This window comes from Caballeronia sp. LZ062, assembly GCF_031450785.1.
GTDB lineage: Bacteria > Pseudomonadota > Gammaproteobacteria > Burkholderiales > Burkholderiaceae > Caballeronia.
Window position 1 is genome coordinate 1255407 of sequence record NZ_JARTWB010000002.1, and the last position, 55332, is coordinate 1310738.

The following is a 55332-nucleotide window of genomic DNA, read 5'->3' on the forward strand; positions in this document are numbered from 1 at the left end:
GGCAACCTCGCGATGAAACTCGTCACCACGCCCGTCATGCGGCGCTTCGGCTTTCGGCCGGTGCTGGTGGTCAACGGGCTGATCGCCGCGCTCTCGCTTGCCGCGATGAGCCTGCTCGCGCCTTCGACGCCCACGCTCGTCATCGTCGCCGTGTTGTTCGTGAGCGGCCTGTCGCGCTCGCTGCAATTCACCGCGCTCAACACGCTCAGTTTCGCCGACGTGCCAAAGACGCAGATGAGCGGCGCCTCCGCGCTATCCAGCACGCTGTTTCAGATGTCGATGGGCGTGGGTGTCGCGGTGGGCGCGATTGCGCTGCGTATCGGCGAATGGCTGCATGGGCATGACGCGCATTCGATCGGACCGGAGGACTTCGGCGTGGCGTTCGTGATCGTGGCGATCGTCGGGGCGCTGGGTGTCATCGATCTGCGCCGCCTTCCGAAGGATGCGGGCGCGCTGGTTTCGGGGCATGTCAAAGGCAAGGGTACGGAGCGCTAGGCACGCGAGAGACGCGCAGGCCGACCTCGCGGGCCTGAGACGCTGACGACGCTTCGGACGGTACCACGGCTGGGAAAAGCTGCTGGTTTTCCAATGCTTCAAACGGTCGCGAGGTCCCGAAACCTTTGGACCTTTGAACCTTTAGAACCTTTGGACCTTTGAACCTTTGGACCTTTGGACCTTTGAACCTTTAGAACCTTTGGAACCTTTGAAGTCTTTGAAGTCTTTGAAGTCTTTGAAGTCTTTGAAGTCTTTGAAGTCTTTGAAGTCTTTGAAGTCTTTGAAGTCTTTGAAGTCTTTGAAGTCTTTGAAGTCTTTGAAGTCTTTGAAGTCTTTGAAGTCTTTGAAGTCTTTAGAAGTCTTGGCAGCCTAGAAAGCCTCGAATGCCTCGGAAGCCTCGAATGCCTCGGAAGACTCGGATGCCTTGATTACATTCAAAGCCTTCGAAGTCCTTGAAGCCTTGGCAGCCTTGAATGCCTTGGAACCCTTGTATGAATTCGAAGCCTTTGAAGCCAACGAATCCCTCAATGGTTCGACCCGGTTAAAGGTTTGCGCGCCCGCGCCGTAAACCCGCGTATGAACCTGCAAAGTCTCGAATCCCTCGCCGCTTTGAGCGAAGCGGTCGCCGTCATCCGCCACGCGCGCGGGCTGAAGAACCCGGACGATCTGCCGACCGGCACGCCCGAATGGCAAGCCGCCACCGACGCCTTCGCCGACGACTTCCTGCGCGCCCTCGACGGCGAACCGAGCGTGCGCGCGTGGTGGGTGCTGTAGGCGTTAAGCGATCTTAGCGTCTCATCCAGTCGAGCCAGCCGAGCGCAATCGCCATATTCACGATGACGCCGGCCGCAGCCGCCAGCGCCGCGATCATCGTCCAGAACGCAGAACGGCGCGATGCGTCGGCGGATTCCCGGGCAAGCCGCGCGGCGTCGTTGGCCGACGACACCGACGCGAACATCGCCCGAAACTGCTCGTTCTGACGAGTGACGTCTTTCGCGTGCAGCCAGGCGCGCTTCGTGGCGGCTTCGGGATCGGAGTCGGCGGCTGCGTCGAGATCGGCGCGTATCGACGCTTCCCCCGCCGCTTCATAGCTTCGAAAACGCGCTTGCCGCGCGTCGGCGGCGTCTTCTTTGCGATCCTCGGTCATACCGCCTCGTCCGTCACGGCAGAGCGCCCTATCGATCGCTCGACATCGCCTTCAGGCGATCGTTGCCGGCATCGCGCGCGGCATCGGCCGTGGCAAAGTTGTCTTCCGAGACCATCGCGCGTTTCACCTCGCCCGCCGCGAAATCGACGAGCGTGATCACCCACACGAAGCCGCCCGCCTGTTCCGCCGTCTGCACGAATGCGCGCAGTTTGCCTTCATTCGACGATGCCATCTGATCCTCCACGTTCTTCCGAGTGCTTCGGGCACGACGCGCGCGGTGACTGCGACGATCGCTGACATCACGCCTCGAAGTCGAGACCGCCGAGCAGCACCGACGGCTCCGCTTGCGAGCGCGTCGGCACGTCCACTTCGCGGGCATCCTGCCAGGCGCGCAGCTTCTCGCCGAGCACGTCGAGATAACGCTGCAGACGCGCGTCGCCGCCGGGACGCAGCAATCGCTCGATCTCTTCGTCGTCCCATGTCAGGACCACGTTCATATCGAACGGATAACGACGCGTGCGCGCGCTCTGATCCGACGGCGGCGCGCTTACGCGCAGCCGCGCCGGTTCGTGCGCATTGCTGCCGGGAATGATTTCCACGCGTAGTTTTTGATCGACCACGCGAGCCACGCCCTCGGCAATGCGCGGCATGATTTCGGTTTCGAACCTGTGCGTCTGATCGCGATTCAACGCCTTCCTCTCAAACTGACTCAGACGGACGGCAAGTCTTCGAGCGATTTCTCGATCTGCCCTTCCTGCACGCGCGCCTCGATGCCGACGTGGCCGTTCGAGTACGGCAATGCCGTGACCTTCGGTCCGAGAAACGTTCGACCGCCGAGCGTGAAGAGCGTGCGAACTTCCTTGCCGCTCTTGATGGCGTCCACGACTTGATGGACGTCCACGATGGTGGTCGGCGCCGTCCACGCGTTCGTGGCGGAATCGAAGCTGCCCCAGCGCACATTGGTCACGCGGTCGTTGACCCAACGCACGCCGTCGATCGCCAAAGTAGCCATAGGTGCCTCCATGGTCGTCGTTCGGGGTGGTGGTCTGTTGATGCTAGCACGGTGGACGCTCAGTGCGGGCGCCCGGCGGGGAGCTGAAAAGCAAAAAGCCCAGTCGCGATGACTGGGCTTTTCGTATGAATTCTTTGGGGTGGCTGATGGGACTCGAACCCACGACGACAGGAATCACAATCCTGGACTCTACCAACTGAGCTACAGCCACCGCTGACACTGACTTGCTAAGAAATCAGCTCCTCGTACCGGCAAAATTGCCTGCCAATCGAGAAGCGAGATTATACGAACAAAGTTTTCGCTTGCCTAGCCCCGACGAGCATTCTTTTTCGATGCCGCCCGCGGTTACTGCGCGACCGCTTCGGCAGCTTCTCGGAAGTGGGAGCGTGCCTCGTCGAAGATGCTCAGGTCGCCCTTCCCCAGCCGGCGACTGTCCGAGAGCGTGCGCCGCCATCCGCGCGCGCCCGCGACACCGCGATACAGCCCCAACGCGTGCCGCGTGATCGCGCCGAGATACGTGCCGCGCGAAAGTTCGGTGCGCGCGTAGTCGATCAACTGCGCCTCGATCTCTTCGCGCGTCGGCATCGGCGTCGTCGCGCCGTAGAAACGCGTATCGACGCCCGCGAGCACGTAAGGATTGTGATACGCCTCGCGCCCGAGCATCACGCCATCGACATGCTTCAGATGCTCGTCCACTTCGTCGAGCGTCGTGATACCGCCGTTGATCGAAATCTCCAGATGCGGAAAGTCGCGCTTCAATTGGTACGCGTATTCGTACTTGAGCGGCGGAATCTCGCGGTTCTCCTTCGGGCTCAGGCCTTTCAGAATCGCGTTGCGCGCATGAACGATGAATACCTCGCAGCCCGCTTGCGCCACCGTGCCGACGAAATCGCGCACGAACGCGTACTCCTCGACGGCATCGACGCCGATGCGATGCTTGACCGTCACCGGAATCGACACCGCATCGCGCATGGCCTTGACGCAGTCCGCGACGAGTTGCGGCTCCTTCATCAGGCACGCGCCGAACGCGCCGCGCTGCACGCGCTCCGACGGGCAGCCGCAGTTCAGGTTGATCTCGTCATAGCCCCACTGTTCGCCGAGCTTGGCGCTCTTCGCGAGATCGGCCGGTTCGCTGCCGCCGAGTTGCAGCGCGACGGGCGCCTCGGCCGGCGTGAAGGCGAGGTGCCGCGCGACGTCGCCGTGTAGCAGCGCGCCCGTCGTCACCATTTCGGTATAAAGCCACGCATGACGCGACACCATCCGATGCAGCGAACGGCAGTGGCGGTCGGTCCAGTCCATCATCGGTGCGACGGATACGCGGCGGGGACTGGTCTTGAAAGCGGCGGGCATAGCAGGCGTGGGTTTGAGCTAATCCGCGATTTTACCGCAGCGCGCAACGGGCGTTTCGTCACACGCCGGTTCGAATCTTTCTCTGCCCCGGCTGTCACACGACCATGCGACGCCCGCGTGCGTCGAGCCTCGCGGAGACTCACATGACGAAGCAATCGATAACAGCCGCCTTGCTGCTAAGTGCGGCGCTGGCAGCACACGCACAGACCGCGCGCCCGGACGACGGCGCATCGATGGTCAAGCCGCCGGGTGCACCGGGTGCGCCCGCAGCGAGCGCGACGCGCCCCGACAATCCCGACAACATGCCGGTCAAGCGCCCCGCCCCGCCGCCGAACAGCGACCGCATGCTGCATCACAGTCCCGCAAGCGACGCCATCGCGAAGTAAGCGTCCACTCCGGCTGGCGGGCGAGCGCCACTATAATGGCGCTCGTCCCGATCATCGCGCGAACCGCGTTCTCGTCTGCCAGCGGTCCAGCCAATGCAAAAACTTATTCTGCCGTTCGTCTCCGGTTTTCTTGCCGCACTCTTCTTTCGCGAATCGACGCTCGCGCTCCTCCACGCTGCCGGAATGATCGACTCCGCCGGCTTTTCCACCGCGCCGTTCCTGCCGCTGGGCATCCCGGAATTTATCGCGAATGCGTTATGGAGCGCCGTGTTCGGCGTCGTCATGGCGTGGCTGCTGCGCGTCGCGCCCGAACATCGCGCACCGTGGATCGGCGCGCTCGTGTTCGGCGGCATTGTGCTGACGGCGGTCAGCGTGTTCGTCATCGATCCGGCGCGCGGCATCTGGCCGAGCGGCAACATGCTGCCGCGTCTCGCGCCTAGCTTTATCGCGAATGCGATCTGGGGCTGGGGCGCCCTCGTCTTCATGCGCGCGTTCATGGCGGGCAGCGAAGCGCGCTGAATCACGGCAAGGCGGCCACTGCGGGCCGCACGCCGGTCAGTCTTTGAGCGAGCGAAGCGGATGCGTCGCCGGCGTCCACGCGCTGTCGAACATGCGCTCCACCTGTTCGGTCTGCACGTCCTCTGCGCGCGCCACTTTCCATTGCGGCTGATTGTCCTTATCGACGATGCGCGCCCGAATGCCTTCCAGCACGTCGCCCCGTTCGAAAACCGAGCGCGTGAGATCGAGATCGCGGCGCAGCGTTTCGGCCATCGTCGAGAACCGCGCGCGATCCACTTGCTGAAGCGAGACATCCACCGAAAGCGGCGAGCGCTCGCGCAGCGCGGCGGCCGTATCGCGAATCCATGCGTTGCCGGACGCATCCGCCTCCCGCTCCAGCGACGCCAGAATGGCTGCGCCGTTGCCCGCGGCGAAATGTTTGTCAATGAGCATGCGCGCCTCGGCGAGCGCGCTCGTGTCCGGGATCGGCGAAACCTTGTATTTCGTGGTCTCGTTCTCGACGAAGCGCACGATGGCGACGCCATCGAGAAAACGTTGATGCCGCAGCGATTCGATCAGGCCGGGCAGCGCGCCGTCGTCGAGGTACGCGTCGGCCATGCGCGCATAGAGCGCGTCGGCTGGGCCGATGCTCGCGCCGGTCGCGGCGAGATAGCGGCCGATCGCGCCGGGCGCGCGCGCGAGGAACCAACTCACGCCGACATCGGGAAAGAGGCCGATGCGCGTCTCGGGCATCGCCATCTTCGTGGACTGCGTGACGATGCGCAGGCCGCCCGTATGATGCGCACCCTGCGAAATGCCCATGCCGCCGCCCATCACGACGCCGTTCACGACCGCGATATACGGCTTCGGAAACGTGAAGATAGCGTGATTGAGCTTGTATTCTTCCGTGAAGAACGCGTCGATGGCGTCGCGGTCGCCGGCCTTCGCGGCTTCGTAAAGGAAACGGATGTCACCGCCTGCGCAAAACGCGCGCACGTGCGGACTGTAGACGACGACGGCGCGAATCGCCTGATCGTGGCGCCACGCTCGCAGCGCTTCGCCGATCGCGTGCAGCATCGCGGGTGTCAGCGCGTTCAGCGCCTTCGGACGATCGAGCGCAATGAAGCCGATGCCGTTGGCTGTATCAATGCGAATGTCTTCGGTGGTCATCGTGTCGTGAGGTCGAAACGGTTCGTACGGTCACTTCACTCAGCAGGCGGCGAGCCACGCGGCGAGCGACAGCTCGACAAGCTCGGCCGCCGGGACGTCGGCACACGCCGCGCCGTTCAATTGTAGCGCGGTGATGCCGTGCAGGTTCGCCCAGAAAGCCCGCGCGCACGCGGCGGGCGCGGCGCTCGCCGGCAGTGTCGCAAGCCGGTTCGCCGCGCGCAGTTCCACGAACGCGTCCGCGATCAGCGAGAGCATTGCGGCGTTGTCATCGGGCGTTTCCGTGCTGTCCATGAACATCAGGCGGTAGGTTTCCGGCTCGCTCAGCCCGAACTCCACATAGGCGCGCGCAACCGCCCTGAGGCGATCGGCGGCATCCGCGATGCGCGTGTGCGCCGCGAAGGCGATGCGCAATTGCGCGTGTCCTTCCTTGCGCAACGCCTGCGCAATCTCGCCGCGACTTCGGAAATGCAAGTACAGCGCGGCCGGCGAATAATCGATCGCCTCGGCGAGCTTGCGCATGGAAAGCGACGCAAGCCCTTCCCTTTTGACGATGCCGCGCGAGACTTTGAGTATGCGCTCACGCAGCGCGTCGCGCTGCTGCTGTTTGTGCTGTCGTGACTGGCGCGTGCGCGCGGCGTCGAGACTCGTGCGAGGCATTGTCGGCACCGCTCATGGTGAAGTCGCTATTCGATGACAGTGGCGTGACCGTGACGCGCAGGTCCGCGCAGGTCCGCCTCCGTCAGACGATCATCTGGCCGTCGCGGCTGCCGTCACCTTCGCGGCGCGATGCCGACGCCGCGCGATAAAGCGGCTCGTCAGAGTCGCCGAGCACGACCGACGCGAAGACGATGCAGAAGCCGAGAATCAGTACACCGACAGCCGCCCAGATGAGCCAAAGTGCATTGGACTCGACAAGCGAGTGGAGAAAGGATTGAAGCATGACGACCCCGCGCGATTTTTATAATGGCTGCTCGTGTGAAGCGGACGCTTACGAGCAAGTAACATGCCGTGCGAATCGCATCGCATGCGGCAAGATGACGCAATGTTACCGCGTCGGTGCGCCGTGCGAAAGCGCGTTGGCGTGCCTATTTGGCGCGGGGCATGGCGGCCGGCTCCGACGATGAAGCTCTTACACGCTCATGCGCGTAAAAGACGCAGCGCTGTCATCCGGCGATCACGCGCCCCGGCGGAAAGTGGCCGCTCTTCAGCAGCACCGGCATGCCGTTCGTGACACGCAGATGTTCGCGCGCCACCGCTTCGATGCGCGTGCGGCCGGCATCGAATGCGTCGATCCAGCCGGCGCTGTCGTAGGTTTTCGCACCGAAGTGATCTTCGAGCGCTTCCACCGAGATCGCGCATGGCACGCGCCGGCCATCGACGAGCGCGGCGAATTCGATAGTGAGATTGGAACCGCGGTAATCCGGCGCGTCGGGAAGAAAACGAATGTTCATGAGACTCTCGTGGATCGGGCGCGGCGGGCGCTGCAGGGCCCCGCTCGCGATGAGGTTCAGACACTCGCTGCGAGTCGCGAGCGCCGCTTCACTGACGTGCGCATGATTCGATTCGCGGACTATGGTACTCGCGCTCGCGCCGCGTGGTCCAGCGGCGCTCGAATGGCAAACCTCAGGCGTCGAGCACATCCCCGCTCACCTCCACCACGAGCAGCGAACTCGCGAGCGGATCTCCGTAGTTGAAGTCGAGCGATCGCGTCATGTCCCGCACACGCTCGCAGACGCGTTCGCGCGCATCGCCCGGCAAATGCGGATACTCGCGCAACACCCGCGCGTCGAAACGGTAGTGCACACCCCAGCCAATATTGCCCGCATGATTCGCCACCCCACCCGTGCGCCAGCTCACGAACAGCGCGGGCGTGGCGTCGGCTCCGATCTCGATGATGTCCGCGCCGTTCGGAAAGAGGTCGACCAGGCAGTTCGCGATATCGTAGAGCACTGCGTGCCGAAGATGGAGGGGACGCATCATGTCGGTTGCAGCAATCGGTCGATGTAGTCGCGCGCCGCTTGTTCGACGTGCGCGAGCGCCTCGTCTTCGCTGGCGAAACGCTGCTCGGGTCCGAGATCGACGAGCGCCTCGAAGTGACGCGGCTCATCCGGGCCGTTCTCGGCGAGACTGACGGAACCGACATAAATGGGCGTGCCGGCCTCGCCGTCTTTTGCGTCGTGCGTGGGAACGAGCCGCGCCGATGCGCTGATGTAATACCCCCGATACGGGCCCGTCACTCTTTCGACCATTCCTGTTGCCTCCGTATGTATTCTGGCTGGCGCCATGCGTTCGACGGCAAGTTCAACCGATGCCTCAACAGCATAAGGCGCGCAAGCCGGCAAATAGTTCACGACCGCATCGCGATCATGCGTGTCGAACTCTCATGAATTTGCATCGCAAGGGCCGCGCCCGCGCCGCTCGTTGCAATCGGGGCGCATCAGCGTGGCGCGCGCCGCGTATGGGACAATGCTCATCCCAAAATACGGCGGAAGATTGTTCGATGCTGCCGCTGTCCCGTCTCACTCAGCCCGATTGCAACGAGGGAAAGATGAATAGAAACGATCGGCCGATGCGCCGACACTCGACGCGCGCAAGCGCGATTCCGAACGCGCTGCGCGCGGCGACCATCGGCGCGGCAGTGCTCGCGATCGCGAGCCTGGGCGCTTGCGCGTCGTCGAACGAAGCGTCGCTCATTCACTTGCCGGACGGCCAGACGGGATATGCCGTGAATTGCAGCGGCGCGGATGCCGGGTCGAGCTGGGCGAGCTGCTACGTGCTCGCGGGCAAGGCGTGCGGCGCGACGGGCTATGACATCGTCTCGAAAGACAACGAGGAAGGCGGACCGACGGGCGGCGGCATCACCAACGTAATCTCGGCCAATGTAAAGAACCGGTCGATGATCGTTCGGTGCAAGTAGACGCGCTGCTATACCGGGAACGATTCACGCGGCGCACTGAGGACGGGGTCAGGCGTTGCTGCAAACCCGCAACAGAGGCGTCATTACGGCGCCGACAGAAAAGCACATCGGCTCCCGTAGCCGTCAGACGCTCGACGCCGCGGGCACTGCACGGCGCAAGCGCGGCGCCGGAACCTCAACTATGGTCCAGCGACAGTTCGGCGAAGCTCTGGCCGAGCACGGCGCAGACCGCTTCGACGACCATTTGGTGATCGCTGCGCTGGGGCAGCCCCGACACCGTCACCGACCCGATCACGCCGACATTCGCGACGCGGATCGGAAAGCCACCGCCATGCGCGGCGTACTGCGCGGGATCGAGCCCGAACTTCTCGGCGAGCGTCGCGCCCGCCTGTTGCAGCGTCAGGCCGATGGCGTACGAACTGCGGCGAAAATGCTCGACTGTCCGGGATTTGCGCTCGGCCCAGCGGGCGTTGTCGGGCGTCGCGCCATCGAGCGCGGCGAAGAAGAGCCGATGACCGAACGTGCGCACGTCGATTGCCACGGCTGCGTCGCGCGCGAGCGCCATCTCGCGCAGCTGCGTGCCGAGCTGCCACGCGTGATCGGCGTGGAACTGCGGAAAGACGAGCGTGTTTTCCTGATGCGCGATGGTTTGCAGGTCGTGCGGAATGTCCATGAGCGACGCCTCTTCGTTAGCGTTGTGTCTGATGTCGAATGCTCGATTTTGACACGGGCGTGGACAGCGCGTCGTACGCGTGGCCGCTGTTGGCGGATTGAATAGGACTGCTGACGTTGAAAGAACCGAAGCGCTCTTTATGCTGTCTTTAGTCTGCTTCGATGACGGCCGAAAAACAGAAAGGGGTTACAGGCCGAAGCACTGTAACCCCTTGAATGTGGTTGCGGGGGTAGGATTTGAACCTACGACCTTCGGGTTATGAGCCCGACGAGCTGCCAGACTGCTCCACCCCGCGTCCGTCGAAGAAAAGATTATAGGTCATCGTTTATGGAAAAGCAATCCTTCATGTCAGTCCACATAAAATAACAGCGCGTCGCACTGCGTCGATTGGACTCGTCACCGTCGCACGCATCGTCAAAGCCGCGCTTCAGCGCATGGCATAATCGTTCGCTCTGCGGGTAACGGTTATCGGCTTCGAGCACACGGCATGCACTCCTTGCGGCGCGGCATCACGGGAAGAATTAGCAGCATGGCGGCGGTATGCGCGATGCTGCTTCTCTCGCTCGCACCCGTTGCGTCGCAGATGCTCAAGGCCGAACGGTTCGAAGCCTTGCTCGCTTCCCTGTGCGCGTCGGGCACAGATGCGCCCGACAGCCAGCTTCCGCGCCATGCCGGCCATCACGCGCTCAGTCATCTCGACGCCTGCGGCTATTGCGACCTCGTCGGTCACGCGCCTGCGCCGCCAACGCTTCCTCGCGCCACGCCATCGGCGCCATTGCCGCGCGAATCGTTCACTGCGGCCAGCATCGTCCGCGCGCCCGCTCATCGGCGATTCGCGGACGCCCAGCCGCGTGCACCGCCCGCCTTCGGCTAATTCGCCCATCGCCCGTACGCTTGACACGCCGCATTGAAGGCGAGTCCTGCGTCGCGACACCATGCTTTCCACAGGACACACCATGACGTTCCAATCCGCACGGCGCGGCGCGCTCGCGCTCGCGCTGACCGCTTGCGCACCCTTCGCGCTCGCTCACGCGTTGCCGAAGCTCCAGCAGCCCGGCCCCGGCGCCACAGTCAGCACGCCGCACGAAGTCTCGATCGAGTTCGGTGAACGGCTCGAGCCGACGTTCAGTTCGATGCTCGTCACCGACGCCCACGGCACGCAGGTCAACACCGAGAAGTCGGCCGTCGATAGCAACGACAAGAAGCACATGAGCGTCGCGCTCGGCAATCTCGCGCCGGGCGTCTATACGGTGCAGTGGACCGCGGTCGCAGCCGACGGTCACCGCACGCAAGGTCACTACAACTTCACGGTCAAGTGAGGCCGCAATGAAAAAAACCGTTCTACTCTTGAGCGTGCTCGCAGGCGCTGCGTTGGGCACGTTTCTCAGCACCGCGCACGCGGCCACGCTCGAAGCGCATGACTGCTGGGTCCGTGCGATGCCGCCGAACCTGCCGTCGTCGGGCTATTTCGTCGTTTCGAACAACGGCGACGCGCCCGCGACGCTCACCGCCGCGAACAGTCCCGCGTTCGGCATGACGATGATGCACAAGTCGGAAAACAAGGGCGGCACGGCGACCATGGCGCCCGTCGATAGCGCCGACGTGCCCGCGCACGGCACGCTGCAGTTCGCGCCGAAGGGCTATCACCTGATGATGGAACAGCCGGCCAAGCCGCTCAAGATCGGCTCCACGATTCCGCTTACCCTCACCTTCGCCGACAAGACCACGCTCAACGTGGACTGCGCCGTCAAGTCGGCCGCAACGGTCGGCAAGTAAGACGCCCTTCAGCAAAAAAAAACGCGCCGGCTACGGCGCGTTTTTTTCATGAAGCAGACCTGGAACCCGAAGCTGCGATCAGGGCCGGTTGAACATGTCCATGATCTGCTTGCGTTCGTCGGTCGTGACTTGCGGCACCGGCGGCGCCTGCATGCCCGCCGGGCCGACGCCGCCCGCGGTCGTCGAATCGCCCGCCATCGGGTTCGTATTGTCGAGGCCGATGCTCGCGACGAAACCCGCGCCCGGCGTGCGGTCCGCATAGAACAGTTCGCCGTCGATCGTCGTCACGCCTTCGGGCATCGCCATCTGCTGTTGAGGGATGCCGCGCAACGCGCGCCCCATGTACTCGACCCAGATCGGCAACGCGAGTTGCGCGCCGAACTCCTTCGTGCCGAGCGACTTCGGCTGGTCGTAGCCCATCCACGCCACCGCGACGAGTTGATGCTGATAGCCCGCGAACCAGCCGTCCTTCGCCTCGTTGGTCGTGCCGGTCTTGCCCTGCAAGTCGTTGCGCTTGAGCACATTCGTGCCAGAGCCCGTGCCCGAAGTCGCGACTGTATGCAGCAGGCTGTTCATCATGTACGCGTTGCGCGGTTCGAGCGTTTGCGGCGCATTCGCGCCCGCGGTCAGCGGGTCGGCGCGCGAAATCACGCTGCCGCGCGCGTCGGCGACCTGCGCAATCAGGTACGGATTGATGCGATACCCGCCGTTCGCGAACACCGAATACGCGCCGCTCAACTGCAACGGCGTGACGAGCCCCGCGCCGAGCGCGAGCGGCAGATACGGCGGCGTCTTGTCCTTGTCGAAGCCGAACTTCTGCGTGACGAAATCCTGCGCGTAACCGGTGCCGATGTATGACAGGATGCGGATCGACACCAGGTTTTTCGACTTCTGCAGGCCGGTGCGCATGGACATGGGGCCGTCGGGCTGATCGTCGTCCTTCGGTTCCCAGGGTTCGCCGCCTGCGGGCGCCGGGAAGTACAGCGGCGCGTCGTTGATGATGGTCGCCGGCCCGAGACCCTTGTCGAGCGCCGCCGAATAGATGAACGGCTTGAAGCTCGAACCCGGCTGACGCCACGCCTGCGTCACGTGATTGAACTTGTTCTTGTTGAAGTCGAATCCGCCGATGAGCGCGCGGATCGCGCCGTCCTGCGGCACCATCGAGACGAGCGCGCCTTCGACCTGCGGCAACTGCGTGATCTGCCAGTTGTCCTTCGCGTCCTTCGTCAGGCGGATGACCGAACCCGGCTTTATCGCGAGCGCCTTCGACGCATTGCTGCGCAGCGCCGCGGCCACGAAGCGCAGGCCTTCGCCCGAGATCGTCGCCGTTTCGCCGCCGACGAACTGCGCGCTCACCTGCTTCGGGCTCGCCGCCGTGACCACCGCCGCGACGAGGTCGCCATTGTCCGGATGATCGACCAGCGCGTCTTCGATGGCTTCCGCGCGGTCATCCGCCGCCGACGGCAGCGCGATGTTGCCCTCCGGCCCGCGATACCCGTGACGCCGCTCGTAGTCCATCACGCCTTTGCGCACGGCGCGGTAAGCGGCGTCCTGATCGGCGGAATCGATGGTCGTCGTCACCGTCAGGCCGCGCGTGTAGGTTTCCTCCTTGTACTGCGCGTACATCATCTGCCGCACCATTTCCGCGACGTATTCCGCATGCGTGCCGTACTCGGTGCCCGCCGACTTCGTGTGGATTTCCTCGGCGACGGCCTGAGCGTATTGCTCGCGCGTGATGAAGTTGAGGTCCAGCATGCGCTTCAGGATGTACTGCTGGCGCACCTTCGCGCGCTTCGGGTTCACGACCGGGTTATACGCGGACGGCGCCTTGGGCAGCCCCGCGAGCATCGCGGCTTCGGCGAGTGTGATGTCCTTCAGATCCTTGCCGAAGTACACCCGCGCCGCAGCGGAAAAGCCATACGCGCGCTCGCCCAGATAGATCTGGTTCATATACAGCTCGAGGATCTGGTCCTTCGTGAGCGCGCGCTCGATCTTGTACGCGAGCAACATCTCGTAGACCTTGCGCGTGTACGTCTTCTCGCTCGAAAGAAAGAAGTTGCGCGCGACCTGCATCGTGATCGTGCTTGCGCCCTGCGAAGCGCCGCCATGCATCAGATCGGTCACGCCCGCGCGCAGAATGCCGACGAAATCGACGCCGCCGTGATCGTAGAAACGGTAGTCCTCGATCGCGAGGACCGCCTTCTTCATCTGGTCCGGAATGTCCTGAAAGCGCACCAGGCTGCGCCGCTCTTCGCCGAATTCGCCAATCAGCACGTGATCCGCCGTGTAGACCCGCAGCGGCACCTTCGGCCGGTAATCGATGAGCGCATTGAGCGAAGGCAGGTTCGGCTCCATCACCACAAGCGCGTAGCCGACGATGAGCGCGCCGACCACCGCCGCCACCGCCGCGAGCGAAGCGAGCAATGACGCGATGCGCGCGAACACCGAGCGGCCGCCGTCGCGGTCATTGCCACTGTTCCGGCCATTGCCTGCGTTGCGGCCATTGCGGCCATTGCCGCCGTCTCGCCCGTTGCCGCCGCCGTCACGGCCTGCGCCCGAGTCGTTGCGTGAGTCGTTCCAGCGCGGCTCGCGATCGTGTCGCGATGAATTCGAAGAGTCGGGACGTTTGATGATAGGCATGACTGGGATGGTTCGGCGCCGTCTCTGCGGTTACTGTGCGGCGTATCGATAGAAGCGGATCAAAGCGCGCACGGAAGGATTCAGGCGCGGCAAGAACCGGCGAGCCAATGGACGAGCCAGTTCGAGCGAAGGGCAACGGCACATTTTAAAGAATTCGGGCGGGCCGCTACAAAACACGCGGGCCTTTTTTGTAAGCAAATGCCGCCCCGCGCACGTTGCGCCCTCCCTCTACAACGTTCGCTTACCCACAGAAAGTGTTGAGAGCCTTGTGGACAACCCTATGAGAAAATAGCCAAGCCATTGAACGGACGCGGTTTTTCGTGCACGCTCATACGCTAATCGAAGAAGCGCGAGTCGTCTGCCATGCGGGACAGCGAGCACGCACAGCAGCCCCGCGAACCGATATGATGGATGCGTGCATGACCCGGCTTTTTTGCCGGCGAACGACCTGCGGTAACGAATTGACGCGGTCCCTTCACCGGGACGCGTACGCGATGTTTGCAATCGCCTTACTGTCTGCGAGCCGCTCATGACGACCAAGCCTACCGAACGCATCGTTGTTTTCGTGACCCCCGCGCAGAAGCTCGCCATCAGCAAGACGGCGGACGACCTCGGCATCAGCGTGAGCGAACTCATGCGGCGGGCGGTGCTCAACTTCAACGCGACGAGCGAGCAGATCAAAGTGGCGGGAATCGTCGACCGTCTGCGCGCGCCGAAGGCCCCCGATCCGCTCAATGTCGCGCTGCGCAGCGTCGCCGCCAAAGCAGCGGCCCGCGAAGCGCGTGAAGCCGCGGCGAGCGCGGGCAAGAGCATCGCGCGAACGCAGGCAGCGGCTGCCGCCGTAGCGGCATCGACAGCGGCAACGGCAAGCGTCCCCGTGAGCCGCGATGAAGCCGAAAGCGCCGGCGAAGATGCATCGCTCACCGGAAACGGACAGCTCGGCGGCTAGCGCTAGCCCTCCTCTCTCCCGCCACGGCGCGCGCCCGTCGCGCCGTTACATTCCTTCACGTTGATTAAGTCCAGGTTAAGTCGCGACGTGCTCTAATAAACGGGTAAACCCGCGCATGAATGCAACGTCCGCTTCGCTTGCATTCCCGACGCGGCGCCTCACATTCGATGCGCGGCGCACCCGCCGCGGTCTTCTCCAGGGAGATTCAACAATGTCGCTTTTCGATTCCATCACGCGCACCGTCAAAGGCCTTCTGAACGATGCAGCCGACACCATGCAGGACCCTTCGCGCGATTCCCGCCAGATCGTGCGCGAACTCGACGACAGCATCGCGAAGGCAGAAAACGCGCTGATCGAGATCGAGGCGCAAGTCGCGACGCAGCAGAGCAAGCGCGACGCCGCCGCCGAAAAGGCGAAGAAGTACGAAGATGGCGCGAAACGCGCGCTGCAAAGCGGCGACGAAGGTCTCGCACGCGAGGCGCTCGCGGCGCAAGCCAACGCGGAAACGGAACGCGACGCGCTCGCGGCCGAACTGCAGACGCTCGTGCCTTCGGTCGATCATCTCAAGCAGCAGATCGCCGACATGCGCCAGCGCCGCAACGACCTCAACGCGCGCTCGAACATCCTTCAGGCGAAGCAGCAGATCGCGCAGGCGAAGGACACGGCGGCAACGGCGCTCGGCGGCATCGGCGGAAAGAATCTCTCTGAAGATTTCCAGAAGCTCGAGGACAAGGTCCAGCTGTCGAACGCCCGCTCCGACGCGCGCCTCAACTCGGCTGACCAGAAGTCCGGCAAGGCGCTCGACGACAAGCTCGCGGCGCTCAATCGCGGGCCGTCGGTCGAAGACCGTCTCGAAGCCCTGAAAAAGCAGTTGAACACGCCGGCGCAGTAATCACGGTCAGTGCCGACGGCGCACGCGCATAACGTATCGGGTATCCGCCTTGCGTCGTCTCGGCAATCACCGGTCGCAGTATCGAATGGAGACGGGCGCGCAACGCTCGGCCCGCACATGAAAAAGACTTTGACGGCTCTCGCCTTATCGATCTCCCTCGCGCTGTCGGTGGCTTCGCCGCTCGCGCTGGCCGCCGTGCCGACCGCGCAGCAGGTCGAGCAATCGATGACGCAGGGCAACTGGCAGAAAGCCGACGCGCAGTTGAGCGAAGTGCTCGGCGCGCATCCCGACAACGCGCACGCGCATTATCTCTACGCGCAGGTGCTCGACCGCGAAGGCCGCTACAGCGACGCGCTCTCGCACTTGCAGCAGGCTAAGTCGCTCGATCCGTCGCTCGGCTTTACCGACGCATCGCGGTTCGCGTCCACCGAGGCGCGCATCCGCAGCGATGCGAACCGCACGAACGCGACGACCAATCGCGGTTCCAACGGCTCGGTCGCGCTGAATCCGTTCAACCAGGGGCAAGCCGCCGCGCCGCAGAAGCACGGCCCGTCCATGGGCATGTGGATCGGCCTCGCGGTGCTGATTGCGGCGATCGCGCTCGTACTGCGCTGGGGACTGCGGCGCGCCCGCGCGCGTGACGACGGGCGCAGCGAAGACGACCGCCGCGCCCAACTGAAGCGCGCGACCGAATTGCTCAACGACGTGCGCACGCTGAAGCTCGACGTGAGGCTGTCGACCGCGCCCGGTCACGAGGCGCTGCTGCGCGACGTCGAAGGCACGGAAACACAGTTGCGCGAGATGGTCGAGGCGCTCTCGAACGCGAAGAATCCCGTGCCGCCCTATGCGATCGAGGACCTCGAGAATCAGGTCGCGAGCATCAGGGCTCGCGCCGAAGGCCGTCCCGATCCTGCTGCGGCAAATGCCGGCGCGCAAGGCCAGTCGCCGTTCGCGCAGGAAGCCGAACGCTTCGGGCGCGATCAGCAGCCGCATGGTCAGCAGGCGCCGTATCCGCAGCAGGGACCGTATCCGCAGGGACCGTATCCCCAGCAAGGACAGCAGCCGCCCGTCATCATCCAGCAGGGCGGCGGCGGGTTCGGCGGCGGCATGGGCGGTCTCTTGACCGGTGTGCTGCTCGGCGAAGCGATGTCGCACGGACGCGACCGTGTGATCGAGCGCGAAGTGCCTGTGGAACGCCGCGACGCCGGCAACGACAACGGCGGGCTCGACTTCGGCAACAGCAACGGCGGCGGCCTGGACTTCGGCAACGGATCGAACGACTGGGACGACGGCAGCGGCAGCGGCGGCGGTCTCGACCTCGGGAGCAACGACGACAACTGGCGCGACACCTGAGTCGCCGCGTCGGACAACAAGCAAGGCCCCGCTCGCGGGGCCTTTTTCATGGGCGCACGCTTCAGCCGCCGCCGAGGAAACGCAGCAGCGCCCACAAGAACTTGAAGAAGCCGATGATGAATTCCCAGATGCGTTCGAGCTGATCCCACGTCGCCACGCGCAAGAACGTGTGCAGGATCATGCGGAAGAGCTTGAAAAAGGCATCGTGGAAAGAAAAAAGGCGGCTCGCGCCGCCTTTGCGATTAAGAAAAATCGCATGATAACCAATCAGCCGACGCTCCCGCGTGATCGCGGGAGCGCAGGCGTCAACCGGCGGACGGTTTCTCGCCCTGCTCCGGCGGCACGTCGTCGGTCAGCGCTTCCTCCAGCCGCTCGAAAACGCGCCGCGTCGCGCCACGCGCCTGAAGCGCGAAAAGCAGCAGCGAACGGCCCGTGACCTGATAGACATCGCCCGAATCGAACTGCGGCAGTTCCTCGCGGACCGGCGCGTTGGTATCGATCAGACAACTCCACTGATCCGGCCCGGGAATGTCCGGCAGCGTGAAGTCGACGACATCATGGTACGCGTTGACGATCAGCAGGAGTGTCGCGTCCGAAGCCGGCTTGCGAATGCCCGTGGCCTGCGCGCGGCCGTCGATCACGAGACCGAAGCAGTGCATGCCGGGATCGCTCCATTGCTCGGGCGTGAGCGCGTCGCCGCTCGGGCTGAGCCACTTCACGTCGGCCACATCCATGTCCTCGCGGACTTCACCAGTCAGGAACCGCTGGCGTCGCAGCACCGGCAGCGTGTGCCGCAGCGTCGTCAGCTTGCGCACGAACTCGGTCAGCGCGCGGCCGTCGTCGTCGATGCCTTCCCAGTCGACCCAGCTGATCTCGTTGTCCTGACAATACGCATTGTTATTGCCGTGCTGCGTGCGGCCGAACTCGTCGCCCGCAAGGACCATCGGCGTGCCTTGCGAGAACAGCAGCGTCGCGAGCAGATTGCGCTTCTGGCGCTCGCGCAGCGCGCGGATTTCGGGGTCGTCGGTCGGACCTTCGACGCCACAGTTCCACGATTTGTTGTCCGAATGACCGTCCTTGTTGTCCTCGCCGTTCGCCTCGTTGTGCTTGTCGTTGTAGGAAACGAGATCGTTCAGCGTGAAGCCGTCGTGCGCCGTGATGAAGTTCACGCTCGCCCACGGACGGCGTCCGCGCTTGTTGAACTTGTCGCCCGAAGCGGTGATGCGCGTCGCCAGTTCCGCCGATTCGCCCTCGTCGCCCTTCCAGAACGCGCGCACCGTATCGCGATAGCGGTCGTTCCATTCCGCCCAGCCCGGGGGAAAGCCGCCCACTTGATAGCCGCCGGGACCGCAATCCCACGGTTCCGCGATCAATTTCACGCTGGAGAGAATCGGGTCTTGCCGGCAGCTGTCGAGGAAGCCGCCGCCTTCGTCGAAGCCGTACGGCTCGCGGCCGAGAATCGTCGCAAGATCGAAACGGAAGCCGTCGACATTCATCTCCGTCACCCAGTAGCGCAGGCTGTCGGTGACCATTTGCAGCACGCGCGGATGCGAGAGATTGAGCGTGTTGCCGGTGCCCGTGTCGTTGATGTAGTAGCGCGTCTGATCCGGCATCAACCGGTAGTACGACGCGTTGTCGATGCCGCGGAACGACAGCGTCGGCCCGCGCTCATTGCCTTCGGCGGTGTGGTTGTAGACCACGTCGAGGATCACTTCGAGGCCCGCTTCGTGCAACCGGTCGACCATCTCCTTGAATTCGGCGACCACGCCCGCGCCGCGCGAGAAATAGCGCGGATCGGCTGCGAAAAAGCCGATGGTGTTGTAGCCCCAGTAGTTCGTCAGGCCCTTGTCGAGCAGATAGCTGTCGTTCACGAAAGCGTGGATCGGCAGCAGTTCCACGGACGTGACGCCGAGACTCTTGATGTAATCGACCACTTCCTTCTGCCCGAGCCCCTCGAAAGTGCCGCGCATGTTTTCCGGGATCGCCGGGTGCCGCTTCGTGAAGCCGCGCACGTGCGTTTCGTAGAAGATCGTGTGTTCCCACGGCACGCGCACGCGCGTCGCATGAGTCCACGTGAAGCTCTGGTCGATGACCTGGCATTTCTGCATGAACGGCGCGCTGTCGCGTTCGTCGAAGGTCAGATCGTCGCCTTCCGCGTTGAGCGTGTAGCCGAAGAGCGCCGCGTCGAACTTCATCTCGCCGACGTGCGCCTTCGCGTACGGATCGAGCAGCAGCTTGTTCGGGTTGAAGCGGTGCCCGTTTTCCGGCTCGTAAGGGCCGTGCACGCGGTAGCCGTACACGGCGCCCGGCGCGAGGCCATGCAGGTAGACGTGCCAGACTTCGTCGGTGTACTCGGGCAATTCGATGCGATGCGTTTCTTTTTCGCCTTTCTCGTCGAAGAGGCAGAGTTCGACTTTCGTCGCGTTGGCGGAAAACAGGGCGAAGTTGACGCCGTTTCCGTCCCACGTCGCGCCAAGCGGAAACGGGGACCCTTCGGCAATGCGGAATTCGTTCGGCATGAGATGATCGGCAGAGAGTGACGCGAAGTGCGTCGGGATAGGGGCGCCGCATTGCACGGCATAAGCGGATTCGGATTGAGCAAGGGCTGTGCCCGGCGCCCGCCCGCACCGCGCCCGAAACAGCGCGCGAACTGCGGTATGCTGGCCTGTCATCGCACATGCAGCAATCGCCCGCCGAAGGAGATCCGCTTGTCCACGCGCTTAAGCTCCATCCCGACGCCCTCGCAAGCAAACGGCACCGCCGACGAAAGCCGCGCCGCCGGGCGCGCACTGCGCGACGCCGTCCCGTTCGAAGCCCACGCGAACTGGCAGCCCGAGCCGGACCGCCCTGATCCCGTCGAGCGCGTGCTGGCCGTGAACGCAGGGCGGCAGGAGCGGCTCGTGCCGCTGCGCATGTCACGCATGGCCGAATCGCCGTTCGCCTTCCTGCGAGGCGCTGCGACCGTCATGGCGTGGGATCTGGCCAGATCGCCGTCGATCGGGCACAACGTGATGATCGACGGCGACGCGCACATCAACAATTTCGGCCTCTTTCGCACGCCGCGTCAGGACGTCGTGTTCGATCTGAACGATTTCGACGAGACCATCGTGGCGCCGTGGGAATGGGACCTGAAGCGCCTGACCGCGAGCATCAACGTCGCAGCGCGCGAAAACGGCGTGGACGCCGAAGGCCGTGAGCGCGCGGTGCGTTCGGCTTGCGCCGCGTATCGCACGACGATGAACGATCTGCGCCAGGTGAGCCCGTACGATTTGTGGCAGATGCGTTCCTACGCGAGCGCGCTGCACATCGACGCCCCCACGCGCCTCACCGCCGACGAAAAAGCGACCATCGAACGCACGGTCGAGCGCGCGATGAAGCGCTCGCACGCAACGATGCTCGCCAAGGTCGCGGAGCCCGCCGGCACGAGCTGGCGCTTCAAGGTCGATCCGCCGATCCTGACGGAACTCGACGCCGCCGAGAAGAATCACGTCATCGACGGCTTCCGGGCGTATTTGCAGACCATCGCGGGCGAGTGGCGCATGATGCTCGAACGCTACGATGTGGTCGATGTCGCGCATCGCGTGGTGGGCGTCGGAAGCGTCGGCACGCGTGCGTATCTTGTTCTGCTGATCGGCCGCGCGCTCGGCGATCCCATCTTCATGCAGGTGAAGGAAGGCATCGTGCCGGCCGCCGCGCCGTTCGTGCCGCCGCTCGACGAACCGTTTCGGCATCAGGGCCGGCGCGTCGTGCATGGCCAGCGGTTGTTGCAAAGCTCATCGGATGCGCTGCTCGGCTGGACCACTATCTCAGGGCGCGATTTTTACGTGCGCCAGATGAAGCAGATTCGCGGCTCTGTTCCCGTCGACTGGCTGCACGGCGCGACGTTCGACTTCTACGCGTGGTGTCTCGGACTCCTGCTCGCCCGCGCGCACGCCCGCACCGGCGACCCGGCGCTCATCGCCGGCTATTGCGGCACGTCCGACAGGCTCGACGCCGCCTACGCGACCTGGGCCGAGCGGTACGGCGCGCAGACCGTGGCGGACCACGCGGCGTTCTGCGCGGCGATCAGCGTCGGGCGCGTGAAAGCAGCCTAGCGGGGCGTGTCGTCTGAACAGTCACGCCTCGCGCGGGATTGTCTATCATGGCCAGTGCACCCTTTCATGGGCTTCTCTCGCGCGCGTCGCGGCACGCAGTGCGATGGCGTTTCGCTGCACGCTCAGAACAATCGTTTCGGACTTGAAAAGGAGGAATCCCCGCATGAGCATGATCGGAGAATTCAAGAATTTCGCCCTCAAGGGCAACGTCATGGACCTCGCGGTCGGCGTCATCATCGGTGGCGCGTTTTCGACCATCGTGAACTCCGTCGTCAAGGATTTGATCATGCCGGTCGTCGGCCTCGCGACTGGCGGGCTCGATTTCTCGAATCTCTTCATCCGGCTCGGTCACATACCGCCGACCTTCAAAGGCAATCCCGATTCGTACAAAGATCTGCAGACTGCGGGCGTGGCGGTGTTCGGCTACGGATCGTTCATCACCGTGCTGATCAACTTCATCATCCTGGCATTCATCATCTTTCTGATGGTCAAGTTCATCAACAATCTGCGCAAGCCCACGGAAGCGGCGGCGCCCGCCGCGCCGCCCGAAGACGTGCTTCTGCTGCGCGAAATCCGCGACGAACTCAAGAAGACGCCGCGCGTCTAGCGCGAACACGCGCGCAGACCGGGCGCGAGCCCCGGTTTAGGGCACGGCATCCGCCTTTCGTTAGCATCGGCGCTTTTTTTCTTCGCGAAGGCTGTTCGCGCGGCTATGAGCAGGACTATTATTGAGACAGATGTCAGATAGATACCCATAGGGAATGCCGAGGGGATGCCAGCGGGCCGCCAACGGGTCATCGGCACGATTCGTGCGCTTCTGACGCCTGTCGGCAATTCGCCGATCGCGCGTTCCGGAGGCCCGAATCACCGTGACCCGATCACATCGATGCGCTATAAAAGATCGACGTGCGGCACGCAAGACGGGAGTGGCCGCATGAGGACGCTGCGTTTCTTGCAATTCTTTTTCAGGCGAGTTTTTATGTCCTTCCCGAAAAAGCGTAGACGCGTGAAGGCTGATGGCGACGAATCGTTTCTCGCCGTGCTGCGGCATTTCAAGCCGTTCGGCCAGCTTGACACCAAGATTGCACGCGCTCGCGCGCAGGACGAACCGGTGCTGTATGCACATGCGCTGCCAGGACTCGATGTCCTGCTATGCAGCGTGCGCGGCGCCCAGCCGCCCTACCCGGCCATCGACGAGCTGCACCGGCGCTGCGTCGAGTCCATCACGAATGCGCTGGAGCAGCCGCTCGACGGGCTCGAGAACGGCGGCTATTGGTACGAGGCGAACGGCTTCGGCTTCCTTGTCTTTGCAAGCCGCGCCCGCACGCAGATTCTCAGCGAATTCGGCGCCACCGTTTCGGCGCGCCGTCGCCGCGGCACGCGCCGTCAGGATGCGGGCGACGCCGCTTCGCGCCCGCTGCGTTGAATCCCGGTTTTTTGCATTCGATGTCTCTTGCGTGACACGGCGGCCGTCCCGAAGCGCCGTGGCGCGGACTTTGCTGCATCGCAGTCCGAGCACACCACAAGGAGAACAGCATGTCGGAACACGTCTATAAGCAGATCGAACTCACCGGCTCGTCGACTCAATCGAGCGACGACGCCGTGCGCGTGGCGCTTGCCAAGGCCTCCAAGACCCTGCGCAACATGCACTGGTTCGAAGTGACGGAAACGCGCGGGCATATCGAGAACGGCGAGGTGCTGCACTGGCAGGTGACGATCAAGGTGGGACTGCGGATCGAGGATTGAGATTCGGTAGATGTGGCGTTTTGCATGCCATAAGTGAAAACCGCGCCCTCGGGCAATGCCGTTCAGTCAGGTGACTGAGCGGCATTGTCGCTTTTCAAGACCACTTTTTCTGGAAGGCAGACTGTCCGGCTTGCCGTTGACACATCATTTCGACGCATCCGGCCTCGTCGCAGACAAATGGTCGGTACCCGTTCTGTAGCCCTTCGCATGTCGCCTCCGAGCGTGCGCGTCGCTGAGGACTCGCCTCTTCGTGCGACGAACAGTCGACCGTGCATGGCCCGTCATTGTCATCACCGCGTGCATTCAAAGTTGTTCGCAGCAGAATAAGATCGGTCCGATTGCCTTCCTTCCTTGCTTAGCTAGCGTGATGCGGCGTGCTCTACGCGCAAGAAGAGTGAAGGAACTCAAATGACAAAAAGACAAGTAGCAACTAGCCGTCCTGCTATTCGCACCCGTTCGCGCATCAAGTGCGGCGAGCCAACGGCAGAGCTAAAAGCTGAACGGCGGTCTCGCGAAATTCTGTCTAGCCGACACGCCGGCGTTGTCCGGTATCACAGCGGATCGGAGACAAGCCACGGGCGGATTTGCGGCCTCCGCCAACTCGGCAACGGGCGGAGCCATGCATATGCGTAAGGCACTCGTGGTGCAAGGCAGTCCCACCACTACGGGTGGGATAGTGATCGGCGGCTCAGCGACTCATATGACCGACCACGGTAAGCCGTTTGCGCTGTACGGCGACGAAGCCACATGCGGCAAGTGCGAAGGCGCGTTCAAGATCATCGGTACGGCGACACGGCGATGCTATCGGGGACGAGCGGGCGTTCTGGAGGGCGACTTGGTCTTGTGTCCGTGCGCTCAAAACCGGGTGATGGCAAGTCCCGATCCCAGCTGTTTCTATGATGACGGCGACGACGCGTGCCTTTCCACCCAAGCCGGGAATGCGGTGACCGCATCGCCCATTACCTGCGACGAGCAATATGTCTTGCGCGATGCCGCGACGGGACAACCGCATCCAGGCGTTAGTTACAAGATTAGTTCGTCGTCGGGCCAGATTTGGCGTGGCGTTACTGACGATAAAGGACAAACTCAACGACTAAGAACCAGCGGCCCTGCAACACTCCGCCTTGCAATAACAGAGGATAAGAATGTCTGACAACGATTATGTCATCGCTCACGAATCGGCGGCGACTAACGCAGTGCCGGGGTCGCAAGTGCATATCGATCTGGATATGACTCCAATATGCTCGAACATGAGCAACAAGGAGTTCAGGGAATCGATCTTCAAATCGCGCGCCGAAGGTCTCGACCTGATTCAAACCCGCATCACGGGTGTGTCAAAGTGGGACACACGCGAGCAGGCCCGCGTGAAGAAATGGTTAGGTCGCTCTGATGACGTTACGCGCACCGTCTTACAAGCAGGACTGCCAAAGCTGCTGAGCGCCATGGCCGACCTGAAGCCGGAAAATATCATTCGCTGGGACGCACAGAAACAACGAAATATCACGTGCACCATATTTCCAGATAATGGCAGTACAGATGCGGCTGTCTGCAAACCAGATACAGCCAGGCGCATGATCGCCATATATCCGCATTTCTGCCACTCGCCAAGGTCGCAACTATGGCATGGTTGCCAGGTGCTGACGCTAATACACGAATGTACCCATTTCACAGACGTGTTTAATTCCATCGACGCAATGTATGGCGTGAGCGTCGGTTTGTCATTCTGGGCGCAAGAGAACCCGGATGAGGCAATACGAAACGCCGACAGCCTGGCGTGTTATGTTGGAATCGAGGACTAGAAGTCATGGCCGAATCAATGCTCCGTGGCGCAATTCGTACAACGATCTTTCTCTTGGTGATGTGGTCCGCAGTCAATGCGAACGCATGCACGATCTCGGAAGATATGGAAGGCAGCCTGCCACTAAACTCGGTGGAAATCCCCAATTCCGCCCGGCTTCGAATCGCCGACATGGTATTTGCCGCGCGCCAGTGGCCGGATGTCGATATCCGGGGGATCGTCTACGCGGGCGGATATGTGAAAGAGCGCAATCCAAAGGCACTAGCCGACCAAAGAGCGTCTGCGCTTGAGTCCTATCTGCTTCAGCTTGGCATCAAAAAGGGAGACATCTGGCTAAACAAGCGAATCATTAGGAAACGAGATGCGGCAGATGACGGCAGTCGGACGCTCTATCAGATCGGTGTCACGTTGGTGCCGATATGTCACGATGGATGCGATCGGCTTTGCGACGATCCGCGGGTGACGCCTATGAGCAAGGCCGTCAAGTAAGGCGGATCCATTCCATCGTCACCGTCGCGCTTCAGTCGTTATATCGCACAGCAAAGCGCGATTCGTCGTAGTCCATCCACAGAAGGAAAAAGCCGCTCCGGTAGCAATCGGAGCGGCCTCTCAAGTCCGTCTGGGCAGCCTTGAAGCCGCCTCCGCCTCACTTCGGCAGCGACCCATCCACCCCTTCCACGTACCAGTTGATGCGTTGCAGTTCCGGATCGGTCAGCGTCTTGCCTGCCGGCACCTTCTCCTCACCGGATTGACCCTTGATCGGACCGCTGAAGACATCCCACTTGCCGGAGTGCAGTTCGTCACGCTTGGCGGCAACAGCCTGGACCGCCTTCGCCGGAATCGCGCCGGTGTTCAGGTCTTCCAGGTCCACCGCCTTCTGCGGAATGCCGAGCCAGACCGGATCGTTCTTCCACTTGCCGTCGAGCACCTTCTGGATCACGTCGTTGTAGTACACGCCCCAATGCGCGACCACCGAACCCAGATGCGCATCCGGGCCGAACTTCTTCATGTTCGAATCCCAGCCGAACGCGTGCACATGCTTTTCGTTCGCGGTGTTGAGCGTCGCGTTCGAGTCCGTGTTCTGCAACAGCACATCCGCGCCCTGTCCGATCAGCGTCTCGGCCGCCTGCTTTTCCTTGCCCGGATCGAACCAGCTATTGATCCAGATGACCTTCGTATGGATCTTCGGATTCACCGAACGCGCGCCCAGCGTGTACGCGTTGATATTGCGGACCACTTCGGGAATCGGCACGGAGGCGACGAAGCCCAGCGTGTTCGTTTTCGTGACGTAAGCAGCCGCGACACCCGCCAGATACGCGCCCTGATACATGCGCACGTCGTACGTGCCGAAGTTCTTCGCCTTCTTGAAGCCCGTCGCGGTCAGGAAGATCGTGTCGGGAAAGTCCTTCGCGACCTTCAACTGGAAGTCCTGATAGCCGAAGCTCGTGCCGAAGATGACCTTGTTGCCCTTGTTCGCCAGATCGCGGAACACGCGTTCCGAGTCCGCGGATTCCGGCACGTTTTCCACGCGCGTGATCTTGATCTTGTTGCCGAACTTCGCTTCGGCTTCCTTGCTGCCGGCATCGTGCGCGAAGGTCCAGCCGGCATCGCCCGGATTGCCGAGATAGACGAAGGCCACGCCCGGTGCGTCCGCGGCCCGCGCACTCGCAGCGGCGAGCGTCGCGGACAGCGCGACAGTGGCCGTGATCGCCTTCAGCCAGGTTTTCTGCATTGTGATTCTCCTCTTTGAATGTTGTATGCAAAACGGGAAACGCTTCGCCTGAAGTGTCATCGGCCAAAAATGGCGGCGGCACATCAGACGCACGCGGTGCTGTACCGGAACAACACGCCACGACCGCAAGAATTGCATGCGGCACTTTGCATGCGGTGCGCCGAATGCAAAATGCCGCCGCGCCGCGCGACTCAACTCGCCGCAAAAAACGGCTTGCCGAGTGATGCCGGCGCGTTGAGCTTGATCGTGTTCGGGTTGCGCGAGATCAGCACGAGCACGACGATGGTCGCGATATACGGCAGCATCGCGAGGAACTGCGTCGGCACCGGCACGCCGATGGCCTGCGCGTAGAACTGCAACGCCATCACCGCGCCGAAGAGCAGCGCGCCGATCAGAAGGCGCCCCGGGCGCCACGTCGCGAACACGACGAGTGCGAGCGCGATCCAGCCGCGGCCAGACGTCAACTGCTCCTGCCAGACGTGCAGATAGACGATCGAGTAATAGCCGCCCGCGATGCCCGCCATTCCGCCGCCAAAGAGCGTCGCGCAGTAGCGCACGCCCACCACCGGAAAGCCGACCGAATGCGCGACAGCCGGCGATTCGCCGACGGAGCGCAAGACGAGCCCCGCGCGCGTCTTGTAGAGGAACCAGCCGAGCAAGGCGAACATGACGAATGCAAGATAGCCGAGCGGCGTGAGCGAAAAGATCGCGGGCCCGAGGATGGGGATCGACGAGAGACCGGGAATCGGCATGACGTCGATGGTCGCGCGCACCGCCGCCGACGTGTACGGCTTGCCGACATACGCAGAGAATCCGATGCCGAAGATGGTCAGCGACAGGCCCGTGGCAACCTGATTCGCGAGCATCGTGATAGTGAGGAAGCCGAACAGCAGCGCCATCGCCAGCCCGGCGAAAACAGAGGCCGCAATGCCGAGCCATGGGCTGCCCGTGATCGACGTGACCGCGTAGCCCGTGACCGCGCCCATCAGCATCATGCCTTCGACGCCCAGATTGAGCACGCCGGACTTCTCCGCGACGAGTTCGCCCGCGCCCGCGTACATGAGCGGAATGGCCGCGATGACCGCGCTCGAGGCAAGATTGCTGGCTTGATTGATATCCATCGTTGATTTCTCTTATGCGCGCTTAAGCAACATGGTGCGCCGGCGTCCTGCGCCTGATACGGTAATTGACAAACAGATCGCAGCCGAGGAGACAAAACAGCAGCAGCCCCTGGAACACTCCCGCGAGCGCCTGCGGCAATTGCAGCGACGTCTGCACCGCCTCACCGCCGAGATAGAGCAGCGCCATCAGCAAACTGGCGAGCACGATCCCCACCGGATGCAGCCGCCCGACGAATACGACGATGATCGCGGTGAAGCCGTAGCCCGGCGACCAGCCTGCCTGAAGCTGCCCGATCGGCCCCGCCACTTCGCCCATGCCCGCGAGCCCTGCGAGTCCGCCCGAAAGCAAGAGCGACGTCCAGATCGTCTTTTTGTCCGAGAAGCCTGCGTAGCGCGCGGCGAGCGGCGCGAGACCGCCCACGTTCATCCGGAAGCCCGCGAAACTCTTGCGCATGAAGACCCAGACGAGCGGGATCGCGATCACCGTCAGAAACACCGATGCGTTGATGCGCGTGCCCTTCAGAAAGCTCCAGTGCCAGTCGCCGTAGAGACGCGGGAACAAGGCGTCGTCGACGAACATCGCGGAGATCGGGAAGTTCATGCCTTCCGGGTCGCGCCACGGGCCGCTCACCAGATAGATCAGTAGTTGCGTCGCAACGTAGGTGAGCATCAGGCTCGTGAGAATCTCGTTGGTGTTGAAGCGGCTCTTGAGCAGCGCGGGAATGGCGGCCCACAGCATGCCGCCCGCGATGCCGCCGATCATCATCAGCGGCAGCGTCCACCAGCCGGAGGCATCGCCGACGTGGATCGCGATGCCACCCGCCACGATGCCGCCGAGCAGCATCTGCCCTTCCGCGCCGATGTTCCACACGTTCGCGCGATACCCGACCGCGAGCCCCAACCCGATCAGGCACAGCGGCGACGCCTTCAGCACAAGCTCGGACCAGCCGTTTACGGTGGAGAGGGGCTCGACGAAGAACGCGTGCATCGCGCGTAACGGGTCCTGCCCGACGACGCTGAAAATCAGGAAGCCGATGACGAGCGTCGCGACGGCGGCCACCACGGGCACCGCAAGCTGCATGGTGCGCGAGGGCGTCGGGCGCGCTTCGAGTCGATAGGGAAAGATCATGCTTATTTGCTCAGAGAATCCAGTTCGGCTGCGGCCGCGCGCTTGCCTTCGAAAAGCCCGGCCATGAAGAGACCGATTTCCTCGGCGTTCGTCTCGCCCGTGGCACGCACCGGCGAGAGCTTGCCGCGCGCGAGCACCGCGAGCCGGTCGCAAATGTCGAACAGTTCTTCGAGCTCTTCTGAAATCACGAGAATGGCCACGCCGCGCGACGCGAGATCGAGCAATTGCTGGCGGATGAAACCGGCCGCGCCGACATCGACGCCCCAGGTCGGCTGCGCAACGACGAGCACCTTCGGCGCCTGCAGAATCTCGCGTCCGACGATGAACTTCTGCAAGTTGCCGCCCGACAGGCTCTGCGCAAGCGCGCCGCTGCCACCGCAGCGCACGTCGAACGCCTGAATGCAGCGATCCGCGAAGCTGCGCACCGCGCCCGCGCGAATCCAGCCGCCGCGCACCATGTGTTGCCGATGCGCGGTCAGCAGCCCGTTGTCCGCGAGCGACATGGCCGGGACCGCGCCCCGGCCGAGCCGCTCTTCCGGCACGAACGCGAAGCCGAGCCGCCGCCGCGCGCCTGCCGTGAGCCGCGCGGCGGGCGTACCGCAAATCGACACGGCATCGGCTGCCACGTGGCGGTCGCGAATCTCGCCCGAGAGCGCCGCAAGCAGTTCCGCCTGGCCATTACCCGACACGCCCGCGATGCCGAAGATTTCGCCCGCGCGCACCTCAAACGACACGTTCTGCAGCGACGTCCCGAACGGGTCCGGACTCGCCACCGAAACATTCCTGACCGCGAGCAGCGCATCGCCCGGCGTGTGGGCGCGGCGCGTGTAGTCAGGCAGCGAATGACCGACCATCAACTGCGCAAGCGACGCATGCGTTTCCTTGCGCGGATCGACGTTGCCGGTCACGCGGCCGCCGCGCATCACCGTGGCGTTTTCGCAGAGCGCCTGGATTTCGTCGAGTTTGTGGCTGATATAGAGAATGCTGCAGCCTTCGGCCGCGAGCCGGCGCAGCACCATGAAGAGCTTTTGCACGGCCTGCGGCGTGAGCACGGAAGTCGGCTCGTCCATGATAAGCAGCCGCGGGTTCTGCAAGAGGCATCGCACGATCTCCACGCGCTGCCGCTCGCCGACCGTCAGGCTATGAACGTGCCGCTGCGGATCGACGTCGAGTCCATAGTCCTTCGACACGTCGCGAATGCGCTTCGAAAGCGGCTTCATGTCGAACTTGTCGTCGAGCGCGAGCGCGATGTTTTCGGCGACCGTCAGGGTTTCGAACAGCGAGAAGTGCTGAAACACCATGCCGATGCCGAGCTTGCGCGCCGCCGCCGGACTGCCGATCTCGACGGTCTCGCCCTGCCAGCGGATCTCGCCCTCGTCCGGGCGCACCGCTCCGTAGATGATCTTCATCAGCGTGGACTTGCCCGCGCCGTTTTCGCCGAGCACCGCGTGAATCTCGCCCGGCATGACGACGAGATTCACGCCGTCGTTCGCCTTGACGGACGGGTACTGCTTGCTGATGCCGGACAACGCCAGGCGCGGTGGCGTTGTCGACTGTTGAATGGCGTCGCCCATTGAGCTCTAGATATGCGTCCGGCCACCGAGCAGGCCGGACTGGAAAGAATTACCGCGAGAGCGAGCGTAGGACACGGGTTGTCGCACGAACTCATATCGCGGCCAGAATTTACAGAATTCGAGACACTAAGTCGATCACTCAAAATTCAGGCGCGTCACGCGCCCGCCGTGCATTTGCGGGTAAGCCACACCTTGACGCAATTCCGTCGTCATATTAAAAACGATATGTCGCACCCCTCTATCGATCAGCCAGAACATATAGTGGAGATAACATGAGTCAGCAACGCGAGGCGATCGATACGTATCTATTGCGCGTCTTGCATACCTTGCTGATGGAACGCAGCGTCACCCGCGCGGCCGTCAAGCTCAATCAGTCCCAACCCGCCATCAGTGCCGCACTGCGCCGCCTGCGCGATATCACCGGCGATCCGCTGCTCGTGCGCGGCAAATCCGGCATGGTGCCGACCGAATACGGCCTGCGCCTGCTGGAACCGACGCAGAACGCGCTGCGCGAGATCGAGCGCATCAAGGTCCAGCAGCACAACTTCGATCCTTCGACATCCGTGCGGTGCTATCGCATCGGCTGTCCCGACTATCTGAACGTGCTCTTCGTGCCGACGGTCGTCGAGCGTTTCCGGCAGGCCGCGCCGAACGCGACGCTCGAATTTCACTCGCTCGGCCCCGCGTTCGATTACGAACTGGCGCTCGAAGACGGCAAGCTCGATATCGTCGTCGGCAACTGGCCGGAACCGCCCGAGCAACTGCATCTGTCGAATCTCTTCGTCGACAAGATCGTGTGTCTCGTCAGCAACACGCACCCGTTCGCCAAGCGCGGCGGGCTCACGCTCGATCAATACCTCAACGCGCCGCATCTGGCGCCTACGCCCTATTCCGTCGGTCAGCGCGGAGCAATCGACGTGCATCTCGCGCGCGAGCGCCTGAAGCGCCATGTCGTCGTCACGCTGCCGTACTTCAATCTCGCGCCTTACGTGCTCATCAAGTCGGATCTCGTCTTTACGACCACGCGCCTTTTCGCCGCCCATTACGCGAAGTTCCTGCCGCTGGCGGTAGTGCCCGCGCCGCTCGACTTCCCGCCCATGCAGTATTACCAGCTTTGGCATGAGCGGTGTCACTACTCCGACGAAGTGCGCTGGCTGCGCGGCCTCGTCGCGGAGGCGACGCGCTCGCTGATCGATCAGCCGTGACGCTAGCGAACGCCGCGCGCCTTCAGTGCGCCGCGTTCGCCAGTTCGCGCGCCAGCGCGTTTTGCGGCTCCACGACCGCGCGCAGGTCTACAGTCGTCAGGCGGCCTTCTTTCACGACCACTTTTCCGTCGATCACACTCGTCGCGACCTGCGACGCCGCGCGCCGTCACTGCGCGGCGTTCGCCAGTTCGCCCGCCAGCGCGTTATGCCGCTCGACGACCGCGCGCAAATCCACTGTCGTCAGCCGCCCTTCTTGCACGACCACTTTTCCGTCGATCACACTCGTCGCGACCTGCGACGCCGCGCGCCGTCACTGCGCTGCGTTCGCCAGTTCGCCCGCCAGCGCGTTATGCCGCTCGACGACCGCGCGCAAATCCACTGTCGTCAGGCGCCCTTCTTTCACGACCACTTTCCCGTCGATGACGCTCGTCGCGACCTGCGACGGCGCGCAGAACACGAGCGCCGCGACCGGATCGTGCAGCGCGCCCGCGAACGCCGGCTGCGACAGATCGAACGAGACGAAATCCGCCGCCATCCCGGGCGCGAGCGCGCCGATGTCGTCTCGATTCAGCACTTTCGCTCCGCCGAGCGTCGCAATTTCGAGGGCCTCGCGCGCGGTCATCGCGTCCGGTCCGAAGCCGACGCGCTGGAGCAAAAGCGCCTGCCGCACTTCGGCGACCATCTGCGCGCCGTCGTTCGATGCCGAGCCATCCACGCCCAGCCCGACCGGCACGCCTGCGTCGCGCATCGCGCGAATGGGCGCGATGCCGGACGCGAGCCGCATGTTCGAGCACGGACAGTGCGCCACGCCCGTGCCCGTGCGCGCGAAAAGGTCGATGCCCGGTTTGTCGAGCTGGACACAGTGCGCGTGCCATACGTCGTGGCCGACCCAGCCCAGATCCTCGGCATATTCGGCGGGCGTCATACCGAACTTCTCGCGGCTGTACGCGACATCGTTCACGTTTTCCGCCAGATGCGTGTGCAGCGAGACGCCGTACCGACGCGCGAGCGCGGCCGAATCGCGCATCAACTCGCGGCTCACCGAAAACGGCGAGCACGGCGCGACGACCACGCGCAGCATCGCGTAACGGCCTTCGTCGTGATACGTCTCGATGAGGCGCTGCGAGTCCTTCAGGATCGCGTCTTCCTTCTCGACGACCGAATCCGGCGGCAGCCCGCCGTCTTTCTGGCCGACGCTCATGCTGCCGCGCGCCGCGTGAAAGCGCATGCCGATCTCGCGCGCCGCCGCGATGCTGTCGTCGAGGCGGCTGCCGTTCGGATAGATATACAAGTGATCGCTCGACGTCGTGCAGCCGGAGAGCAGCAGTTCGGCCATCGCGGTCGTCGTGGAGACGGAGATCATCTCGGGCGTCAGATGCGCCCAGATCTTGTACAGGTTCGTGAGCCAGCCGAAAAGTTCGGCGTTCTGCGCGGCGGGAACGGCGCGCGTCAGGCTCTGATACATGTGGTGATGCGTGTTGACGAGGCCGGGAACGACGAGATGCCCGCGCATGTCGAGCACGTCGTCGGCGGTCTGCGGAAGCTCGCTCGTCGGCCCGACCGCGACGATGCGGTTGCCTTCGATAAAGAGGCCGCCATCGGCGATTTCGCGGCGATCTGCGTCCATCGTGACGAGCATGTGGGCGTTTTTGACGAGCAGGCTGCGGGGTGTCGCATTCATCGAATGTTCTCCGGGAACGGGTTGCGTCAGGGTAAGCGGACCAGTGAAAGCCCCGGTTACCCAGCGTTGAACGCCGTCTTCGGGACGCGGCTCGATTGCGCGCGGTGTCACTGTCGGCAGCCAAAAAGATGGCGGCAATCACGGGGCCGTCATAGTCGTATTCAGCCCGGCAATATATTCCCGAATTTTGGCGCAGGTAGCATCGCAGCGAAAGCCGTGCGAGTGGCCCGCGCGCCGTGGCTTCTCCTGCCCGGCGGCGCTCATGCGCCCGGCATTATCTTTCCTATCGCGGACGCACACGGCGTCTCAAATTTCTACAATGCTGTACACGGCGCGCATCTGAAACGCCGACGGGTATGTAGCCACTGACGTGGAGCCTCGATCCGCCGCCGCCGCACGGTTACACAGTGCGGATTTCGGATCGATGCGCGAGCCGGACATCGCACAACACAAGGAACATGCGAATGGGCAAGCTCACCACCCACGTCCTCGACACCGCGCACGGCCGCCCCGGCGCGAACATCCAAGTCGAGCTCTTCGCGCTATCCGGCGACACCCGGCGCGCAATCAAGACCACCCGAACCAACGACGACGGCCGCTGCGACGCGCCGCTTCTCGAAGGCGCGGAACTCGAAACCGGCGAATACGAACTCGTCTTTCACGCGGGCGATTACTTCGCCGGGCTCGGCGTGAAAGTGCCGGAGCCACGCTTTGTCGATCGCGTCGTGCTGCGCTTTGGCATTGCGGACAAAGCCGCGCACTATCACGTGCCGCTCCTCGTTTCACCGTGGGCGTACAGCACGTATCGCGGCAGCTAACCCGCGCCAAGCAATCGATCAGAGCACGCCGCACATCGACGGCGTGCGCATAACGAATCGGTAGTGGAGGAGTACATGGAAGGCTTTATCACCGACTGGCTCAATCTGGCCTTGCGCTGTCTGCACGTGATCGTCGCGATTGCGTGGATCGGCGAGTCGTTCTATTTCGTCGCGCTCGACAACAGCCTGAAACCGCCGCAGGACCCGACCGCGCGCCGGCGCGGCGTGTTCGGCGACTTCTGGCACGTTCACGGCGGCGGCTTCTATCACATGCAGAAGTATTCGGTTGCGCCGCAGGATATGCCGGAAAATCTGCACTGGTCGTTCTGGCCGTCCTACACCACGTGGATGTCTGGCTTCGGCCTCTTCTTCGTGTTGTATCTGCTCTCGCCGAGCACGTATCTGATCGACAAAAATGTGGTCGACATGGGACCGGTCGTCGCGGTGTCGGCGGCGCTCGGTTTTCTGATGGCCGGCTGGATCGTCTACGACACGCTGTGCCGCCTGCTAGGTAGCAACGACAAGCTGCTCGGCATTTGCGTCGGCATCTACGTGCTGATCGCGGCGTTCGTCGCGTGTCACGTGTTCTCGGGCCGCGCGGCGTATCTCATCACCGGCGCCATGCTCGCGACGATCATGTCGGCGAACGTGTTCTTCGTCATCATTCCGGGACAGCGCAAGATGGTCGCGGCGATGCTCAAGGGCGAAACGCCGAACGCCATCTACGGCAAGCGCGGCAAGCAACGTTCCGTGCACAACACGTACTTCACGCTGCCGGTCGTCTTCGCGATGCTGTCCAACCACTACGCGATGACCTACACGCACAAGTACAACTGGGTGATCCTCGTGCTCATCATGCTGGCGGGCGCGCTGATCCGTCAGTTCTTCGTGATGCGTCACCGTGGGCAGGTGCTGTGGTACATGCCCGTCGCGGGTCTCCTGCTGGTGCTCGGTGCGTTCGCGTGGACGATGCCCGCGCCGGCGGTGCCGGCAGCGCAAGCGGCGGGCGCGCCGACGATCAAGGTCGCCGATATCCAGCCGATCATCCAGCAGCGTTGCGCGGTATGTCACTCCGCGCATCCGACGATGATGGGCAGCGCCCCGGCAGGCGTCCTGCTCGACACGCCCGCCGAGATTCGCCAGAACGCGCAGCGCGTGCATCAGCAGGCGGTGACGTTGAAAGCGATGCCCCTCGGCAACGTCACGCAAATGACGGATGCCGAGCGTCAGAAGATTGCCGCGTGGTTTGACGGAGGCGCGGTGCAGTAAGCGTCGCGCTTAACGAGAGACGGCCCGAATCGGCTTCTGCCGCTCGGGCCGTTTCTCATTGCGCGGCGAAGTAGGCTTTGACCGCTTGAATGACCGTATCGATACCCTCGCGCGACACATCGCGATGCGTCACGAAGCGCGATGCGTACAGCATCTGCGTGAGAATGCCGCGCTCTTTCAGCCACGCTTCGAGCGGCGCGCAATGCTTCTCAGGAATCTGCGCGAACACCATGTTCGTCGCCTGCGACTGGATCACGATTCCGTCGATTCCGGCAAGCCCCGCCGCGAGCCGCGCCGCGTTGTCGTGATCCTGCGCAAGCCCATCAACGTGATGATCGAGCGCATGAAGGCACGCCGCCGCGAGCACGCCCGCCTGCCGCATGCCGCCGCCGAGCACCTTGCGCCAGCGGTGCGCAATATCCACGAGCGCCTTGCTGCCGACGAGCACCGAACCGACCGGCGCGCCGAGCCCTTTGGAAAAGCAGATGGAGACGGTATCGAACGGCGCGCACAGCTCGCTCACCGGCCGCTCCGACGCCACGACCGCGTTGAAGATGCGCGCGCCGTCCAGATGCGTCGAGAGTCCGCGATCGCGGGCTAGCTTCGTCGCTTGCGCCACGTACTGCGCCGGCAGCACTTTCCCGCCGATGGTGTTCTCCAGCGCGAGCAGGCGCGAACGCGCGAAGTGATCGTCGATGGGCTTGATCGCCGCCGCGATCTTCTCCAGCGGCAGCGAGCCGTCCGGCGCGTTTTCGATAGGCTGCGGCTGAATGCTGCCGAGCACCGCCGCCCCGCCGCCCTCGTACTTGTACGTGTGCGCCGCCTGTCCGACGATGTACTCGTCGCCGCGCGCGCAGTGCGCCATGAGCGCGGCGAGGTTGCTTTGCGTGCCGCTCGGAAAGAACAGGCCCGCTTCCTTGCCGGTGCGCTCCGCGAGCCTGGCCTGAAGCTTGAGAACCGTGGGATCGTCGCCCCAGACGTCGTCGCCGACTTCGGCGGCTGACATGGCGGCGAGCATCGCTTGGCTCGGGCGGGTGACGGTATCGCTGCGTAGGTCGATCTGGCGTGCTGGCATCATGAGTCGCTTGGTCGGAGTGAGCGGGATAGTGTAGCGCGCAATAAAAAAGACCGGCCATGCTGCGCCGGTCTTTGCGTGACTGCTGCGGGCGATCCGCGCGATGTCTCAGCGCAACGCCTCTTGTGTCAGCCACAACGACTCTCTCAGGTCCTGCTCGTTCAGATTCAGTCCTTCCCCGCCGCGATCGACGACGATGAAATCGCTGACCTTATCGAGCGCAATCAGCGGATGATGCCAGACGCCTTTCGCGTAGTTCACGCCCTGCCAGCCGCGCGTGACGAACGCGCGAATCTGGGATTCGTCGAGGTCTCCCGCCGGCGCGACGACGACGAGATACGGCCGCTCGTCGAGCGGAATGAACGCCTGGGAGCCGAGCGGATGACGCTCCATCATCTTCACTTCGAACGGCAGCACGCGCGGCTGTCCGCGAAAGAGATTCACGAGCGTGCGGCCGCCCTCGTCCGTCACGTCGACGTTGCAGAGATCGTGAAAGCGGATCGTCGTGCCGAGGTTGATCGGAATCTGCTTTGCGCCGTCGAGTTCGATCACATCGCCGAAAGGCTCGAACCCCGCGCGCGTCAACGGTTCGATCGCGAGCGTCTTCATCATGCAAGCGTTCCGAAAAGACGCAGGCGCGAGACGCCGCCGTCCGGGTAGATATTGAAGCGCACGTGCGTGACGGGGCCGAGCGCCGCGAGTTCGGACTCGAAGAAGTGCTGCTTGTCCATCTGGAGCTTCTGCTCGGACAACAGCACCGGCCAGAACATGGCCTGCGTGACGAGCGAGCTGTCCGTGCCGCCCTTCACATACGCCGCCTGCAGCGAGCAGCGGTCCGGGAAATTACCCTTGAAGTGCGCGGTATCCACTTCGACCTTCTTGATGATGCCCGGCTGCGCGAGCGCGACGATACACCAGTCGTTGCCAGGCTCTCGGCGGCGGCGCGTTTCCCAGCCGTCGCCCATGTTGACGCCGCGGCCCGGCATCAAAAGCGTGGACGCGAGGCCGAAGTGCTGGTTGTTGGTGCCGACCATGTACGCGCCGTTTTCCATCGCGGCGAGATCGAAGAGTTCGTTGCGATCCGCGTTGCGCCAGTCGAGCTGCGGCTGACCGTACACTCGCAACCGCGCGATGCCGCCGTCCGGATAGATGTTCACGCGCAAGTGCGTGAACGGCTCGGCGGATGCGACATCCAGATAATGATGGCTATTGCCCTGCAACGTGGTGGACGGCACGACTTCCGTCCATTGCGTGGACTGGCTCGGCGCGCCGTCGGCGACATGCGCGCCCTCGATCGACGCCGCCGGCGGGAAGTTGCCCGTGAAGTGGCTCGTATCCAGATCGATGCCCTTGATCACGCCCGGCCGCGCCAGCTTGACGATGCACCAGTCGTAACCGGTCGTGCGCTTGCGGCGCGTTTCCCAGCCGTCCATCCACTTGCCGTGCTCGTCGTATTTGCCGGGAATGAACACGGCCGGCTCGGGGTTCAGCATGCGTTCCTTCGGCGCGAAGAAATCGTCGCTCGCCTCGAGTGCCTGCGCGCCCAGACGCGGGTCCGCGAGATTCACATAGCGGCGCGTGAAGTCGGGCGCGTTGGGATCGAGTGTCGGAATTGCCATTGTCTTCGTCCTGTTGTCGTTGCAAGGAAGGATCAGGCGCGGATCAGGTCGTCGAGCCTGAAGCGCGCGATCCGGTAAATCTGGTCGAGACTCGTGCGCAGCTCTTCATCGCGGTCGTGATTCACGCGCGCCTCGAAGTTCGCGATGATGCCGTGACGGTCATAGCCGCGCACCGCGAGAATGAACGGAAAGCCGAACTTCTCGCGATACGCCGTGTTGAGCGACTGGAGCTTGTCGAATTCTTCCTGCGTGCAGAGGTTGAGGCCCGCGCCGCTCTGCTCGCGTGTCGATTCGGCTGTCAGTTCGCCGCGCACCGCTGCCTTGCCCGCGAGTTCCGGGTGAGCGTTGATCAGCGCGAGCTGCTTCTCTTCGCCCGCTGTCTCCACCGCTTGAGACATCGTCGCGTGCAGTTCGTCGATGCTCGAAAACGGGCGCTTCTCAGCCGCGATCTGCGCGACCCACGGCGAATGCTCGAAGATGCCGGCGAGCACGGTCACGAACGCGTCGGCGGGCATGGTGTTGAGTTGGTCGAGTGTGGTTTGCATCGCCTTCATGCCGCCGTCCCGTTGTCTGCCTGCGTTTGGTCGTAAGGGTGATGCTCGCGCCAGTGCCGCGCGATATCCACGCGCCGCGTCACCCACACGCGGTCATGCTTTTCGATGTGATCGAGAAACCTCTGCAAGCCGCGGAAGCGCCCCGGCCGGCCAAGGAGCCGGCAGTGCATGCCGATGGACAGCATCTTCGGCGCTTCGTCGCCTTCTTCGTAGAGCACGTCGAAGGCGTCGCGCAGGTACGTGAAAAAGTGGTCGCCCGTATTGAAGCCTTGCGGCGTGGCGAAGCGCATGTCGTTGGTGTCGAGCGTGTACGGCACGATCAACTGCGGCACGGTCTTGCCGTTGCTCGTATCGACGTCCATCCAGAACGGCAGGTCGTCGCCGTAATAGTCGGAGTCGTACAGGAAGCCGCCGTATTCCGCCACCAGCCGATGCGTGTTCGGACTGTCGCGGCCCGTGTACCAGCCGAGCGGCCGCACGCCCGTCACGCGCTCGATGGCTTCCATGCCGAGGCGCATATGCTCCGCTTCGCGTTCCGGCGACATGTCCTGATAGTGAATCCAGCGATAACCGTGGCACGCAATCTCATGCCCCAGCTCCACGAACGCGCGCGATAGCTCCGGATGCCGCTCCATCGCCATGCCGACGCCGAACACGGTCAGCGGCAAGCCGCGCTTCTCGAACTCGCGCAAGATGCGCCAGACGCCTGCGCGCGAGCCGTATTCGTAGATGGACTCCATGCTCATGTGACGCGCCGGATACGACGACGCGCCGACGATCTCCGACAAGAACTGCTCGGAGCCGGGATCGCCGTGCAGCACGCAGTTTTCGCCGCCTTCTTCGTAATTGAGCACGAATTGCACGGCGACGCGCGCACGCCCCGGCCAGTTCGCCTGCACGGGATGGCGGCCGTAGCCGATCAGGTCGCGTGGATAGTTCGGATCTAGAGACATGGCTGGGTCAGGAACGGGGCGTTGAACTACGGAATATCGACGATTCAGTGTAGCGAAAACGCCCGGACGCGCCCATACAGCGGCGCAGATATTGCGGGTCACGTCACCGGTATGTGTCGATCGTTCCGGGCGTTCAGCGCGGGCCGAAATCGGAGAGCACGCCGTCGTAGCGTTTCGCCAGCGGCCGCGCGAAGTCGCCACGTTTCGCCGTATGCAGCCTGAGCGCGACGAGCGCCTCGGCCCATTTGACGGCCGCCGTCACGCCTTCCACGACCGGCGCGCCGATGGCGTCCTCAACTTCGCGGCAGAATTCCGCCATGCCCGCGCAGCCGAGCACGATGGCGTCCGAGCCGTCCTCGTCGAGCGCGCGCCGGCATTCCTCGATGATCGTCTGCCGCGCCGCCGAGCCGGGCTCGTCGAGTTCGAGCACCGCGACGTCCGTCGCACGCACGTTCTTGCAGAAGCGCGTCATGCCGTAGCGCTCGGCCAGATGCCACGCCATGCCGCAAGTGCGCCGCAGCGTCGTCACGACCGAGAAGCCCGGCGCGATGACGCTCGCCGCGTGCATCGCCGCCTCCGCGATGCCGATCACCGGCCCGCGCGCCAGTTCGCGCGCCGCGTAGAGCGCCGGGTCGCCGAAACACGCAATCACGTAGCCGTCGAAGCCCTGCCGCTCGCCCGCCTCCACTTCGGCCAGCAGCCCGAGCGACGCGACGGCTTCGTCGTAATAGCCTTCGATGGAAGGCGGACCCATCGTCGGGCTGACCGCGACGATTTCCGTGCCGGGTGCCGCGACTTCACGCGCGCAGCGCGCCATCGAATCGGTCATGCGCTGCGTGGTGTTCGGGTTGATCAGTTTGATGCGCATTGCTGTCTCCTGCTTATTGCGTCTTCCGTCCGCCGCGACGTATCGCGGGCGGCTCGGGTTTCCTTCACTTCAGGCCACGTGCTTGCGATCCGCCAGCATCCAGTAAAACAACGCACCGAGCCCCGCGCCGATGAACCACGAGAAGTTCGCGGCGCCTTCGAGCGAAGGCAGCATCACGCACAGGACCGCGATGACTGCGGCGGGCAAGAGCGCCATGACCGCGCGGCGATTCACGCCCTTCGTGTACCAGTACTTGCCGGTGTCGGAGGTCGTGTAGAGGTCGTTCACCGCGAGCTTGCCGCGCTTGAGGAGATAGAAGTCGAGAATCAGCACGCCGTACAAGGGTCCGATGAAGCTGCCCAGAATGTCCAGCGTGTAGTGAATCACGGCGGGATTGTTGAAGAGGTTCCACGGCGTGATGAAAATCGACGCGGTCGCGGCCATCATCCCGCCCATGCGCCAGCTGATGAGACGCGGCGCCACGTTGGAAAAGTCGAACGCCGGCGACACGAAGTTCGCCACGATATTGATGCCGATCGTTGCAATGGTGAACGTTAGCGCGCCGAGAATGACTGCCGTCGGATGATCGATGCGGCCCACCGTTTCGACCGGATCGGTAATCAGTTGTCCGAACACCGGCAACGTGGCTGCCGTGGTGATGACCGTCACGAGCGAGAACGCGAGGAAGTTGACCGGCAAGCCCCAGAAATTGCCGCGCTTCACGCTGCGAAAGCTCTTGCAGTATCGCGAAAAGTCGCCGAAGTTCAGCATCGGCCCGGAGAAATACGACACGACGAGCGAGATCGCGGTGATCATCACCGGCACGACTTCCATGCCGTGATACTTCACGCCGCCGAGGTTCAGCCCGATGTTGTGGATGCCCGCGCGCCACACCATGTATCCGGCCAGCCCGAACATCACGACATAGACGGCGGGTCCGGCGAAGTCGATGAACTTCTTGATCATCTCCATGCCGCGCCAGAACACCACCGCCTGCAACACCCACAGCAGCATGAAGCCCGCCCAGCCGAGCGCCGACAGCCCGACGAAGCCGTAGCGATGCACGTCCGCATAAGGCATCAGCGACGGCACGAACTTGAGCACGACGATCACCAGCGCGCTCGACGCGAGATACGTCTGAATGCCGTACCACGCCACCGCGATCAGCCCGCGAATAACGGCGGGAATGTTCGCGCCGAGCACGCCGAACGTCGCGCGGCACGCGACGGGATACGGCACGCCCGCCACCTGACTGGGCTTCGCGATGAGATTGCACAGCAGATTCACGAGCCCGATGCCGATCAGAAGCGACACGAGCACCTGCCAGCTCGTCAGCCCGAGCGCGAAGAGACTGCCCGCGAACACGTATCCGCCGACGCTATGCACGTCCGACATCCAGAACGCGAAGATGTTGTACGCGCCCCACGTCTGATTCTTGAGCGGCGCGAGATCTTCGTTGTACAGACGATCGCTGTAGCCGGCGGGCAAGCCGGTTTCGTGCTCGGAAGGTTCGTACGGGGTTTCATACGGCGGCAGTGCTGAACTGCCGGGCGTTGCACTGAACTGAGCCATGACCTCTCCTTGGATGGGCGGCTTGCGTCATGAAAAAGCGGCAATTGCTTGGGATCAAGCGTCGTCGGATACCTTCGCGAACGGGCTCGTCGCCACGCTCGCGCGGTACTCTTCGGATTTGCTCCATCGCCTGCGGCGTAGTGCCGAGAGCGAGCGGGCTTCGGCCCATCTCGCTCGCCGTCAGGCGTTTTTCATTGCACGCTCATCGAAGAGCGTCTCGTTCAGTGCGGCGCATGCTGCGAACGGGGTCGCGCGCGCGTCGTGCCACGCGCCCGGTGCATCTGCGGGGGCGCGATACTGACTTTTCCTTGCTAATGCCTGGCTACGCGCCGAACGCCTTCTCCCGTTCGCCCGGCCTTGCGAATACTTCCCTCAGATCGACCGCGCCACGGGCGGGCCGCTCCAGCATCTTCAATTCGACATCGCGCAGATGTTGCGCCATCAGGTCCGCGGCTTTCGCGGCGTCGCCGGCATCGAGCGCGGCGAGAATCGCTTCGTGATCTTCGAACGAACACGAACTCTTGCCGAGCGATTCGTACAGCGCCGAGATCAGCGTCGAGCGCGCGACGAGCCCGGACAAGCAATCGCACAACACGGCGTTTCCGGTCAGCGCGGCCAGTTCTGTATGGAACTCGCCCGACAGACGGATCCACGCGGAAAAGTCGCGGTTCTCGAACGCGCGCCTTTCGCGCCCGATGGTCGCGCCGATCGACTTCAGCCGCCGCGTGCCATGCCCTTTGCAGATGCGCTCGACGACGGCCAGTTCGACGATGCGTCGCATCTCGAAAACGTCGTGCACTTCCTGCAGCGACGGGCTGGCGACGAACGCCCCGCGATTCGGTTCGAGATCGACGAGCCGCTCGCTGGCCAACTGCGAGAGCGCCTGGCGCACTGCGCTGCGCTTCACATCGAACACTTCGCACAACTGCGCTTCGGTCAGCTTCGCGCCGGGAGCAAGCCGGTGTTCGAGGATCGCGGCGCGGATGTTCTCGGCGATCGACTCGGGGCTCGCTGCCACGGCCCCGTTCAAAGAAGCGGCGGGAGCGTTCGGTGCAGCACTCGATTTACGGTCGGACATGATGTGCTCGCTTGCATGTTGACCATCTTAGAATCGACATAAAGATTGTCAACAATTCAAAATAAAAAACGTGTCGGAGGAAGGCGTCGCGCGAGGACACCTTTGCCCGAAAGCTAATGCTGACGGCCCTTTCAGGCGATTACGCTACTTTTTGTCGTCACTGCCTGGCCGATTTTGTCGACAATCTTCAGTGCTCGGATGGTGCATCGCAATCCAACGTGAGGCATAGAAAAGACCGTTAGTTGCGTCAGAAGTCGAACAAAAAGGCACTCGCAACAAGTGCCTCTCCCCGCGAGCTCAAGCCAGATGCGGATAGTCCGATAACGCCAGCGTGAACCCACGCTCGTTTGCGACCAGATGCGCAGTCGCACCAAAAGGCAGCGTCAGCAGGTTATCCACGTGCCCGAACTGCAAGCCAGTCACGAACGGCACGCCCGTCACTGCCCTCACCTGCTCGATCATGGCGTCGAGCGAATAGCCGTTGTCGTAGTCGGACAGCCGCCCGCCCGAGAACTCGCCCATCACGACCGCCTGCTGCCGCCCGAGCACGCCCGCCTGATGAAGCTGATAAATCATCCGTTCGATGCGAAACGGATGCTCGTTCACGTCCTCGATGAACAGGATGCCGCCATCGACAGGCGGCAGATACGGCGTGCCAACGAGCGCGGACAGCATCGCGAGATTGCCGCCCCACAGCATGCCGCTGACGTCGACGGACTGGCGCTGCGGCGTCTGGCTCTTCACGGTGAAGCTCGGATGCGAGATCGCGTGCCAGAAGTTGTGCATCGTGAAGGCGCTGACGTGCTCCGCGCCGAAATCGCCGGCGAACATCGGCCCGCCGAAACTCTTGACCGCGGAACGCGCGTACAGCGCACACTGGATCGCCGTGAAATCGCTGTGGCCGACGAGCGCGACCGGCTGTTCGGCCAGGCGCCGCAGGCCGTCGTAGTCGAGGCCGTGCAGAATGCGCGACGCGCCATAGCCGCCGCGCACCGCCAGCACGATGTCCGGCAGCGGCCGCGACGGATCGGCGAGCCGGTTCAGATCGGCGGCGCGTTCGCTGTCGGTCCCGCCGAATCGCTGATAACGCCGGCGCGTCGCATCGAGATTTTCCAGCCGATGACCCTGCGCCCGCAATCGCCCGATGCCCCGCTCGACGGCGGCGGGATCGTGCGGATAGCCGGACGGCGCAATGAGGTCGATGGTGCGTGATTTCACGATGTTCAGTTCGTTTTGGTGAAGGAATCGGCTGTGAGGCGCGCCTGCGCTTGCGCTTCACGTGCCGCACGCTCCTCGCGCGCCAGCCGCCGGCGCTCGGCGAAGAAGTTCTTGAGCGCGTGGCCGCATTCGTCGGCGAGCACGCCGCCCGTCACGGCCGTGTGATGATTCAGCCGCTCGTTCGCGAACATATCGACGACACTGCCGCACGCGCCCGTCTTCGGATCGGCCGCACCGTACACGACCCGCGCGATGCGCGCGTGCATGATCGCGCCCGCGCACATCAGGCACGGCTCCAGCGTGACATACAGTTCGCAGCCCGGCAGCCGATAGTTTTGCAGCGCCTGCGCGGCGGCCCGGAGCGCGACCATTTCCGCGTGCGCCGACGGATCGTGCCCGCGAATCGGATGATTGAAACCCGTGGCGATGACTTCATCGCCCAGCACGACGACCGCGCCCACCGGCACTTCGCCCGTGCGGCGCGCTTCGTCGGCGGCGCGTTGCGCGAGCGCCATGAAGCGGCGATCACGCTCGCTGACGGCAGCGCTGTTCTCGGATGATTCGGGGATAGCGCCGGGCGGCGGCTCGGTAAGCGTCAAGGCTGTTCCGGCTCCGTATCGCCGCGCGCCGCGACGCGCTCGGAGAGCCGCTCGGCGATGCGGCGGCGGTATTCATGCGGCACGCAGCCGCCGCCGCGCAGCGATTCGAGCGCCATGTCGAGCGCGAGCATCTTTACCTGAATGCGGCAACGGGCGGCGGGATCGGTCACTTTGTCGAGTTCGTCCTGCAGGCCACGCAGCGCGCGAAGCTGCTCGACGGCGGGCGGAACGAAACCCGCATTCTTGAGAATTCGATTGGCGACGCGCACTTCCTCGGGCACGAGGAGATCGTCGTCAAACTGGAGCGGCGCGCCTGCGCCGGGCAAGTTGTTCAGCTCGCCGCGAGACACGGCTTCGTTGATCCGCTGTTCGACCAGAGCATCTAGCAATTTCATCGGGGATTACGACCGGCTTTCGAATGACGCCGAAGCGGTCTGTCACGATATGCGGGGTTAGCGTGAGGTCGGAGCGAGCCGGAAAACGCGCTCGCGCGTGGTTCGGCTGATCTCGACAATTCATCTCGTATTCTATCAGCGGCGGCACTGCGCCATCTGAGCGGCGTACGGCCGTTCGCAGCCATCGCGTGTATAGGCGAGATATGCGGGATTTTCGCCACATCGGTTGCCGCTCGGTGCGCGTTTGTGCTTACAGGTTCAGCGGCTCGCGTGTGTAGCCTTGCGTCGCGAGCAGAAGGCGTCGCGTGTACTCGTGCTGCACGTCGTGCGCCCTCACCGCTTCGACGCCGAGTTCTTCGACCACTTCGCCGTTGCGCATGACGGCCACGCGCTGACACAGGAAGCCGACGACCGCGAGATTGTGGCTCACGAGGATCATCGTCAGCCTGCGCTCACGATGCAGACGCCGCAGCAAGTTGAGGATTTCCGCCTGCACGGAGACATCGAGCGCGGACGTCGGCTCATCGAGCAGAAGCACGCGCGGCTCGACGATCAGCGCCCGCGCGATCGACACGCGTTGCCGCTGCCCGCCCGACAACTGGTGTGGATAGCGAAAGCGGAACGCGGCCCCGAGCCCGACTTCGGCGAGCGCATCTAGAATGCGCGCGTCCTGATTGCCGATGCCGTTGATCGCGAGTGGCTCGCGCAATGTCCTGTCGACGGTGAAGCGCGGATGCAGCGAGCCGTAGGGGTCCTGAAACACCATCTGCACGTCGCGCTGCGGGCGGTGAGCGGCGTCTTGCCCGTCGATACGCATCGCGCCGCCGGCGAGCGGCACGAGGTCCGCGAGCGCGCGCAGCAGCGTCGACTTGCCGCTGCCTGACTCGCCGACGAGGCCGAATACTTCGCCATCCTCAACGCGCAAGGACACGTCGCGCACGGCATCGACATGACCGGTTTTCGTCTGGAAGCGAATGTGCGCGCGGTCGATTTCTATCATTGGGCGGTGTCCTCGATCGTTTCCGCGAGCCACGACGGATCGCGGCGCAGCGTCGGCAATTCGTCGGGCGGATTGGTCAGCGGCGGGCTGGCCGCGAGCAGTCCGCGCGTGTACGGGTGCCGCGCGTTGGCGAGTTCACGAGCGGCGCACGTCTCCACGACGCGCCCGCCGTACATGACCGCGACGCGATCGCAGAACGACATGACGAGCGGCAAGTCGTGGCTGATAAACACGAGCCCCGTGCGATGGCGTTCGATCATTTCGTCGAGCACGGCGAGCACCTGCATCGACACGAGCACGTCGAGCGCGCTCGTCGGTTCGTCGGCGATCAGGAGGCGCGGACCGGCGCTCACCATCATCGCGATCATCACGCGCTGGCCCATGCCGCCGGACAACTCGTGTGGATACGCGTCCGCCACACGCTCCGGATCGCGGATGTGCACGGCCGCGAGCGCCTCCACGATGCGCGCGCGCATCGCGCGCCGGCTCAAGCCGCCGTCCTGACGCTCGATGGTTTCGCGCATCTGCTGCGCGACGGTCATGACCGGATTGAGCGAGTACTTCGGGTCTTGCAGGATCATGCTCATCTGCGTGCCGCAGAGGCGCCGGCGCGCGCCCGGCTTCATCGCGAGCAGGTCGTGGCCGTCGAAGCGCAAAGCCTTCGCGGACCATCGCGCTTCGGGCGGCAAGAGGCCGAGCAGCGCGCGGCCGGTCAGCGACTTGCCCGAACCCGATTCGCCGACGATGCCGAGCCGCTCGCCGCGCCGCACCGTCAGCGAGACGCCGCGCACGGCGGGCATCGGGACGCCGTCGTGGCCCGAAAACGCGACTTCCAGACCGTCGATTTCAGCGAGCGCATCTTCCATGTCAGCCTCCATGACGCGGATCGAAAACGTCGCGCAGACCGTCGCCGAGCAGATTAAACGCGAGGCTCACCGCGAGAATCGCGAGGCCGGGAATGGTCGCGACCCACCAGGCGTCGAGCAGCACGTTGCGTCCCGAGGCGACCATGTAGCCCCATTCCGGGCTCGGCGGCTGCGCACCGAGTCCGAGAAAGCCGAGCCCCGCGACCGCGAGAATGATGCCGGCCATATCGAGCGTCGCGCGCACGATCACCGATGACGAGCACAGCGGCACGATATAGCGCAGCAAAATGCGCGTGTGCGATGCGCCCGCGAGCCGCGCCGCGTGAATGAAATCCGCCTGCGCGAGCCGCAGCGATTCGGCCCGCGCGAGCCGCGCATAAGGCGGCCACGCGGTGATGGAAATGGCGATAACCGCGTTCAGCACGCCCGGCCCGAGCGCCGCGGCGAACGCGAGCGCCAGCACGATCTTCGGGAACGCGAGCGCGACATCGGTCACGCGCATGAGCGCCGTGTCGATAAAGCCGCCGCAATAGCCCGCCAGCGTGCCGATCAAAAGCCCGACCGGCACGACGAGCACGACGACGAGCATCGCGATGGATAGCGTAAGACGCGAGCCGTGCACGAGTCTCGACAGGATGTCGCGACCCAGTTGATCGGTGCCGAACCAGTGCGCGGCGCCCGGCGGCGTCAGGCGGTCGGCGAGGACTTGGCGCAGCGGGTCCTGCGTCACCAAAAGCGGCCCGATTGCCGCCGCGACAACGAGCAGCACCAGAATCGCAAGACCGAACATGCTGAGCGGATTGCCCGAAAACCGCCGCCAGCGCCGGTACGCGCGCCCGAGCGCGGCCTGTCGCGGAGACGCGGGCGTGTCGGTCAGGAGCCACGCGCGCCACGTGTCCGGCGCGGGTTTCATCGGCGTGCGCTTGGCGGGCGAATGCATGCGGCAAAGTCTCCGTTCTCAGCGAGCGCGCGGATCGAATACGCGGTAGAGCGCATCCGTCAGCAGATTGAGCGCGATGAACGTCGCGCCGATCACGAGCGTGCTGCCGAGCACGGCGTTCATGTCGGCGTTCAGGAGCGCGCCCGTCAAATACGAGCCGATGCCCGGCCACGCGAACACGATCTCGGTCAGCACCGAGCCTTCCAGCAAATAGCTGTAGGCGAGCGCGATGACCGTGAGCAACGGCACCGCGATATTGCCGAACGCATGACGCCAGATCACGCGGCGCTCGGCGAGGCCTTTCGCGCGCGCCGTGGTCACGTATTCCTGGCTCAGTTGTTCGAGCATGAACGAACGCGTCATCCGCGACAGATACGCGATCGAATAGAACGCGAGCACGCCCGCCGGCAGCGCGATATGCGAGAACGCGTTGACGAACACGTCCCACTCGCGGGCGATGAGCGCATCGATGAGAAGACTGCCGGTGCGCGTATCGACCATGCCGTCGTACAGCGGATCGATGCGGCCCGGTCCCGACACCCAGTGCAGCCGCGCGTAGAACAGCAGCAGCCCCATTAGCGCGAGCCAGAACACCGGCACCGAACTGCCCGCGAGGCCGATCACGCGCGCCACATGATCCACGATGCGATTGTGGCGCACCGCCGCGATCACGCCGAGCGGCACGCCAATCATCACGCCGATGAACGTCGAGAGCGTCGCCAGTTCGAGCGTCGCGGGAAAGACGCGCCGTATATCGTCGATGACAGGATTCGCCGTCAGCAGCGACACGCCGAGATTGCCGTGCAGCACGTCGCGCGCGTAGATCAGGAATTGATCGACGAGCGGCTTGTCCAGTCCTAGCTGCACGCGCGCCGCCGCATACGCGCTCGCCGACGCGCGGTCGCCGAGAATCGCGAGCACGGGGTCGATCGGGATCTTGCGGCCGATGAAGAACGTGATCGCGAGCAAGCCGGTGAACGTGACGGCGAGCATCGCGATCCAGCGCAAAAGCGCGAGCGCGATCCGCGCGCCGCCGCGGTTCGCGTTCGCGGCGCGCAGGCGGTCGAGCACGGTCGGCTGCGGCGTCATCGCGTCACTGCTTCTTGATGTTTCGATAGGAAACGAGATCGTTGATCGGCCCGACTTCGAGGCCGGTCAAGCCCGGACGCGCCGCCACCTGCGACACCTTCTGGAACATGATGACGAACGGCGACTTGGCGAGCACTTCGCGCTGCATCTTTTCGTACATCTGCGCGCGTTTCTGGGTCGAGCCTTCCGCGAGCGCCGCGTTGGTTTCCTTCGTCAGATCGGGAATGTTCCACGCGTTGCGCCAGGCTAGCATCTTGAAGCTCGACGCGTCCGAGTTGTCCGGATTCCACACGAAGCCCTGCGCGTTGCTGTGCGGATCGATATAGTCCGCCGACCATTCGCCGATGTAGATGTCATGCGCGCGCGCCCGGTACCGGCCGAGCGTCTGCTTGTTGTCGCTCGGAATGAGCTGCACGTTGATGTTCGCGAGCGCGAGATTCGCCTGCACCGCCTGCGCAATCTCGCTGTATGGATAGTCGTTGCGCACGTCCATCTTCACGGTAAAGCCGTCCGCGAGCCCGGCTTTGGCGAGCAGCGCCTTCGCCTTCGCGACGTCCTGGTGATACGGATTCCCGTTGAGCGCGCCGAGGAAGCCTTCGGGCAGGAACGTCTCGTGGACCTTGTACGTCGTGCGGATCACGTTCTTCTGGATGCCCTGATAGTCGATCAGCCACTTCATCGCTTCCCAGACTTCCGGCTTCGCCAGATACTGATTCTTGTTGTTCAGGCCGAGATACATGAGCGTCGCCTGCGGAACGGCCGTCGCCTTGATGACGCCGTTCTTCGAGAGCGTGTCGAGGTCGTCGGGGCTCAGATCGCGCGCAACGTCGATATCGCCGTTCTGGATCATCAGACGCTGGCTCGCGGCTTCGGTCACGTGGCGCAGCACGATGCGCTTCATCGCGAGCGGCAGACGATACCCGTCAAAACGTTGCAGCACGATGCTGTCGTTCGCCGTCCATTTGACGAGCTTGTACGCGCCCGAGCCGGCCTCGTTGGTCTTCAGCCAGTCGTTGCCGTAGTCGTTACCTTTGACATGCGTCTCCAGCAGCTTGCGATCCAACACCGACGCCGGCCACGCGCCGAGCACGTTGAGCACGAAAGTCGGCGCATAGCGTTGATCGGTCGTGACGGACACCGTGCTGTCGTCGATCTTCTTCACGTTCGCGAGCGCGTTGGCCTTCGTGATGCCGATGCCCGCGAGCACCGCCGCCGCACCTTTGTCGAGCAACGCCGTGCGCTGGATGGACCACGCGACGTCATCAGCCGTGAGCGGATTGCCAGAATGGAACTTGAGGCCGGAGCGGATCTTGAACGTGAACGTGAGCCCGTCCGGGCTGACGGTCCACGACTGCGCGACGTCGCCGTTGAACTTCGACGGGTCCTTCAGATCGACGCGCACGAGCCGGTCGTACGTGTTCGCGACGTATTCCTCCGGCACCAGTTCGTAGACCTCGCCGGGATCGAGCGTGGTGAATTCGTCGAGCAGCGTCGCCATGACGAACATGTCTTTCGGCGTGGCCGCGTGCGTCGCGGAGGTGAAGCTCAACGCCAGCGTGATCGCAACAAGTGCCTTTCGTGCGCTCAGTCTCATGGTCGTGTATCCCGTTCACATCAGCCGCAAGGGGCCGCTTTCTTCGTTGTCGATAAGCGCGAGTTCCCGCGATCCCGGCAGTTCGTAGTGCCACCATTCGCTCGGAATATGCGTGAAGCCCGCGCCGTGCATCACGCCGAGCAACAGCGTGCGATTGCGCTGCACGTGAGCCGGCAAACCCGCGTGGAAGTGGCCGGACTCCGGCACCATCGCGTCGAAGCCGGTGCCCATGTCGAATTCGATGCCGTCGCTATCCACGAGCGTCAGGTCCACCGCCGTCCCACGGCTGTGATTCGAGCCGCGGCCGAGATCGGCGATAAACGTGGGATCGGGCAGGAAGTTCCACAGCACTTCCTGCGCTTGGGGCGGACGGTAGGCGTCGAAGATCTTCAGCGTCGCGCCGAAACTCTGAGCGATGCTCACCGCCTTGCGCAGCGCCGCTTCGGCCGGTTCGAGCAGCAGGCAATGCTGCGTCTTGTAGATGGGCTTGCCGGTGAGATTGCGATCGGTCGCGTAGACGAGGTCGATCTGGACGTGATGCGTTTCGGGCGTGACTGGCAGCAGACGGGATCGAGTCATGTAATCGGAATCCTTGGGTCGAACCCTTCAACCATAACCCGGACGAAAAATCCGCGAAACAGTTTATTCCGAATGTGCGGTGTCTTATGCGCCGAGCGGCCAGCGTTCGATGACCTGATGCTCCGAACGCCCGAGCAGACTGCGCACGAGCGCGAACTCGCGCACGGTCCATGTGATCGGCTCGACGGCGTGTCGCGAGACGCGGTGCTCGTCGTAAAGCAGCGTCACATGCGGGATGAAGCGCGGGTGCGATTTGACGAAGATGCCGGCGGATTGCAGCGCTTTGTCGAGTCGATCGACGAAGGCGGAGAACGCGTCGTCTGGCTCGCCGGCTATGACGAGCGGCCGCTTGGGACGGCGCGTGGCGAAGGTTTCGACGCGGTCGAGCGTCACGTCGAACGACGGCATGTGGACCGATGACGCCGCGGCGAGCGCTGCGGCGGGCGTATCGGCCGGCACGCCCGCGAACGCGCCGAGATAATGCAGCGTGATGTGCAGGCGGTCGGCGGGAATGGGCCGTGCCTTTAGCGGGTGTTCGGTGCGAAGCCGCAGTGCGTGCTCCCCGATGCGCGCCGCAGCGGCGGCATCGGGGTAGACGGCGAAGAACAGCGAGTCGGTGGACCGGTTAGCGGTAGGGGTGTCCAAAGTGACCGGCTCCGTTTCAGCGCTGGGCGACCGTCCTCACTCCCACTCAATCGTCGCAGGCGGCTTGCCCGAGATGTCATACACGACCCGATTAATCCCGCGCACTTCGTTGATGATGCGGTTGCTCACATGCCCGAGCAGTTCATGCGGCAGATGCGCCCAGTGCGCGGTCATGAAATCCATCGTCTGCACGGCGCGCAGCGCGACGACGTAATCGTAGGTCCGGCCATCGCCCATCACGCCGACGCTCTTCACCGGCAGAAACACCGCAAACGCCTGACTGGTCAGCTCGTACCATGACTTACCGGTTTCCTTGTCGATGGTGTTGCGCAGCGTCTCGATGAAAATGGCGTCCGCGCGGCGCAGCAGATCGGCGAACTCGCGCTTCACTTCGCCGAGAATCCGCACGCCGAGGCCCGGACCGGGGAACGGATGGCGATACACCATCGCGGGCGGCAAGCCGAGCTTCACGCCCAATTCGCGCACTTCGTCCTTGAACAGTTCGCGTAGCGGTTCGAGCAGTTTCAGCTTCAGCGTCTCGGGCAGGCCGCCCACATTGTGGTGACTCTTGATGGTGTGCGCGCCCTTCTTGCCCTTGCCCGCCGATTCGATCACGTCCGGATAAATGGTGCCCTGCGCAAGCCACTTTGCGTCGGTGAGCTTGTGCGATTCGGCGTCGAACACTTCGATGAACTCCGCGCCGATGATCTTGCGCTTCGCCTCCGGATCGGTCACGCCGGCGAGCTTCTCGAGGAACGCTTCGCTTGCATCGACATGAATGACCTTCACGCCGAGATGATCCGCGAACGTCGACATGACCTGCTCGGCTTCGTTCTCGCGCAAGAGGCCGTGATCGACGAACACGCACGTCAGTTGATTGCCGATCGCGCGATGCAGAAGCGCCGCCGCCACCGACGAATCCACGCCGCCGGACAAGCCGAGAATGACGTGCTCGTCGCCGACCTGCGCGCGAATCTTCGCCACGGCTTCGTCGATGTAATGGCCCATCTCCCAGTCGGCCTTCGCGCCGCACAGTCCGAGCACGAAGCGGTCGAGCATCGCGCGGCCCTGCACCGTGTGCGTGACTTCCGGGTGCCACTGCACGCCATAGAAGCGGCGGTCGTCGTCGGCCATCGCGGCGATCGGGCACGCCGGCGTCGAGGCCATCAGCTTGAAGCCGGCCGGCATGTCGGCCACCTTGTCGCCGTGGCTCATCCAGACCTTGAGCATCGACTCGCCTTCAGCGGTCTTGAAGTCTTCGATGCCTTCCAGAAAGCCCGTGTGGTTCAGCGCCTGCACTTCCGCGTAGCCGAACTCGCGCACCTTGCCGAGCTCGACCTTGCCGCCGAGCTGGTCGGCCATGGTCTGCATGCCGTAGCAGATGCCGAGCACCGGCACGCCCAGGTCGAACACGATCTGCGGGGCGCGCGGCGACTTCGCTTCGGTAACCGAATTCGGGCCGCCCGACAGGATGATGCCCTTCGGCGCGAACTCGCGGATGAACGTCTCGTCGACGTCGTACGGATGAATTTCCGAGTAGACGTGCGACTCGCGGATGCGCCGGGCGATCAGCTGGGTGACTTGGGAGCCGAAATCGAGAATCAGGATTTTGTCGTGCATGGCTGCGGCCAAAGGCTAAGTGAACGAATGGTGTGGGCGGCCGGTCCCGGTGCTGCTGGCCCCGGCTGCCAATAAATCGACGGCCGGCGCGAAGGCCGACCGTCCTTGTGTTTCCTTGCTGCGCGCGCCGCCGCGCTCATTTTGCGCACTAGCGGCGCCTCAGCGGGGCGCACCGCTCGCCGGGTCCGGCGCCACGCGGCCCGTCAGCGGGTCCACGCGCCGGCCGGTCGCCGGATCGATATCGCTGCCGATCACCGGGTCGATGCGCCTGCCCGTGGCCGGATCGATCTCGCGGCCCGTCTGCGCATCGAGCGTGCGGCCCGTCACCGGATCGACGACGCCGGTTTGGACTCGTGTCCGGGCGGCAGGCGACGCGCTATCGAGCGGCCGGCCTGCGGGATCGACCGCGTGGCCGGTGACGGGATCGATGGCCGTCGCTTGTGGCGCATGTGCCGTCGGACGAACCGCGGTAGCGGGCGTCGGTGTTTCGTCGCGCTTTTGCGCCGCCTGCTTTTGCGCCGCCTTCTTCTCCGCGCGCTCGGCCGAAGCCGCGCCGGCCCGCGCCGCGCGTTCCCGCCGCCGGACCGCGCCCGCGAGCCTCACGCTGCCGAGCCCCAGCACCAGCAGCACGATGCCGAGGAGCGCCGCGCCGACCTGCCCGAAACCATCGACTTCCGGCGTGCGCAGTCCGAGCAGCCAGACCAGCACGACGATGCCCGACAGCCATTCGACATGCCCCGACGCCCGCGCGGCAGCGGTGGTCAGCGCGCCGTCGATGGCGGCGTGCAACGACAGCCACGCGAAACCGATCAGTGCGATGCCGAGCAACTGCCCGGCGAACGCCGGTTCCACCTGCATCGCGTCGAGTTGAAGCGCGTCGTAGAGTCCCGCCCACGGTGTCAGCAGAAACAGCACGCCGAACACCAGAAAGATGAAGGCATTGACGACCAGCACGACGCGCAGCAACGGTTTCATGATCGGTCCACGAGGTTATCGGCGCAAAAGTAAAGAAGCGGCGCAGGCGAGCGGTCAGTCGACGTGATAGTTCGGCGCTTCCTTCGTGATCTGCACGTCATGCACATGCGATTCGCGCATGCCCGCCGCCGTGATCTGCACGAATTCCGCCTTGTCGTGCAATTCAGCGATGGTGCGGCAGCCGCAATAGCCCATGCTCGCGCGCACGCCGCCGACGACCTGGAACAGGATGGCGTTGACCGAGCCCTTGTAGGCCACGCGGCCTTCGATGCCTTCCGGCACGAGCTTGTCGATATTCGCCGAGTTGTCCTGGAAGTAGCGATCCGCCGCGCCGTCTTTCATCGCGCCGACCGAGCCCATGCCGCGATACGCCTTGTACTGGCGGCCCTGGAACAGGAACACGTCGCCCGGCGACTCTTCGGTGCCCGCGAGCATGCTACCCATCATGACGACGTTCGCGCCGGCTGCGAGCGCCTTCGCGACATCGCCCGAGAAGCGCACGCCGCCGTCCGCGATGACCGGCACGCCGCTGCCGCGCAGCGCCTCTGATACGTTCGCGATAGCGGTGATCTGCGGCACGCCCACGCCCGCGACGATACGCGTCGTGCAGATGGAGCCGGGGCCGATGCCGACCTTCACGGCGTCCGCGCCGTACTCGACGAGCGCTT

61 protein-coding genes and 2 tRNA genes (2 of these 63 running past the window's edge) are annotated in these 55332 nt (G+C 63.9%); 21 read left to right on the forward strand and 42 right to left on the reverse strand.

The features are described 5' to 3' along the window. Together P9239_RS11915 and P9239_RS11920 are read left to right on the forward strand one after the other, a co-directional pair. A protein-coding gene (locus P9239_RS11915) for an MFS transporter (RefSeq protein ID WP_309754017.1) crosses the window boundary here: on the forward strand, positions 1-495 show its end. The gene continues 954 nt to the left of window position 1, outside the view; the window shows 495 of its 1449 coding nt (coding positions 955-1449); its start codon lies beyond the left edge, outside the window; its stop codon occupies positions 493-495. A gap of 576 nt (positions 496-1071) precedes the next feature. Continuing rightward, positions 1072-1269, forward strand: a complete 198-nt coding sequence (locus P9239_RS11920; RefSeq protein WP_309750993.1) for a hypothetical protein — start codon at positions 1072-1074, stop codon at positions 1267-1269. A 13-nt stretch (positions 1270-1282) separates the two neighbouring features. Here P9239_RS11920 and P9239_RS11925 read toward each other — a convergent pair whose 3' ends face one another. The 6 genes from P9239_RS11925 to dusA form a co-directional block, all read right to left on the reverse strand. Further along, entirely contained in the window at positions 1283-1642 is a 360-nt protein-coding gene (locus P9239_RS11925; RefSeq protein WP_309750995.1) for a hypothetical protein, read from the reverse strand. A gap of 28 nt (positions 1643-1670) precedes the next feature. Then, entirely contained in the window at positions 1671-1874 is a 204-nt protein-coding gene (locus P9239_RS11930) for a hypothetical protein (protein ID WP_159836056.1), read from the reverse strand. Positions 1875-1941: 67 nt separating this feature from the next. Next, positions 1942-2331: a DUF5594 family protein gene (locus P9239_RS11935; RefSeq protein WP_309750998.1), complete on the reverse strand. Its 390-nt coding sequence runs from the start codon at positions 2329-2331 to the stop codon at positions 1942-1944. A gap of 20 nt (positions 2332-2351) precedes the next feature. Further along, a complete protein-coding gene (locus P9239_RS11940) occupies positions 2352-2654 on the reverse strand; it encodes a hypothetical protein (RefSeq protein WP_309751001.1) in 303 nt (100 codons plus the stop codon). A gap of 135 nt (positions 2655-2789) precedes the next feature. Then, positions 2790-2865 (reverse strand) — tRNA-His (locus P9239_RS11945). A gap of 134 nt (positions 2866-2999) precedes the next feature. Next, positions 3000-4004: a tRNA dihydrouridine(20/20a) synthase DusA gene (gene dusA, locus P9239_RS11950; protein WP_309751003.1), complete on the reverse strand. Its 1005-nt coding sequence runs from the start codon at positions 4002-4004 to the stop codon at positions 3000-3002. A gap of 143 nt (positions 4005-4147) precedes the next feature. Here dusA and P9239_RS11955 point away from each other — a divergent pair, with 143 nt between their 5' ends. Further along, the gene (locus P9239_RS11955) at positions 4148-4390 is read left to right on the forward strand and encodes a hypothetical protein (RefSeq protein WP_309751006.1); all 243 of its coding nucleotides are present in this window, start codon (positions 4148-4150) and stop codon (positions 4388-4390) included. A 93-nt stretch (positions 4391-4483) separates the two neighbouring features. Continuing rightward, entirely contained in the window at positions 4484-4909 is a 426-nt protein-coding gene (locus P9239_RS11960; RefSeq protein ID WP_309751007.1) for a hypothetical protein, read from the forward strand. 36 nt (positions 4910-4945) lie between these two features. Here P9239_RS11960 and P9239_RS11965 read toward each other — a convergent pair whose 3' ends face one another. The 6 genes from P9239_RS11965 to P9239_RS11990 all read right to left on the reverse strand — a co-directional run bounded on the left by P9239_RS11965 (position 4946) and on the right by P9239_RS11990 (position 8307). Next, positions 4946-6058, reverse strand: a complete 1113-nt coding sequence (locus P9239_RS11965; RefSeq protein WP_309751011.1) for an enoyl-CoA hydratase/isomerase family protein — start codon at positions 6056-6058, stop codon at positions 4946-4948. 39 nt (positions 6059-6097) lie between these two features. Next, positions 6098-6715, reverse strand: coding sequence for a TetR/AcrR family transcriptional regulator (locus P9239_RS11970; protein ID WP_309751013.1), 618 nt, complete (start codon positions 6713-6715; stop codon positions 6098-6100). Positions 6716-6797: 82 nt separating this feature from the next. Next, a complete protein-coding gene (locus P9239_RS11975) occupies positions 6798-6998 on the reverse strand; it encodes a hypothetical protein (protein WP_309751016.1) in 201 nt (66 codons plus the stop codon). Positions 6999-7221: 223 nt separating this feature from the next. Then, a complete protein-coding gene (locus P9239_RS11980; protein ID WP_309751019.1) occupies positions 7222-7509 on the reverse strand; it encodes a DUF1488 domain-containing protein in 288 nt (95 codons plus the stop codon). A 172-nt stretch (positions 7510-7681) separates the two neighbouring features. Further along, positions 7682-8038, reverse strand: a complete 357-nt coding sequence (locus P9239_RS11985; protein ID WP_309751021.1) for a hypothetical protein — start codon at positions 8036-8038, stop codon at positions 7682-7684. Continuing rightward, a complete protein-coding gene (locus P9239_RS11990) occupies positions 8035-8307 on the reverse strand; it encodes a hypothetical protein (RefSeq protein ID WP_309751023.1) in 273 nt (90 codons plus the stop codon). Before P9239_RS11990 ends, P9239_RS11985 begins: the two co-directional genes overlap by 4 nt. 299 nt (positions 8308-8606) lie before the next feature. Between P9239_RS11990 and P9239_RS11995 the strand changes: the two genes are divergently transcribed. Next, a complete protein-coding gene (locus P9239_RS11995) occupies positions 8607-8975 on the forward strand; it encodes a hypothetical protein (RefSeq protein ID WP_309751025.1) in 369 nt (122 codons plus the stop codon). Between the two features lie 175 nt (positions 8976-9150). Here the strand turns inward: P9239_RS11995 and P9239_RS12000 are convergent, their stop codons facing one another. Both P9239_RS12000 and P9239_RS12005 read right to left on the reverse strand, forming a co-directional pair. Continuing rightward, positions 9151-9648, reverse strand: coding sequence for a heme-degrading domain-containing protein (locus P9239_RS12000; RefSeq protein ID WP_309751027.1), 498 nt, complete (start codon positions 9646-9648; stop codon positions 9151-9153). A gap of 218 nt (positions 9649-9866) precedes the next feature. Then, positions 9867-9943: transfer RNA gene (locus P9239_RS12005), tRNA-Met, on the reverse strand. Positions 9944-10135: 192 nt separating this feature from the next. Here P9239_RS12005 and P9239_RS12010 point away from each other — a divergent pair. From P9239_RS12010 to P9239_RS12020, 3 genes are all read left to right on the forward strand, one after another. Continuing rightward, on the forward strand, positions 10136-10522 hold the full coding sequence (locus tag P9239_RS12010; RefSeq protein ID WP_309751028.1) for a DUF2946 domain-containing protein: 387 nt from the start codon (positions 10136-10138) through the stop codon (positions 10520-10522). Between the two features lie 82 nt (positions 10523-10604). Continuing rightward, the gene (locus P9239_RS12015) at positions 10605-10967 is read left to right on the forward strand and encodes a copper resistance protein CopC (protein WP_309751030.1); all 363 of its coding nucleotides are present in this window, start codon (positions 10605-10607) and stop codon (positions 10965-10967) included. A 7-nt stretch (positions 10968-10974) separates the two neighbouring features. Next, positions 10975-11424 carry a copper chaperone PCu(A)C gene (locus P9239_RS12020; protein ID WP_309751031.1) on the forward strand — a complete coding sequence of 150 codons (450 nt, stop codon included), beginning with the start codon at positions 10975-10977 and terminating at the stop codon, positions 11422-11424. Between the two features lie 78 nt (positions 11425-11502). Here P9239_RS12020 and P9239_RS12025 read toward each other — a convergent pair whose 3' ends face one another. Next, on the reverse strand, positions 11503-14064 hold the full coding sequence (locus P9239_RS12025; protein WP_309751033.1) for a penicillin-binding protein 1A: 2562 nt from the start codon (positions 14062-14064) through the stop codon (positions 11503-11505). A gap of 529 nt (positions 14065-14593) precedes the next feature. Between P9239_RS12025 and P9239_RS12030 the strand changes: the two genes are divergently transcribed. From P9239_RS12030 to P9239_RS12040, 3 genes are all read left to right on the forward strand, one after another. After that, positions 14594-15013, forward strand: a complete 420-nt coding sequence (locus tag P9239_RS12030; RefSeq protein ID WP_309751034.1) for a plasmid mobilization protein — start codon at positions 14594-14596, stop codon at positions 15011-15013. Positions 15014-15224: 211 nt separating this feature from the next. Further along, positions 15225-15905 (forward strand): PspA/IM30 family protein, encoded by a 681-nt coding sequence (locus P9239_RS12035; protein WP_309751036.1) that lies wholly within the window; start codon positions 15225-15227, stop codon positions 15903-15905. A gap of 117 nt (positions 15906-16022) precedes the next feature. Then, entirely contained in the window at positions 16023-17258 is a 1236-nt protein-coding gene (locus P9239_RS12040; protein WP_309751037.1) for a tetratricopeptide repeat protein, read from the forward strand. A gap of 305 nt (positions 17259-17563) precedes the next feature. On the opposite strand, the gene glgX is transcribed toward P9239_RS12040, so the two are convergent. Beyond that, entirely contained in the window at positions 17564-19777 is a 2214-nt protein-coding gene (gene glgX / locus P9239_RS12045; RefSeq protein ID WP_309751038.1) for a glycogen debranching protein GlgX, read from the reverse strand. Between the two features lie 189 nt (positions 19778-19966). Here glgX and P9239_RS12050 point away from each other — a divergent pair, with 189 nt between their 5' ends. The 7 genes from P9239_RS12050 to P9239_RS12080 all read left to right on the forward strand — a co-directional run bounded on the left by P9239_RS12050 (position 19967) and on the right by P9239_RS12080 (position 25385). After that, positions 19967-21352: a DUF2252 domain-containing protein gene (locus P9239_RS12050; protein ID WP_309751039.1), complete on the forward strand. Its 1386-nt coding sequence runs from the start codon at positions 19967-19969 to the stop codon at positions 21350-21352. Positions 21353-21515: 163 nt separating this feature from the next. Beyond that, the gene (gene mscL / locus P9239_RS12055; protein ID WP_309751041.1) at positions 21516-21959 is read left to right on the forward strand and encodes a large conductance mechanosensitive channel protein MscL; all 444 of its coding nucleotides are present in this window, start codon (positions 21516-21518) and stop codon (positions 21957-21959) included. A gap of 327 nt (positions 21960-22286) precedes the next feature. Further along, positions 22287-22778, forward strand: a complete 492-nt coding sequence (locus P9239_RS12060; RefSeq protein WP_206468060.1) for a hypothetical protein — start codon at positions 22287-22289, stop codon at positions 22776-22778. Positions 22779-22888: 110 nt separating this feature from the next. Then, complete coding sequence (locus tag P9239_RS12065) at positions 22889-23098, forward strand: dodecin (RefSeq protein ID WP_309751043.1); 210 nt, start codon at positions 22889-22891, stop codon at positions 23096-23098. A 625-nt stretch (positions 23099-23723) separates the two neighbouring features. Beyond that, positions 23724-24251 (forward strand): PAAR domain-containing protein, encoded by a 528-nt coding sequence (locus tag P9239_RS12070; protein WP_309751045.1) that lies wholly within the window; start codon positions 23724-23726, stop codon positions 24249-24251. After that, positions 24244-24897, forward strand: a complete 654-nt coding sequence (locus P9239_RS12075) for a M35 family metallo-endopeptidase (protein WP_309751047.1) — start codon at positions 24244-24246, stop codon at positions 24895-24897. Before P9239_RS12070 ends, P9239_RS12075 begins: the two co-directional genes overlap by 8 nt. Before the next feature lie 5 nt (positions 24898-24902). Continuing rightward, complete coding sequence (locus P9239_RS12080; protein ID WP_309751049.1) at positions 24903-25385, forward strand: hypothetical protein; 483 nt, start codon at positions 24903-24905, stop codon at positions 25383-25385. Between the two features lie 157 nt (positions 25386-25542). On the opposite strand, the gene P9239_RS12085 is transcribed toward P9239_RS12080, so the two are convergent. From P9239_RS12085 to P9239_RS12100, 4 genes are all read right to left on the reverse strand, one after another. Next, a complete protein-coding gene (locus tag P9239_RS12085) occupies positions 25543-26628 on the reverse strand; it encodes a BMP family ABC transporter substrate-binding protein (protein ID WP_309751052.1) in 1086 nt (361 codons plus the stop codon). Positions 26629-26819: 191 nt separating this feature from the next. Then, on the reverse strand, positions 26820-27749 hold the full coding sequence (locus P9239_RS12090) for an ABC transporter permease (RefSeq protein ID WP_309751054.1): 930 nt from the start codon (positions 27747-27749) through the stop codon (positions 26820-26822). Between the two features lie 22 nt (positions 27750-27771). Continuing rightward, positions 27772-28878: an ABC transporter permease gene (locus P9239_RS12095; RefSeq protein WP_309751055.1), complete on the reverse strand. Its 1107-nt coding sequence runs from the start codon at positions 28876-28878 to the stop codon at positions 27772-27774. A 2-nt stretch (positions 28879-28880) separates the two neighbouring features. Further along, positions 28881-30452, reverse strand: coding sequence for an ABC transporter ATP-binding protein (locus P9239_RS12100; protein WP_309751057.1), 1572 nt, complete (start codon positions 30450-30452; stop codon positions 28881-28883). 272 nt (positions 30453-30724) lie between these two features. Here P9239_RS12100 and P9239_RS12105 point away from each other — a divergent pair, with 272 nt between their 5' ends. Beyond that, the gene (locus P9239_RS12105) at positions 30725-31657 is read left to right on the forward strand and encodes a LysR substrate-binding domain-containing protein (protein ID WP_309751059.1); all 933 of its coding nucleotides are present in this window, start codon (positions 30725-30727) and stop codon (positions 31655-31657) included. A gap of 310 nt (positions 31658-31967) precedes the next feature. Here the strand turns inward: P9239_RS12105 and P9239_RS12110 are convergent, their stop codons facing one another. Beyond that, positions 31968-33338: an 8-oxoguanine deaminase gene (locus tag P9239_RS12110; RefSeq protein ID WP_309751061.1), complete on the reverse strand. Its 1371-nt coding sequence runs from the start codon at positions 33336-33338 to the stop codon at positions 31968-31970. Positions 33339-33802: 464 nt separating this feature from the next. Here P9239_RS12110 and uraH point away from each other — a divergent pair, with 464 nt between their 5' ends. Both uraH and P9239_RS12120 read left to right on the forward strand, forming a co-directional pair. Continuing rightward, positions 33803-34156, forward strand: coding sequence for a hydroxyisourate hydrolase (gene uraH, locus P9239_RS12115; RefSeq protein WP_309751063.1), 354 nt, complete (start codon positions 33803-33805; stop codon positions 34154-34156). Between the two features lie 75 nt (positions 34157-34231). Further along, entirely contained in the window at positions 34232-35425 is a 1194-nt protein-coding gene (locus tag P9239_RS12120) for a urate hydroxylase PuuD (protein WP_309751066.1), read from the forward strand. A gap of 55 nt (positions 35426-35480) precedes the next feature. On the opposite strand, the gene ltaE is transcribed toward P9239_RS12120, so the two are convergent. From ltaE to guaB, 21 genes are all read right to left on the reverse strand, one after another. Then, complete coding sequence (ltaE, locus tag P9239_RS12125; protein ID WP_309754018.1) at positions 35481-36500, reverse strand: low-specificity L-threonine aldolase; 1020 nt, start codon at positions 36498-36500, stop codon at positions 35481-35483. A 108-nt stretch (positions 36501-36608) separates the two neighbouring features. Further along, complete coding sequence (locus P9239_RS12130) at positions 36609-37109, reverse strand: ureidoglycolate lyase (RefSeq protein WP_309754020.1); 501 nt, start codon at positions 37107-37109, stop codon at positions 36609-36611. Next, on the reverse strand, positions 37109-38119 hold the full coding sequence (gene alc / locus P9239_RS12135) for an allantoicase (protein WP_309751068.1): 1011 nt from the start codon (positions 38117-38119) through the stop codon (positions 37109-37111). Before alc ends, P9239_RS12130 begins: the two co-directional genes overlap by 1 nt. Positions 38120-38151: 32 nt before the next feature. Then, a complete protein-coding gene (gene uraD / locus P9239_RS12140) occupies positions 38152-38673 on the reverse strand; it encodes a 2-oxo-4-hydroxy-4-carboxy-5-ureidoimidazoline decarboxylase (RefSeq protein ID WP_309751070.1) in 522 nt (173 codons plus the stop codon). Further along, entirely contained in the window at positions 38670-39626 is a 957-nt protein-coding gene (gene puuE / locus P9239_RS12145; protein ID WP_309751073.1) for an allantoinase PuuE, read from the reverse strand. Before puuE ends, uraD begins: the two co-directional genes overlap by 4 nt. Before the next feature lie 133 nt (positions 39627-39759). Further along, positions 39760-40494, reverse strand: coding sequence for an aspartate/glutamate racemase family protein (locus P9239_RS12150; RefSeq protein WP_309751074.1), 735 nt, complete (start codon positions 40492-40494; stop codon positions 39760-39762). 69 nt (positions 40495-40563) lie between these two features. Beyond that, positions 40564-42066 (reverse strand): NCS1 family nucleobase:cation symporter-1, encoded by a 1503-nt coding sequence (locus P9239_RS12155; RefSeq protein WP_309751076.1) that lies wholly within the window; start codon positions 42064-42066, stop codon positions 40564-40566. Between the two features lie 322 nt (positions 42067-42388). Beyond that, on the reverse strand, positions 42389-43144 hold the full coding sequence (locus tag P9239_RS12160) for a GntR family transcriptional regulator (RefSeq protein ID WP_309751079.1): 756 nt from the start codon (positions 43142-43144) through the stop codon (positions 42389-42391). A gap of 297 nt (positions 43145-43441) precedes the next feature. After that, positions 43442-44365, reverse strand: a complete 924-nt coding sequence (gene ldcA, locus P9239_RS12165; protein WP_309754022.1) for a muramoyltetrapeptide carboxypeptidase — start codon at positions 44363-44365, stop codon at positions 43442-43444. A 2-nt stretch (positions 44366-44367) separates the two neighbouring features. Continuing rightward, the gene (gene tadA / locus P9239_RS12170) at positions 44368-44961 is read right to left on the reverse strand and encodes a tRNA adenosine(34) deaminase TadA (RefSeq protein ID WP_404980018.1); all 594 of its coding nucleotides are present in this window, start codon (positions 44959-44961) and stop codon (positions 44368-44370) included. Next, positions 44958-45356, reverse strand: coding sequence for a DnaJ family domain-containing protein (locus P9239_RS12175; protein ID WP_309751081.1), 399 nt, complete (start codon positions 45354-45356; stop codon positions 44958-44960). The genes tadA and P9239_RS12175 overlap by 4 nt, the downstream gene beginning before the upstream one ends. A 250-nt stretch (positions 45357-45606) precedes the next feature. Beyond that, the gene (locus tag P9239_RS12180; RefSeq protein ID WP_309751083.1) at positions 45607-46356 is read right to left on the reverse strand and encodes an ABC transporter ATP-binding protein; all 750 of its coding nucleotides are present in this window, start codon (positions 46354-46356) and stop codon (positions 45607-45609) included. Further along, positions 46353-47222, reverse strand: coding sequence for an ABC transporter ATP-binding protein (locus P9239_RS12185; RefSeq protein WP_309751085.1), 870 nt, complete (start codon positions 47220-47222; stop codon positions 46353-46355). The genes P9239_RS12180 and P9239_RS12185 overlap by 4 nt, the downstream gene beginning before the upstream one ends. A 1-nt stretch (position 47223) precedes the next feature. After that, on the reverse strand, positions 47224-48162 hold the full coding sequence (nikC, locus tag P9239_RS12190; protein WP_309751088.1) for a nickel transporter permease: 939 nt from the start codon (positions 48160-48162) through the stop codon (positions 47224-47226). A gap of 18 nt (positions 48163-48180) precedes the next feature. Further along, the gene (locus P9239_RS12195) at positions 48181-49251 is read right to left on the reverse strand and encodes an ABC transporter permease (RefSeq protein ID WP_309751090.1); all 1071 of its coding nucleotides are present in this window, start codon (positions 49249-49251) and stop codon (positions 48181-48183) included. A gap of 4 nt (positions 49252-49255) precedes the next feature. Beyond that, positions 49256-50845, reverse strand: a complete 1590-nt coding sequence (locus P9239_RS12200) for an ABC transporter substrate-binding protein (RefSeq protein ID WP_309751092.1) — start codon at positions 50843-50845, stop codon at positions 49256-49258. A gap of 15 nt (positions 50846-50860) precedes the next feature. Next, positions 50861-51424, reverse strand: a complete 564-nt coding sequence (gene ddpX, locus P9239_RS12205; protein ID WP_309751094.1) for a D-alanyl-D-alanine dipeptidase — start codon at positions 51422-51424, stop codon at positions 50861-50863. Positions 51425-51508: 84 nt separating this feature from the next. Next, positions 51509-52069 carry an RNA 2',3'-cyclic phosphodiesterase gene (thpR, locus tag P9239_RS12210; RefSeq protein ID WP_309751096.1) on the reverse strand — a complete coding sequence of 187 codons (561 nt, stop codon included), beginning with the start codon at positions 52067-52069 and terminating at the stop codon, positions 51509-51511. A gap of 36 nt (positions 52070-52105) precedes the next feature. After that, complete coding sequence (gene guaA / locus P9239_RS12215) at positions 52106-53689, reverse strand: glutamine-hydrolyzing GMP synthase (protein WP_309751098.1); 1584 nt, start codon at positions 53687-53689, stop codon at positions 52106-52108. 159 nt (positions 53690-53848) lie between these two features. Further along, the gene (locus P9239_RS12220; RefSeq protein ID WP_309751100.1) at positions 53849-54664 is read right to left on the reverse strand and encodes a hypothetical protein; all 816 of its coding nucleotides are present in this window, start codon (positions 54662-54664) and stop codon (positions 53849-53851) included. Positions 54665-54718: 54 nt separating this feature from the next. Next, positions 54719-55332 carry the 3' end of an IMP dehydrogenase gene (gene guaB, locus P9239_RS12225; protein WP_250533841.1) on the reverse strand. The gene runs 847 nt beyond the window's last position, so the window shows 614 of its 1461 coding nt (coding positions 848-1461); the start codon falls outside the window, past its right edge; the stop codon is at positions 54719-54721.

Excerpts from the sequence above, each read along its gene's own strand:
- P9239_RS11920 (WP_309750993.1), top strand. The coding sequence starts at position 1,072 with ATGAACCTGCAAAGTCTCGAATCCCTCGCCGCTTTGAGCGAAGCGGTC.
- P9239_RS11925 (WP_309750995.1), bottom strand. The coding sequence starts at position 1,642 with ATGACCGAGGATCGCAAAGAAGACGCCGCCGACGCGCGGCAAGCGCGT.
- P9239_RS11930 (WP_159836056.1), bottom strand. The coding sequence starts at position 1,874 with ATGGCATCGTCGAATGAAGGCAAACTGCGCGCATTCGTGCAGACGGCG.
- P9239_RS11940 (WP_309751001.1), bottom strand. The coding sequence starts at position 2,654 with ATGGCTACTTTGGCGATCGACGGCGTGCGTTGGGTCAACGACCGCGTG.
- dusA (WP_309751003.1), bottom strand. The coding sequence starts at position 4,004 with ATGCCCGCCGCTTTCAAGACCAGTCCCCGCCGCGTATCCGTCGCACCG.
- P9239_RS11955 (WP_309751006.1), top strand. The coding sequence starts at position 4,148 with ATGACGAAGCAATCGATAACAGCCGCCTTGCTGCTAAGTGCGGCGCTG.
- P9239_RS11960 (WP_309751007.1), top strand. The coding sequence starts at position 4,484 with ATGCAAAAACTTATTCTGCCGTTCGTCTCCGGTTTTCTTGCCGCACTC.
- P9239_RS11965 (WP_309751011.1), bottom strand. The coding sequence starts at position 6,058 with ATGACCACCGAAGACATTCGCATTGATACAGCCAACGGCATCGGCTTC.
- P9239_RS11970 (WP_309751013.1), bottom strand. The coding sequence starts at position 6,715 with ATGCCTCGCACGAGTCTCGACGCCGCGCGCACGCGCCAGTCACGACAG.
- P9239_RS11975 (WP_309751016.1), bottom strand. The coding sequence starts at position 6,998 with ATGCTTCAATCCTTTCTCCACTCGCTTGTCGAGTCCAATGCACTTTGG.
- P9239_RS11980 (WP_309751019.1), bottom strand. The coding sequence starts at position 7,509 with ATGAACATTCGTTTTCTTCCCGACGCGCCGGATTACCGCGGTTCCAAT.
- P9239_RS11985 (WP_309751021.1), bottom strand. The coding sequence starts at position 8,038 with ATGATGCGTCCCCTCCATCTTCGGCACGCAGTGCTCTACGATATCGCG.
- P9239_RS11990 (WP_309751023.1), bottom strand. The coding sequence starts at position 8,307 with ATGGTCGAAAGAGTGACGGGCCCGTATCGGGGGTATTACATCAGCGCA.
- P9239_RS11995 (WP_309751025.1), top strand. The coding sequence starts at position 8,607 with ATGAATAGAAACGATCGGCCGATGCGCCGACACTCGACGCGCGCAAGC.
- P9239_RS12000 (WP_309751027.1), bottom strand. The coding sequence starts at position 9,648 with ATGGACATTCCGCACGACCTGCAAACCATCGCGCATCAGGAAAACACG.
- P9239_RS12010 (WP_309751028.1), top strand. The coding sequence starts at position 10,136 with ATGCACTCCTTGCGGCGCGGCATCACGGGAAGAATTAGCAGCATGGCG.
- P9239_RS12015 (WP_309751030.1), top strand. The coding sequence starts at position 10,605 with ATGACGTTCCAATCCGCACGGCGCGGCGCGCTCGCGCTCGCGCTGACC.
- P9239_RS12020 (WP_309751031.1), top strand. The coding sequence starts at position 10,975 with ATGAAAAAAACCGTTCTACTCTTGAGCGTGCTCGCAGGCGCTGCGTTG.
- P9239_RS12025 (WP_309751033.1), bottom strand. The coding sequence starts at position 14,064 with ATGCCTATCATCAAACGTCCCGACTCTTCGAATTCATCGCGACACGAT.
- P9239_RS12030 (WP_309751034.1), top strand. The coding sequence starts at position 14,594 with ATGACGACCAAGCCTACCGAACGCATCGTTGTTTTCGTGACCCCCGCG.
- P9239_RS12035 (WP_309751036.1), top strand. The coding sequence starts at position 15,225 with ATGTCGCTTTTCGATTCCATCACGCGCACCGTCAAAGGCCTTCTGAAC.
- P9239_RS12040 (WP_309751037.1), top strand. The coding sequence starts at position 16,023 with ATGAAAAAGACTTTGACGGCTCTCGCCTTATCGATCTCCCTCGCGCTG.
- glgX (WP_309751038.1), bottom strand. The coding sequence starts at position 19,777 with ATGCCGAACGAATTCCGCATTGCCGAAGGGTCCCCGTTTCCGCTTGGC.
- mscL (WP_309751041.1), top strand. The coding sequence starts at position 21,516 with ATGAGCATGATCGGAGAATTCAAGAATTTCGCCCTCAAGGGCAACGTC.
- P9239_RS12060 (WP_206468060.1), top strand. The coding sequence starts at position 22,287 with ATGAGGACGCTGCGTTTCTTGCAATTCTTTTTCAGGCGAGTTTTTATG.
- P9239_RS12065 (WP_309751043.1), top strand. The coding sequence starts at position 22,889 with ATGTCGGAACACGTCTATAAGCAGATCGAACTCACCGGCTCGTCGACT.
- P9239_RS12070 (WP_309751045.1), top strand. The coding sequence starts at position 23,724 with ATGCGTAAGGCACTCGTGGTGCAAGGCAGTCCCACCACTACGGGTGGG.
- P9239_RS12075 (WP_309751047.1), top strand. The coding sequence starts at position 24,244 with ATGTCTGACAACGATTATGTCATCGCTCACGAATCGGCGGCGACTAAC.
- P9239_RS12080 (WP_309751049.1), top strand. The coding sequence starts at position 24,903 with ATGGCCGAATCAATGCTCCGTGGCGCAATTCGTACAACGATCTTTCTC.
- P9239_RS12085 (WP_309751052.1), bottom strand. The coding sequence starts at position 26,628 with ATGCAGAAAACCTGGCTGAAGGCGATCACGGCCACTGTCGCGCTGTCC.
- P9239_RS12090 (WP_309751054.1), bottom strand. The coding sequence starts at position 27,749 with ATGGATATCAATCAAGCCAGCAATCTTGCCTCGAGCGCGGTCATCGCG.
- P9239_RS12095 (WP_309751055.1), bottom strand. The coding sequence starts at position 28,878 with ATGATCTTTCCCTATCGACTCGAAGCGCGCCCGACGCCCTCGCGCACC.
- P9239_RS12100 (WP_309751057.1), bottom strand. The coding sequence starts at position 30,452 with ATGGGCGACGCCATTCAACAGTCGACAACGCCACCGCGCCTGGCGTTG.
- P9239_RS12105 (WP_309751059.1), top strand. The coding sequence starts at position 30,725 with ATGAGTCAGCAACGCGAGGCGATCGATACGTATCTATTGCGCGTCTTG.
- P9239_RS12110 (WP_309751061.1), bottom strand. The coding sequence starts at position 33,338 with ATGAATGCGACACCCCGCAGCCTGCTCGTCAAAAACGCCCACATGCTC.
- uraH (WP_309751063.1), top strand. The coding sequence starts at position 33,803 with ATGGGCAAGCTCACCACCCACGTCCTCGACACCGCGCACGGCCGCCCC.
- P9239_RS12120 (WP_309751066.1), top strand. The coding sequence starts at position 34,232 with ATGGAAGGCTTTATCACCGACTGGCTCAATCTGGCCTTGCGCTGTCTG.
- ltaE (WP_309754018.1), bottom strand. The coding sequence starts at position 36,500 with ATGCCAGCACGCCAGATCGACCTACGCAGCGATACCGTCACCCGCCCG.
- P9239_RS12130 (WP_309754020.1), bottom strand. The coding sequence starts at position 37,109 with ATGAAGACGCTCGCGATCGAACCGTTGACGCGCGCGGGGTTCGAGCCT.
- alc (WP_309751068.1), bottom strand. The coding sequence starts at position 38,119 with ATGGCAATTCCGACACTCGATCCCAACGCGCCCGACTTCACGCGCCGC.
- uraD (WP_309751070.1), bottom strand. The coding sequence starts at position 38,673 with ATGAAGGCGATGCAAACCACACTCGACCAACTCAACACCATGCCCGCC.
- puuE (WP_309751073.1), bottom strand. The coding sequence starts at position 39,626 with ATGTCTCTAGATCCGAACTATCCACGCGACCTGATCGGCTACGGCCGC.
- P9239_RS12150 (WP_309751074.1), bottom strand. The coding sequence starts at position 40,494 with ATGCGCATCAAACTGATCAACCCGAACACCACGCAGCGCATGACCGAT.
- P9239_RS12155 (WP_309751076.1), bottom strand. The coding sequence starts at position 42,066 with ATGGCTCAGTTCAGTGCAACGCCCGGCAGTTCAGCACTGCCGCCGTAT.
- P9239_RS12160 (WP_309751079.1), bottom strand. The coding sequence starts at position 43,144 with ATGTCCGACCGTAAATCGAGTGCTGCACCGAACGCTCCCGCCGCTTCT.
- P9239_RS12175 (WP_309751081.1), bottom strand. The coding sequence starts at position 45,356 with ATGAAATTGCTAGATGCTCTGGTCGAACAGCGGATCAACGAAGCCGTG.
- P9239_RS12180 (WP_309751083.1), bottom strand. The coding sequence starts at position 46,356 with ATGATAGAAATCGACCGCGCGCACATTCGCTTCCAGACGAAAACCGGT.
- P9239_RS12185 (WP_309751085.1), bottom strand. The coding sequence starts at position 47,222 with ATGGAAGATGCGCTCGCTGAAATCGACGGTCTGGAAGTCGCGTTTTCG.
- nikC (WP_309751088.1), bottom strand. The coding sequence starts at position 48,162 with ATGCATTCGCCCGCCAAGCGCACGCCGATGAAACCCGCGCCGGACACG.
- P9239_RS12195 (WP_309751090.1), bottom strand. The coding sequence starts at position 49,251 with ATGACGCCGCAGCCGACCGTGCTCGACCGCCTGCGCGCCGCGAACGCG.
- P9239_RS12200 (WP_309751092.1), bottom strand. The coding sequence starts at position 50,845 with ATGAGACTGAGCGCACGAAAGGCACTTGTTGCGATCACGCTGGCGTTG.
- ddpX (WP_309751094.1), bottom strand. The coding sequence starts at position 51,424 with ATGACTCGATCCCGTCTGCTGCCAGTCACGCCCGAAACGCATCACGTC.
- guaA (WP_309751098.1), bottom strand. The coding sequence starts at position 53,689 with ATGCACGACAAAATCCTGATTCTCGATTTCGGCTCCCAAGTCACCCAG.
- P9239_RS12220 (WP_309751100.1), bottom strand. The coding sequence starts at position 54,664 with ATGAAACCGTTGCTGCGCGTCGTGCTGGTCGTCAATGCCTTCATCTTT.